Genomic DNA, 57,671 nt, shown 5'->3' with positions numbered 1-57,671 from the left:
AAAAATTGAATTTATCGGGATTATTGGAAACCGCTAAACCAGTTGAAGGCAAACCTGTTTATTGTATAGAAGATAATAAACCATTTGATAAAGGCGTTCTTAACAAAGAAATCATGACCCAAACCCAAGAATGTGTCGACAATCGTCAAGGTAAAAGTTTCTATTTTGACATTCAAAATACTGATCGTTCCGTAGGTACCACTTTGTCAGGTTATATTGCTAAAAAATATGGCGATCAAGGTTTAGCAACAGATCCTATCTCATTGAACTTTAATGGTACCGCTGGTCAAAGTTTTGGTGTATGGAATGCCAGTGGTGTTGATTTGATGCTCACAGGAGATGCCAATGACTATGTAGGAAAAGGCATGGCTGGGGGCCGCATTGTGATTCGTCCACCACTTGGTTCTGCATTTAAAAGCCATGATGCCACTATTGCCGGTAATACTTGTTTATATGGTGCCACAGGAGGCAAACTTTTTGCTGCCGGGCGTGCCGGAGAGCGTTTTGCGGTACGTAATTCTGGCGCAATTAGCGTTGTTGAGGGTATTGGTGATAACGGCTGTGAATACATGACTGGAGGTATCGTTTGTGTATTAGGTAAAACTGGTGTTAATTTTGGTGCTGGCATGACTGGTGGATTTGCCTATATTCTTGATGAAGATAGTGATTTCCATAAACGTATTAATAAAGAACTTGTGGAAATTTTAAATGTCGCCGATCACTCAATTCATGAAGAACATTTACGTGGTTTAATCATGGAACATGCTCAACTTACTCATTCATCACGTGCCGAAGATATTTTGGCGAACTGGGAGATATTTGCTAAAAAGTTTGTGTTGGTCAAACCAAAATCAAGTGATGTAAAAGCATTGTTAGGTCACCGTAGTCGCTCATCAGCAGAACTACGCGTTCAAGCACAGTAAGGAGAACACGAAAATGAGTCAAAATGTGTATCAGTTTATCGATTTACAACGTGTTGATCCGCCTAAGAAATCATTAGGCATCCGCAAAATAGAGTTTGTCGAAATTTATGAAGGATTTTCTGCTTCACAATCACAAGCACAAGCAGATCGCTGCCTTGCCTGCGGTAATCCATATTGTGAATGGCGTTGTCCGGTGCATAACTATATTCCCAATTGGTTAAAATTAGTCAATGAAGGTAAAATCTTAGAAGCCGTTGAATTATCTCATCAAACCAATAGTTTGCCCGAAGTGTGTGGCCGTGTTTGTCCTCAAGATCGGCTTTGTGAAGGGTCTTGTACTCTCAGTGCTGAATTTGGTGCCGTTACTATCGGTAATATTGAACGCTATATTACTGATGAAGCCTTTAAATTGGGTTGGAAACCGAATCTATCTAACGTTGAAAATACTGGTTTAAAAGTAGCAATTATTGGTGCTGGTCCGGCCGGACTTGCTTGTGCCGATGTATTAGTGCGAAATGGTGTTAATCCAGTGGTTTTTGATCGCCATCCTGAAATTGGTGGTCTTTTAACTTTTGGTATTCCAGCGTTTAAATTAGATAAAGAAGTCTTAATTAACCGTCGTCATATTTTTACTGAAATGGGGGTTGAATTCCGGCTTAATACTGAAGTGGGTAAAGAAGTACAATTAGCTGATTTAATTAACGAGTTTGATGCTGTTTTTGTTGGTACTGGTACATACCAATCGATGCGAGCCGGTTTGGAAAATGAAAATGCTAACGGTGTTTATGATGCTTTACCATTTTTAATCGCTAATACCAAACACATTATGCAACATAAGCAAACCAAAGATACTCCGTATATCGACATGAAACACAAACGCGTTGTGGTACTTGGTGGTGGTGATACCGCCATGGACTGTGTACGTACATCAATTCGTCAAGGTGCTATTGAAGTTACCTGCGCTTATCGTCGTGATGAAGCCAACATGCCTGGTTCCAAACGAGAAGTCAAAAATGCCAAAGAAGAAGGGGTTCAATTCCAGTTTAATGTACAACCACTTAGTATCGAAACTAACAATGATGGACAAGTAACCGGAATAAAGATGGTTAGAACTGAGCTTGGTGAACCCGATGCAAAAGGTCGTCGTTCCCCTGTGGTTATTGAAGGTTCTGAATTTGTATTACCGGCAGATGCAGTAGTAATGGCATTTGGTTTTAAACCACATTCAATGCCATGGTTAGCAGAGCATGGTGTTGATTTTGATCAACGGGGTCGAATCATTGCTCCAGCAATTAAAGGCTATCAAACATCTAATCCGAAAATCTTTGCTGGCGGTGATGCCGTACGAGGTTCAGATTTAGTGGTAACCGCCATTAGCGAAGGACGTAAAGCAGCTGAAGGAATTTTAGATTATTTAGAAGTATAATTATCAAGGTAAGTTATATTGGAACACTAGCCCCAATCAATCTTAATTGGGCTAGTGTTTTATATTAAAATTTATCTGTGTAAACGATAAGGTTCATCTATAACCACAAAACACTGTTCTTTTAATGCGTTATTTATCCAATCTTTAATCCCTTTTGTATGGCAAATTGTATCAATATAATCAGCTAAAATTGGGCTGGTTTTTATATGATAATTTTTCAATCTTAGACATATAGGAGCATAAAATCCATCAGCTATACTAAAGTCACCAAACAAATAACTTTGATTTGATGTGTTCGACATCAATAACGATGATAGCAAGTCATCTAATAATGTGATTTCATTTTTTACTTCTGAATGATCGCGTAATATTATTTGCCCTACTTCTGGTAATTCTGCTTCAATATTCATTGGCAAATAATTTCGGATAGCGGGAAAACCTGAATGCATTTTAGCAACTAAACTTCGTGCCATTGCTCTATGTTTAATATCAGTAGGCCATAAAGCTAAATCAGGATGTTTTTCAGCTAAGTATTCACAAATAGCTAAAGAATCAGTGATCACAAAATCCTCATCCATTAAAATCGGTACAGTTCCATACTTTGAAATTGAGGATATTGTTTTCTTGAACAAAGAATCTGCACCAAAATCGTCAAATTTAACTAATTTTTCGTTAAAAGGAATACCGAAATACTTCATCACAACCCACGGTCGCATCGACCATGTGGAGTAATTTTTGTTACCAATATAAAGTGTATAACTCATGTTTATTTACCTAAAACCAACATTTATGGCACTTATCACCTTATCATAAATAAACCACATGTATCCCTTTTTCTGGTTGAAAAGTTGCTTTGCCAAATTCATCTAAGAAATAAGCAATATGATCTGCTTTATCTCCTAGTAAACGCCCTTTCACTTTATTCCAAGTCATCAACACAATCATCGCATCAGGCTCACAACAAATCAGCATAGGTTGTTGAAATTCTTCATTCCAATAAAACTCACCGCCATATATTTTATGGGCGGTAAGTAATAGATAACAACCATACTCTTGGGCGATCATATTCAGCTGTTCTTCGGCAATACTAAAGTTTTTTTCAGCTAATTCGCCAATAATCATTTCAACAACAGTAATACTTTTTTCAGAATAATCTAGTTGATTAATACTCCATTTGGGACTGTGTAAAATCGCATTTTGAGCCCAAGCTTCAATTTCTTGATATAGTTCATTTTTCGGTTCAGTCATTTTTATTCACTTCGCTATTAGATTTAATCAGTTCTGCTTGTTTAACACTTTGCCACGCATCTTCCATTTCTTCAAGTGTTGCATCCCTTAAAGAATAGCCTTTTTGTTTTAATATAAATTCAACTTGTTTAAATCGACGGACAAATTTATGATTAGCTTGTTGCAAACACAGTTCAGACTTAACTTTTAGGTGCCTTGCTAAATTAACCGTAGCAAAAAATAAATCACCGAGTTCTTCTTCAATTTTATGTTGCTTTTGCTCTGGTTGACTAATTTCTTGTTCCACTTCGTTAAGTTCTTCTTTTACTTTATCGAAAACGGGTTTTAATTCCAACCAATCAAAGCCAATAGCAGCACAACGTTTCTGTATCTTTTCGGCTTTCATCAAAGCCGGAATAGCATTAGGTATATCATCGAGCATAGAGTATTGCGCACGCTGATCTCTTTCTTTTTGTTTGAGCTGTTCCCAATTAGGTTTATTTGTTGTTTTATCTGCAAAAACATGGGGATGGCGACTAACTAACTTATCCGCAACCGCTTGACATATATCGTCAAAGTTAAATTGTCCTTGCTCATTGGCTAAATCAGCATAAAAAATAATTTGAAACAACAAATCCCCGAGTTCTTTTTTTAGTTCAGGCATATCCTGTTTATCTATCGCATCTAAAACTTCGTATGTCTCTTCCAAAGTATAAGATTTTAGGGATGCCATGGTTTGTACACGATCCCATTCACAGCCATTAATCGGATCACGAAGTTGTTTAACAATAGCTTGTAGACGTTGTAATTGATTCAAGAGATTTCTCTAAAATTTATTGATTAATAAATCTATTTTAAGGGTTTTACTATTGAACTGTTATTGTTTTTACATTTTAATTTAAAGCAATATAAAATTATTTTGAATAATGCTAATTAAAATTAGAATATAAAAAAATTAGTAATTCCTTTTAAGTTAGGCTTCAACAAGATAATTTGTAGCTTGATAAGATCAAATATGTATATAATAGTAGATTATCGCACTTACTTTAGTTAATTACATGAGCAATTTACGTGAACTGACATTAAGAGGTACTATTCTTGGTGCCTTTATTACTATTATATTTACTGCATCAAATGTGTATTTAGGTTTAAAAGTTGGATTAACTTTTTCATCCGCTATTCCTGCTGCTGTTATTTCAATGGCTATATTAAGATTATTTTCTGGAGCAACAATTTTAGAAAATAATATGGTACAGACCCAAGCTTCAGCTGCGGGGACCTTATCTTCAATAATTTTTGTTCTTCCCGGGTTATTGATGATTGGTTATTGGCAAAGCTTTCCTTTCTGGCTAACATTAAGTGTATGTGTTGCCGGTGGAATGCTTGGGGTTTTATTTTCAATTCCTCTACGCCATGTAATGGTAGTAAAAAGTAATTTACCTTATCCCGAAGGTGTTGCTGCGGCTGAAATTTTAAAAGCCGGTTCAAAAACTAATAATAACGACTCAAATGAAGGATTAAAAGACATTTTATTTGGTGGTGTTATTGCATCTCTAGTCAGCCTTTTTACTAATGGATTCCGAGTCTTATCTGATAGTACTGCCTATTGGTTTACTGGAGGAAAATCTATATTTCAACTACCTATGGGATTCTCGTTAGCACTACTTAGTGCCGGTTATTTAATTGGTATTATCTCGGGTATAGCTGTATTAATTGGTACTATTATTGCTTGGGGATTCGGCATTCCGATTTTAAGTACACTAAGTGATTATGATACTAGCTTACCATTATCCAAAATTGCAATGAGCTTTTGGGCTAAAGATATCCGTTTTATCGGTGCAGGTACTATAGCTATTGCCGCCATCTGGACACTACTTACTTTAATCAAACCTATGATTGAAGGATTAAAAATTTCTTTTAAAACTTTACGTTCTGATGTATCGGCTTCTGATATTGAACGAACAGAGCAAGATTTATCACCGAAATCTATTTTCTTGATTATGGCAGGTATGCTAATTATTTTGTTAGCAACTTTTTATACCTTTATCTCTGATAGTGGTTTATCTGCTGGTATTGCTTGGACGTTAGTTTTTTGTGCCGTGTTATTTGCTTTCATTATGGGCTTTTTAGTTGCTGCAGCTTGCGGTTACATGGCAGGATTAGTTGGCTCCTCTGCTAGTCCTATATCCGGTATTGCTATTGTTGCGGTTATTGTAATTTCATTGATTTTACTCGGATTGGGTGAAACAAACGGTATGTTATCTTCTATTGAAGGTTCCAACTTTGCCACGGCTCTAGCATTATTTACTACCAGCGCTGTATTAGCAATTGCTTGTATATCGAATGATAATTTGCAAGACCTGAAAACAGGTTACTTAGTACAAGCAACTCCTTGGAAACAACAGGTAGCATTATTAATTGGTTGTGTGGTCGGAGCAATTGTTATTGCTCCAATTTTAGAAATTCTATATAACGCATATGGTTTTACTGGTGCCTTACCTCGTCCTGATATGGATCAATCACAAGTATTAGCTGCGCCACAAGCAACATTAATGACGACTATAGCCAAAGGTATTTTTTCACATCAACTAGATTGGACTATGATTTTGATAGGGCTAGCTTTAGGTGCAGTGATTATTATTATTGATTTATTACTAGCCCGTAATCATTCAAAATTCCGTTTACCTGCCTTAGCTGTTGGTTTAGGCATATATTTGCCTCCAAGCATTACTATGCCGATTTTTATAGGTTCTTTATTATCATGGATAATTAAACATTATGCATATGCAAAAGCTAAAAAACAAAATCTAAATCCTGAGGTCGAATATAGAAAAGTTGATCGTAAAGCAGCTCTAATTGCATCAGGTCTGATTGTAGGTGAAAGTTTAGTTGGCGTTATTTTAGCTGTTGTCATTGTTATAAGTATTACCAGTGGCGGTGGCGATGCACCATTAGCAATATCGGCTGATTTAGGTATGTTACCGCAATATCTAGGTCTTGTTGTTTTTGTTACAATTTGCTTGCTATTTATTCGCAAAGCTTTAACCGCAATCAAAAACGAACTTTAATTAATGATTGAACAAAGCCCTTTACTATTTAAAGGGCTTATTACTGAATTACTTTTTATAAATTTTAACTAAATCTAACCGCTAATATAATCACTTACTTTTAATATAATATCAGTTCTATCTTAATTTATTTATATAATTAAGATAATTTAAACACCCTTTTGGGTTTTGCATTGATACAATTTTTTGTTAGCATAACAGACTTTATTTCATTTTGAATAATAGATATCAATATCATGATAGTTTTTGACTCCATCCAAGTGCGTCGCGGTACTAATTTACTGTTAGATAATGCATCTGCAACCATAAATCCCAAACAAAAAGTTGGTCTGGTCGGTAAAAATGGTTGTGGCAAATCAACATTATTTTCACTTATTAAAGGAGAAATTCAAGCAGACGCAGGAACTTTAACGTTTCCTTCTCAATGGCAACTTGCTTGGGTAAATCAAGAAACTCCTGCATTAGATACGCCAGCAATCGAATATGCTATTGACGGCGACCGAGAATATCGACAATTAGAACAACAATTAGACATAGCCAATCAACAAAATAATGGGCAACAAATCGCTCTGGTACATGAAAAACTTGATAACATTGATGCTTGGACTATTCGTTCACGAGCAGCCACACTTTTGCATGGGCTGGGATTTTCGAATGAACAATTACAATTACCAGTAAAATCCTATTCCGGCGGTTGGCGCATGCGCTTAAATCTAGCACAAGCATTGATGTGTCGTTCTGATTTATTGCTCCTTGATGAACCAACCAACCACCTTGATTTAGATGCAGTAATTTGGCTTGAAAAGTGGTTGACTAATTATCAAGGAACATTAATTTTAATTTCACACGATAGAGATTTTTTAGATCCGCTAGTGAATAAAATTATTCATATTGAACAAAAAAGCTTGTTTGAATATACCGGTAACTATTCTTCATTTGAAATTCAGCGCTCAACAAAATTAGCACAACAACAATCACTTTATGAAAGTCAACAACTAAAAGTAGCTCATCTACAAAGTTATATAAATCGTTTTAGAGCAAAAGCCACTAAAGCTAAACAGGCACAAAGTAGAATTAAAATGCTTGAAAAAATGGAACTCATCGCTCCAGCTCATGTTGATAATCCATTTCATTTTAGTTTTCGACCATCTGAATTCCTGCCAAGCCCGTTATTAATGATGGAAAAAGTGGTTGCTGGTTATGATGATAAAATTGTGTTAGAAAAAATTAAACTTAATCTAGTCCCTGGCTCCCGCATAGGCTTGTTAGGGCGTAATGGTGCAGGTAAATCAACACTGATTAAGTTCTTAGCTGGTGAGCTCTTACCTAAAGAGGGGCATATTAATTTAGCTAAAGGCGTGCAATTAGGTTACTTTGCCCAACATCAATTAGAATACCTACGTGCTGATGAATCACCACTTTGGCACTTGACACAACTAGCCGATCCTAATATTACCGAACAAGAGTTGCGTAATTATTTAGGTGGGTTTGATTTTCATGGAGATAAAGTCAATGAGCCTGTAAACACTTTTTCTGGTGGAGAAAAAGCGCGTTTAGTGTTAGCACTTATTGTGTGGCAAAGGCCTAATCTACTTTTATTAGATGAACCAACCAACCATTTGGATTTAGATATGCGACAAGCATTGACCGAAGCGTTAATCGATTTTGAAGGTGCACTAGTTGTAGTCTCACATGATCGCCATTTATTACGTTCCACCACTGATGAATTTTATCTGGTACATGATCAAAAAGTAGAGCCATTTGAAGGAGATCTTGATGATTACCAGAAATGGCTAGCCGAAGAGCAGAAAATTGAGAACCAATCTATTGAGAATAATAACACTAGCAAAAATGAAACGGCCCAAAATATTTCAGCTCAAGATCGCAAAGAACAAAAACGTAAAGACGCCGAATTACGTGCACAAATGCAACCCATTAAAAAGCAATTACAACAACAAGAACGTGCTCTGGAACACCTAACTAAACAATTACAAGATATTGAGCAGCAATTAGCTGATCCTGCTATGTATGAACTCGACAAAAAAACTGAATTAACCACGATATTGCTTAATCAAAGTCGACTTAAAAATGAGCTAGAAGAAACCGAATTTAAATGGCTAGAGCTACAACAACAATTAGAAGATCTTAATGCTATTTAAAAAAACACTTTACAGAATTAAAAAATTAATACGATTTCACTAAATATAATTTAGCCAACTAATCTTACTTTAACTAAATGGTACATTTATTTCTTAGATAAAAAAAATCACAGAATAATTTCTGTGATTTTTCTAAAACTCTTATGAATTTGATTCAATTAACTTTTTTCAACTTGGCTAAAGTCAAGTTCTACAGGAGTTGAACGACCAAAAATAGAAACGGACACTTTTAAGCGGCTCTTTTCATAATCGACTTCTTCAACAACACCGTTGAAATCAGCAAATGGACCTTCATTTACTCGTACCAACTCACCTGGTTCAAATAAGGTCTTCGGACGAGGCTTATCTCCAACTTGTTGTAAACGATTCATGATTGCATCAACTTCACGTTGACTAATTGGTGCCGGTCTATCAGAAGTTCCACCAATAAATCCTAGTGTTCTTGGTACACTCTTAACTAAATGCCAAGTTGCATCATTCATTATCATTTCGACTAAAACATAACCAGGAAAGAATTTACGTTCACTCTTACGACGTTGACCACTTTTCATTTCGACAACTTCTTCAGTTGGTACTAGGACTTCACCAAAGAAATCTTCCATGTTATGTAATTTAATATATTCACGTAAAGATTGTGCAACACGCGCTTCATAACCTGAGTAAGCTTGAATAACATACCATCGTTTTTGTTGTGTTTCACTCATATTAACGTCCTATTGATGTTAAATAAAAGACTATTGAACGGAACAAAGAATCCATTCCCCAAAGGGCTAAGCCAACAATAACAGTAATAGCAGCAATGAGTAGAGTTGTTTGTACTGTTTCTTTACGAGTAGGCCATACTACTTTTCTTAACTCTTTTCTTGATTCTTGTAAAAAGGCAAAAAATACTTTACCTTTATTTGTTGTAAATGCAATCAATAAAGTTAGAAGTGAAATTACAACCACTGCAATAATTCTAACGATCGTGTTTGGTTGATATATATCATTAGGTCCAGCAAAATAAAAATTTCCCCAGACAATAAATGCAATCAATATAAGAACCAAACCCCACTTGAATTTGTCTAGAATCGTGCTTGTATCTTGACTCTCGTTATTTACTAGCATATAAAACCTACAACTATGTTATTTATAATAATATCCATTTCCCAAAATGCTCTTTTTTGATAAAAGCATTTTGCTAAATAGACTAGATAAGAAAGGGCATCTAACGATACCCTTTCTATGAGTAACAAGTAGCTAAATTATTTAATAACCTTAGCAACAACACCAGCACCAACAGTACGACCACCTTCACGGATAGCGAAACGTAAACCGTCTGCCATTGCGATTGGGTGAATTAATGATACTGTCATTTTGATGTTATCTCCAGGCATTACCATTTCTACGCCTTCTGGTAATTCGATAGTACCAGTTACGTCAGTTGTACGGAAGTAGAACTGTGGACGGTATCCTTTGAAGAATGGAGTATGACGACCACCTTCTTCTTTGCTTAAGATATATACTTCTGATTCAAAATCTGTATGTGGTGTGATTGAACCTGGTTTTGCTAATACTTGACCACGTTCGATTTCTTCACGTTTAGTACCACGTAGTAATACACCAACGTTTTCACCTGCTCGGCCTTCGTCTAGTAATTTACGGAACATTTCAACACCAGTACAAGTTGTTTTTGCTGTCGGTTTGATACCAACAATTTCAACTTCTTCACCGACTTTGATTACACCACGTTCTACACGACCGGTTACCACTGTACCACGTCCTGAAATTGAAAATACGTCTTCAATTGGTAGTAAGAATGGTTTATCGATATCACGTTGTGGTTCCGGAATATAGCTGTCTAATGCTTCTGCTAATTCTACAATTTTGTCTTCCCATGCTGCATCGCCTTCTAACGCTTTTAGCGCAGAACCGCGAATTACTGGTGTATCGTCACCAGGGAAATCATATTGAGTTAGAAGTTCACGCACTTCCATTTCAACTAATTCTAATAATTCTTCATCATCAACCATATCACATTTGTTTAAGAATACGATGATGTATGGAACACCTACTTGACGACCTAATAGAATGTGTTCACGAGTTTGTGGCATAGGACCATCAGTTGCTGCTACTACTAAAATAGCACCGTCCATTTGCGCTGCACCAGTGATCATGTTTTTAACATAGTCAGCATGGCCCGGGCAGTCTACGTGGGCGTAGTGACGAGTTGGTGTATCGTATTCAACGTGTGAAGTATTGATGGTAATACCACGTGCTTTTTCTTCAGGTGCATTATCGATTTGATCGAATGCACGAGCTTGACCGCCGTATTTTTTAGCAAGTACAGCTGTGATTGCAGCAGTTAAAGTTGTTTTACCATGGTCAACGTGGCCGATTGTACCAACGTTAACGTGGGGTTTTGTACGTTCAAATTTTTCTTTAGACATTTATTGTCCCTCAAATGTAATACAAATCGGTGGCGAATCACCACATTAACCAAGTATTATATTCACATAATACTAATTTAAAATCAGCTTTGAATGATAACAGATAAAGCCATCCAGTGACAAGCTATAAAGCTGTTAAATTCGATATTTTTAGAAGTTTAGGAAAGGGACAAGAATGGTGCTGATAGGCAGATTTGAACTGCCGACCTCACCCTTACCAAGGGTGCGCTCTACCAACTGAGCTATATCAGCAATTGGAGCGGGCAGCGGGAATCGAACCCGCATCATCAGCTTGGAAGGCTGAGGTAATAGCCATTATACGATGCCCGCATGTTCAAACTCGGCTACCTAAATGCTTCAATTAGCTATTGCTAATATTAGATACATGGTGGTGGGGGAAGGATTCGAACCTTCGAAGTGTGACACGGCAGATTTACAGTCTGCTCCCTTTGGCCGCTCGGGAACCCCACCCCGAATCTTTATTACTCTGTTTACTTAGGAAAATGGTGCCGGCTGCCGGAATCGAACTGGCGACCTACTGATTACAAGTCAGTTGCTCTACCTACTGAGCTAAGCCGGCCTAAGTGCTGCGCATTATGGACTAGAACACTTAACCTTGCAAGTAAAAAAAACAATTTTTATTTTATTTGCTTAAAAAAAAATCAAAACCATAAAAAATCCTGAAATATATGACTATTTCAGGATTTTATTTAATAGAAAAAATATTTTATATTATTTCTTTTTAGTTGCTTTTTTCTTAGTTGTAGTAGCGCCTTTTGCCGCAGTATGCACAGCAACGTCTTCACTAATATCACCTGTATCTTCATAAACTCGTCCATAATAAGAGTCTAAGTAGATTTGTTTTAATTCAGCAATAAGTGGATAACGTGGGTTTGCACCAGTACATTGGTCATCAAAGGCATCAACAGATAATTGATCGACTGCTGCTAAGAAATCTTTCTCAGCTATACCATATTCTTTAATTGAAGAAGGAATATTGAGATCTTTCTTAAGTTCTTCTAACCAGCCGATAAGTTTTTCAACTTTCTTCTCATCTTTATCTGCAGCCGCAGTTAATCCTAAATGATCAGCAACTTCTGCATAACGTTGAATTGCTTTAGGGTAACCATATTGGCTAAAAGTACCTTGCTTAGTTGGTTTATTAGTTGCATTAAAACGAACCACATTACACATTAACATAGCATTAGCTAGACCATGAGGAACATGGAAAGCTGCACCTAATTTATGTGCTAATGAGTGACAAATACCTAAGAACGCTTGCGCAAATGCTACACCAGCAAGAGTTGCAGCACTATGCACTTTTTCGCGCGCTATAGGATTTTGAGCGCCTTCTTTATAACTTGCAGGTAAATAAGCTTTCAACATGCTTAATGCTTGTAGAGCTTGACCATCAGAAAATTCGTTGGCCATAATTGAAACATAAGCTTCTAAAGAGTGCACTACCGCATCATAACCACCAAATGCACAAAGTGATTTCGGCATATTCATAACTAAATTAGCATCAACAATTGCCATATTCGGAGTAATAGCATAATCAGCTAACGGATATTTTTGACCGGTTGCATCATCAGTAACCACCGCAAATGGAGTCACTTCGGAACCAGTACCTGATGTTGTTGCCACACAAATAAGTTTAGCTTTTTCACCCATATGAGGGAAATGACATGTACGTTTACGAATATCCATAAAACGCAATGCTAATTCATCGAATTTAGTTTCTGGATGTTCATATAAAACCCACATGATTTTTGCAGCATCCATTGGTGAACCACCACCAACCGCAATAATAGTATCCGGCTTGAATGCGGTCATTGCTTCGGTACCTTTACGAACAATGCTTAATGTTGGATCTGCGGCAACATTAAAGAAGGTTTCACAAATGGCGCCTTTTGATTCGAGTTGATCAGTGATTTGTTTAGTATAACCATTATCAAATAAGAATTTATCAGTAACTACGAATACACGTTTTGCTCCTTGCTCAACAACTTCGTTAAGGGCAACTGGTAATGATCCACGACGGAAATAGATAGAACTTGGTAATTTATGCCATAACATATTTTCTGCTCTCTTAGCGATTGTTTTCTTGTTAATTAAGTGTTTCGGACCAACATTTTCAGATACCGAGTTACCACCCCAAGAACCACATCCTAGAGTTAAAGATGGTGCCAAATCAAAGTTATACAAATCACCAATACCACCATGAGCTGCAGGTTGATTAATTAAGATACGACAAGTTTTCATTTTACTGCCGAAGAAATCAATACGGTCACGGTTGCTATCTTGATCAGTATAAAGTACAGATGTATGCCCCAAACCACCCATTTCCACTAATTTTTCAGCTTTCTCAACAGCTTCAGTAAAATCTTTTGCTTTGAACATTGCCAAAGTAGGTGAAAGTTTTTCATGTGCAAATGGTTCAGATAAATCAACTTTAGTTACCTCACCCACAAGTACTTTTGCTGATGATGGTACTTTAAAACCAGCCAGTTGGGCGATTTTAGCCGCTGGTTGCCCTACGATGTTGGCATTTAACGCACCTTTATCATTTAAAATAATGCCTTGTACCGCTTTGGTTTCTTTAGCATCTAAAACATACGCCCCATACTCATTTAATAAACGACGCACTTCATTATAAACTGAATCAACCACAACAATCGCTTGTTCTGAAGCACAAATCATACCGTTATCAAAGGTTTTAGACATAAGTACTGAGGCAACAGCTCGTTTTAAATCAGCGGTTTCATCAATAATAACTGGCGTATTCCCTGCTCCAACACCTAGAGCTGGTTTACCTGAACTGTAGGCAGCTTTTACCATTCCTGGTCCACCAGTAGCTAAAATAGCTGCAACATCATCATGATGCATTAGTGCATTAGATAATTCGATTGTTGGTTCATCAACCCAACCTATAATATCTTTAGGTGCCCCAGCTTTTACTGCTGCATCAAGAACGATACGAGCGGCTTCAATAGTAGATTTCTTAGCACGCGGATGAGGTGAGAAAACAATCGCATTACGGGTTTTCAAACTAATTAATGACTTAAAGATAGCTGTTGATGTTGGATTGGTTGTTGGAACAATACCACAAATGACACCTAAAGGTTCAGCGATAGTGATGGTGCCATATTGTTCATTCTCTGCAATAACACCACAGGTTTTATCGTGACGGAATTTATTAAGAATATATTCTGCCGCAAATAGATTTTTAATTACCTTATCTTCTACAACTCCCATGCCTGACTCAGCAACAGCTTGTTGAGCTAGAGGTATTCGAGCTGCGGCTGCGGCTGTTGCTGCGGCCACGAAGATTTTATCTACTTGTTCTTGAGTATAAGTTGAATAGATCTCTTGTGCTTTTTTCACACGGACCATTAACTCATTTAACTCATTCATATTAGTTACTGCCATAGATTTCTCCTTGAAATTAAAAAATAAATCCTGGTTCGTTTAGTGTCTTCCTTGAAACTTTTAATGCTTATGCATAATTACAAAACGAAATTGGTGTTATCCTAAATCAGTTTTTTACTTTATACAATAATATATTGAACAAAAAATAATGTTATTTTAAAAAGTTGAAAATTTGGCTGTTTTGTATGAATAAAAAAATTCATCTGTTCTTTTTAAGAACAAGGACATACTATTTTTAATAGATAATAGTTATTATTTTATACTTATGCTAATGAGATTATTAACAGCACCTAGCCAATAAAAATTGGTTAACTGTTGCTCAATTTATCCAATACATAACTAACTGCAACAAAACCAAATGTTGCCGTAACTGTTGTAATTGCTCCAAAACCTGACTCACAATCCATTTTTTTAGCACCTTCAGCTAAACTTTTTGAATAACAAATTTGTCCATTTTGAGCAGGATAAGTTAATTGCTCAGTCGAAAATACACATGGTATTGCGAACTTTCCTTTACTGTCTTTATTAAGCTTATAGTCATTTTTTAGCCTTTCGCGTAGTTTTGCTGCTAATGGATCTTGAATGGTTTTAGCTAAATCAGCAATTTTTATTTTAGTTGGATCTTTTTGCCCACCAGCACCACCGATGGTAATCACTTTCAATTTTTGTCGTTTACAATAAGCTAATACCGCGGCTTTATCACGTACACTATCAATGGCATCAATAATATAATCATAATAAGGTTGTTGTTTAGTCCCTAAATAATTACTCATATTGTCAGCATTAATAAAATCATCTATTTCATTAACAACACATTCTGGATTGATTTGTAAAATTCTTTCAGCCATAACCACTGTTTTCGCTTTACCAATATTGGCTTTTAAAGCATGGATCTGTCGATTAGTATTAGTAACACATACATCATCCATATCAATTAATGTAATTTTCCCAATACCACTACGAGCAAGGGATTCGGCTACCCAAGAACCTACACCTCCAATACCAATTACACAAATATGAGCTTGTGAAAAGCGTTGTAATGCTGGTTCGCCATAAAGTCTAGCTATACCACTGAAACGTTGAAAATAAGATTCTGAATTCATAACTAATTATTGCTAGTGTTTATACTTAAACACCTTGCACTCCTGAAACATTTTTACAAAATAAAATAAAGGTAATTATGTCTAATTTTATTTTAATTGGCTAGAATACAATTTAATATATAGGCACTAATTTGGTTTTAAATAAGAATAGAGTTTATAAAGATGCTACTCATTTTAGTAGCACCATTTAAATTAATTTTTGAATGAATGGATTGGTGCTGGGATACGCCCACCACGATTAACAAAATCACTTGAACTAAATTTATTAACTGGCATTACTGGAGCATGTCCTAATAAGCCACCAAATTCAATATTATCGCCGACTTTAAGACCAACTGCTGGAATAATTCGGACTGCCGTAGTTTTATGATTAATAACACCGATGGCCGCCTCATCAGCAATTATGGCAGAAATGGTTGCCGCAGGGGTATCGCCAGGAATAGCGATCATATCAAGTCCTACAGAACAAACACAGGTCATAGCTTCTAGTTTTTCCAGATTTAAGGCTCCATTATTTACTGCATCAATCATGCCCGCATCTTCTGAAACAGGGATAAATGCACCACTTAAACCACCAACATGACCACATGCCATCACACCACCTTTTTTTACAGCATCATTAAGCATAGCCAATGCTGCAGTTGTGCCATGTGTACCAACAGCTTCGAGTCCCATTTCTTCTAAAATATGGGCAACCGAATCGCCAATTGCTGGCGTAGGAGCTAAAGATAAATCAACAATACCAAATTTAACACCCAAACGTTCCGATGCTTCCTTACCTACAAGTTGCCCCATCCGAGTTATTTTAAAAGCAGTTTTCTTAATAGTTTCTGCGACAACGTCAAAGGACTCACCTTTAACTTTTTCTAGTGCTCGCTTAACCACTCCCGGGCCACTTACGCCAACATTAATGACACAATCCGCTTCACCGACACCATGGAATGCACCTGCCATAAATGGATTATCTTCAACCGCATTAGCAAATACCACTAATTTTGCACATGCCATACTACTATTATCAGCAGTCAACTCTGCGGCTTCTTTAATAATTTGCCCCATCTGTTTTACGGCATCCATGTTGATACCTGTTTGGGTAGATCCCACATTAACTGATGCACATACTCGTTCTGTTTTTGCTAACGCTGCAGGAATGGATTTGATTAATATTTCATCTCCTTTGTGGTAACCTTTTTGCACTAATGCCGAGAATCCACCAATAAAGTTAACCCCAACAGCTTTCGCTGCCGCATCAAGAGTTTTAGCAAATTCAACATAATCTTTATCATTACTCGCCCCGGCAATTAATGAAATAGGCGTTACAGAAATACGTTTATTGATGATTGGAATACCAAATTCAGAAGAGATATCCTCCCCAACTTTGACAAGATTTTTTGCCAGCCGTGTAATTTTTTCATAGATTTTTTGACGCGCCTTTTCACCATCACTATCAATACAATCAAGGAGTGAAATACCCATAGTTATTGTGCGAATATCGAGTTTTTCTTCCTCAATCATTTTAATTGTTTCGAGGATCTGTTTAGTTTCCATCAATATTTTCCTTTCTAAAAGTATAAAATAGTAAATTACAATCGATGCATAGCATCAAAGATTTCTTCGCGTTGAATATTTACTTTCACCTTTAATTTATCGCCTGTTTGCGTTAATGAGGTTTTAACTTCATCAAAGGATACTTTAATTTTAGAAAAATCAAGCAACATAATCATGGTAAAATACTCATCCATGATGGTTTGAGTCACATCCAAAATATTAATATCTAATTCATATAATTTTTGGCTAATACCAGCAATAATGCCGGTTTGATCTTTACCGATTACGGTTAAAATAGTTTTCATAACACTCTCCGCACAATTTTCATACAATATAAAAATATTTATTGGGTTAGCTATAATAACATCTTCAAAAATTATCTAAATAGGAGTACATTATTTTTTTTGAAAAAGACAAATACTATTAAAATAATCAAAGCAAGGCGGTAATACGATGAATTTCCCAAAATCTAATAAATTGGATCATGTTTGTTATGACATTCGTGGACCAATTCTCGATCATGCCAAAAAGTTAGAAGAAGAAGGTCAAACTATTCTTAAACTCAATATTGGGAACCCCGCCCCGTTTGGTTTTACTGCCCCCGATGAGTTACTTGCTGATATCATTCGCAATTTGCCGTTTTCACAAGGATATTCAGATTCCAAAGGAATTTATTCTGCACGTAAAGCTATTATGCAACATTATCAAGCTAGGGGCATTACTAGTTTAGATGTTGAGGATATTTATATTGGTAATGGCGTATCTGAGCTTATCGTGCAATCTATGCAGGCTTTACTAAATAGTGGTGATGAAGTACTGGTACCGATGCCGGATTATCCTTTATGGACAGCTGCTGTAAGTTTATCTGGTGGCAATGCTATTCATTATCTTTGTGACGAAGAAGCTAATTGGTCACCAGATATAGACGATATAAAAAGTAAAATCACCCCAAAAACTAAAGGATTAGTAATTATTAACCCAAATAACCCAACAGGGGCAGTTTATAGTAAAGAAATATTACTAGAAATAGCTGAAATTGCGCGCCAAAATAACCTACTCATTTTTGCTGACGAAGTTTATGATAAAATTTTATATGATGACGCAGTACATCATTCAATTGCAGCATTAGCTCCTGATTTGTTTGTTGTCACTATGAGTGGATTATCCAAAACCTACCGAGCTGCGGGTTTCAGGCAAGGTTGGATGGCACTTTGTGGACCAAAGCTCCATGTGAAAGGCTATATTGAAGGCTTGAATATGTTAGCTTCAATGCGTCTATGTGCTAATGTTCCAATGCAGCATGCTATCCAAGGCGCACTCGGTGGTTACCAAAGTATTAATGAATTTATAGTTCCTGGTGGGCGACTTTACGATCAATGTATGTTGGCGTGGCGTTTACTTAATGACATTCCTGGGGTTTCATGTACCAAACCGCAAGGTGCTTTGTACTTATTCCCTAAAATTGACCAACAAAAATTTAACATTCATAATGATCAACAACTCGTTTTAGACTTTTTATTACAAGAGAAGGTACTACTGGTTCAAGGTACAGGTTTTAACTGGCACAAACCAGATCATGTCAGAATTGTTGCTCTACCGCACACTGGAGAACTGCAGGATGCGATTCAACGATTTGGCAATTTTTTATCTAACTATAAGCAATAACAAAACTAACCTGTTAACAAGAATGCCTAAAATTAAAAAAACCGATCAATTCGGTTTTTTTAATTAAGCTCCTTTATTCATTTTATAAAACCACATCAGTGCCTTCTAAGATTTTCTCGATTTTTTTAGTACTAGAATCTAAAGCAGGTAAAAGTTCTTTTTCAATATGATTTATCTGCTCTTGTAACTTCGATACACCAACGGTTACACCTATATTGCCCTTAGCTATTTCATTATGAATACGATCTACTTCGCGATAAAACCGCTGAGCATCGCGTAATAATTCTGGCGGAGTACCTAATGTAGTTGATGAAAATTTCATATTGTCCCAAACTAGTGTATAAAAATTTAAAGGTTCAGTACGTGCACCCAAATAGCTACTATCTTGACATTTAACTAAATAATTCTTCAAGATATTAATATTATCAATTAACTCATATTGCAACGATTTTTGCAGATAATAATTATCTTTATAGCTTTTCATATTTTCAAATTGAACCGCTTGTTTATAACCTTGATTAGCAGCTAAATAAACGCCAATTACGGTTGCCAGTAAAATAAAGATATGGTTTACCCAAAAACTAGCTTTTTTAATTTCCTCGTTCTTTTCTGAATTAACTTTAGATGTTAAATTATCAGATGTCATTATTCCCCCCTAATTTGTTAACTATTTATATTTTTTATGTTATCTACTGATACAAAAAAAGCGCCACTAAATAGTGTCGCTTTTTGTCGTTCGTATTTTTAGGCTTATTTTTTCAAATCAGCAAGTTTAGTACGAATATTTTTTGCTCGGTCCGCAGAAGATGGATGACTACTTAATAATGAAGCATTACCACCACCTAATTTATCAAATGCAGTTGCAAGTCCTGCTGGATTGATATTTTTTTGGACTAAGAAATCAAATGAGTAGTTATCTGCATCTTTCTCTTGGCTTTGTGAGAATTGAGAATTTACTACAGCTGCTGCTAAAGCACCTAGTTGTGATTTAGAAACTGAAGCTACTGCAGCATTTCCTGATGCAGCTGCTGCATCACGAGCAATTTCGGTAGCGTATGCAACTTGCATAGCTTTTTTACTATGACCTAAAGCCACATGACCGATTTCATGACCAACTACGCCTTGAATTTCATTATCAGTCATCATATCCATTAAGCCGCTGTATACACGTACACAACCATTTGCCATTGCCCAAGCATTAACATCTTTAGTTAAATATACTTTATATGAAATTGGTGTACCATTTATATTATTACCAAGAGTTTTAGCAATTTTATTTAACCGTTTAGTGTAAGCACTATTTGCTGGTGCAACTTTTGATTGAGCATCCATTTGAGCACATGATTGCGCACTTAATGATTTCACATCATTATCACTGAGTGTTGCTGCTTTTAAAGATTTCATACCAAGACTTGTTAAATCATCGGCATTCATACTTTTACAACCGACAAGTGACATTGTAGCCACTAAAGGTAATGCAACCAACAATGTTTTTTGATGTTTTTTCATACTATTTTCCTTATATCAATAATAATTCATTTTATGCTAACTTCCGTTAAGCAAAGGAAATTTTAACTCAACTTAAATAATAATCAACAAATAATTACTTGCGTAGCGATAGCGTGGGATTTAGACTATTGCCTCTTTTTTGAAGGTACACAAATATGCAGCTATCCGATTTTAATTTTACTTTACCTAAGGAACTCATTGCCAAACACCCATCAACAACCAGAAGTGCATGTCGACTTTTATCACTTGATGGCAGTAACGGTAACATTGAACATGGAATTTTTACCGATATTATTAATAAAATAAATCCTGGTGATTTACTGGTTTTTAATAATACTAAAGTTATTCCTGCACGCATTTATGGCAAAAAGGTATCTGGTGGCAAAATTGAAATTTTGATTGAACGATTATTAGACAATAATCGTGTGCTCGCCCACATCAAAGCCTCAAAATCACCTAAAGTTGGTACTGAGTTACTATTAGGCGAAGACGAATCCATTTCTGCTATTATGTTAACTCGGCATGATGCTTTATTTGAGTTACAATTTCCAGATGATGTACTGAATATATTAGATAAAATTGGTCATATTCCTTTACCACCTTATATAGATCGTCCTGACGAAGCTGCTGATAAGGAACTTTACCAAACTGTTTATAGTGAAAAACCTGGAGCCGTCGCTGCCCCAACTGCTGGATTGCATTTTGACGAACCATTATTAGCGAAACTAAAACAAAAAGGGGTTGAAATGGCATTTGTTACTTTACATGTCGGTGCGGGGACCTTTCAACCAGTGAGAGTCGAAAATATTGAAACACATATCATGCACGCCGAATATGCGGAAGTTCCAGCTTCAGTGGTTGATGCCGTATTAACTTGTAAAGCTCGGGGCAATAAAGTAATAGCTGTTGGTACTACATCAGTCAGAGCGCTGGAAAGTGCGGCTCAAAAAACTGGAACAATTGCTCCATTTTTCGCCGACACTCAAATTTTTATCTACCCTGGTTATCACTTCAAGGTGATCGATTCACTGATCACTAATTTTCATCTGCCTGAATCTACCCTAATCATGTTAGTTTCGGCCTTTGCTGGCTATCAAAATACCATGAATGCCTATCAACAAGCTGTTGAAGAACAATACCGCTTCTTTAGTTATGGCGATGCTATGTTTATTACAGGCAAAGATAACCAATAATATAACAATATAATTTATCTAAAAATTGATTAAATTTTCAAGAAGCAATCAAGTTTACCCAAAGCTTGGTTGCTATTAGCTCGACAAACCGCTTTGCACAATTATAGATAATTATTCTTGATTTAATTTTCTTAAAATATTATTAATTCGCGCCAATGTTGATGGATGTGAGGTTGACTGCGCTACTGAATGAATCGGCATTTTTACTAACATACTAATTAATCCCATTGGATTTATTTTCTCACTAACTAATAAATTAAAGGCATAATAATCAGCATTCATTTCATATTGCTGGGAAATTTGTTCTTTCATTATGATCACCGTTTCATCAGCTTTATCGGTGATTACAATATAAGGAGCTTGTTGGAATGAATTTATGGTATGTTTAAGTGCTATATGGGCTTGTTCATGTGCTAATACTGCTTGTAACTCATTATCTGTTAATTGTTTAATTAACCCACTATTTACACGGATACAACCATTAGCTGTTGACCATGCATTTGGTTCAGCATCTAAATAAACCTTATAATTTACCTCAATATTATTAATTGTTGTGGGTAAAGTTTGCGCTACTGCATAAAGCCGTTGGTTAAGAGCATGAGAATCACTGACGATAATAGCGTGCTTATCAACCTCACTACAAGCTTGCTCACTAATTGCCAAAATATCTTGTTCAGATAATGTCTGAATTTGTTCAGATGAAAGGAGCAACGGCAGATTGGTATTTTGATTTTGGCAACCAGTTGATAAAAATATTAGCCCACATAATAATGGCAAAAAAACATATTTCAAAAGAATCCAACCCTCATCCGATATTGTTTATTCAAATGATGCACGATAAACTAGGCCCCGCAAATTAATAATACAATAGCGTATTATAACAAAAATTGGCGCCAAACTGTTTATTTGGTCGCAAGAGGTTAACATAAAAATGAAATTTGAACTAATTAATACTGATGGTTTAGCCCGTCGGGGAAGAATGCAATTTGATCGCCGAGGAGTCGAATATACAGTTGAAACACCAACTTTTATGCCGGTTGGTACCTATGGTACTGTTAAAGGTATGACGCCTGAAGAAGTTGCTGCAACTGGCGCACAAATATTATTAGGTAATACTTTCCATCTATGGTTACGTCCCGGTCAAGACATCATGCGTAAACACGGTGACTTGCATGACTTTATGCAATGGTCTGGCCCAATTTTAACTGATTCCGGTGGTTTTCAAGTTTTCAGTTTAGGTGATATTCGCAAAATTAAAGAAGAAGGCGTTTATTTCCGTAATCCTATTAATGGTGATGCGATCTTCTTATCTCCAGAGATATCAATGGAAATTCAGTACGACCTTGGTTCCGATATTGTAATGATTTTTGATGAATGTGCACCCTTCCCTGCTGAATGGGACTATGTTAAAAAATCGATGGAAATGTCGTTACGTTGGGCCAAACGTAGCCGTAAACGTTTTGATGAATTGGGTAACAAAAATGCTCTATTTGGTATTGTACAAGGTGGCATCCATCAAGAATTACGTGACATTTCAATTAAAGGATTAACCGAAATAGGTTTTGATGGTTATGCCGTAGGCGGACTAGCGGTTGGTGAACCTAAAGCGGACATGCATCGCATTTTAGAAGGAACATGCCCACAATTACCGGCAGATAAACCTCGTTACTTAATGGGTGTGGGTAAACCAGAAGACCTAGTCGAAGGTGTGCGCCGTGGTATTGATATGTTTGATTGTGTGATGCCGACTCGCAATGCCCGTAATGGTCACCTATTTGTTACTGATGGGGTAATCAAAATTCGTAATGCTAAATACAAAGATGATACTACACCACTTGATCCACATTGCGATTGCTATACTTGTAAAAATTACACTAAGGCTTACCTACATCATTTAGATAAATGTGGCGAGATATTAGGCGCACGCCTCAATACAATTCATAACTTACGCTATTATCAACGTCTAATGGCTGAAATTCGCGAAGCCGTCGCCAATCAACGTTATGAAGCATTTGTTGTCGAGTTTTATCAACGAATTGGTAAGTCTCCAGCGCATATATCTAAATAAGGAGTTACTAACATAATTTTTATTAGTAACTATTGACACATAAGTATTAGCGCAGTATTATGCGCATCCTAACGGCGAGTAGCGCAGCTTGGTAGCGCAACTGGTTTGGGACCAGTGGGTCGGAGGTTCGAATCCTCTCTCGCCGACCAATTTTAAATAAAAAAGCCTGCTCTGTGAGTGGGCTTTTTTATTTAATCAGTTGCAACTAGATTCAAGCCAAGCAGGTAAATACGAGTCATCCGCTCTTTACTTTAATTAAGTATCAAACATTACTCACGGTTCCATCGATTTCAAATCAATTAAATCCATTAAAGAATTTATGCTTTTAAGCCGCTTTTCAATTTTTGCTGCGGCACCATCAAGAGAATAGCCATCGTCGATAAGTTCTTTAATTAATAACGCCTTCTTTATATCTGCCAAAGTGAATTGGCGTGTACTTGAATTCGGATTAACAGATGTAATTATTTTCTTTTCTTCCCAATATCTAAGTTGTCTAACTGTAATCCCTGTCATCTCAGAAACTTCCCTAATACCCACTTTTACTTGAGAAAGAAATTCATTATAAGAATTCGATAATGTTGTTTTTTTCAAAGTTAATGGTCCTCTTGTTTAAAACAATTTATAGTTTAGCATAGCTGCTGATTTTTTGAAGATAATCATCATTAATTGACATTAAGCTACATTAATTATAGTATCGCTACAATTATAGTTTTTATACACCAATAAATGTATTTTTGGGTAGTTGCATGAGTAATAAAAAAATAATAAAAAATACTAGTTTTATTAGCTTAAGTCTAATTCCTTTTACTGCGCTGTGTGTGGTTACACTTTTATACATATTTCTCCCTGTCGCAGTTAATTTAACTAGTTTTTTATTAGTATCACAAGAGAGTGTCACTCAATTAACAACTTGTTTTGGTATTTTCTATGCTTTGGGTTTTCTCCTTTGGGGGGCTTTATCTGATAAATACGGCAGAGAAAATATTATTCAAGGTGGACTTTTATCACTTGCTATAATTACTTTTATACTGCCTTTATACCCAAACTATAGCTATTTACTTTTAATGCGCTGTTTACAAGGTTTTTTTGCGTCATCTTTTCCACCGGTAATTTTGGCGTGGTTAGCTGAGAATTTGGAAGAAAAATATCGTAAACGTGCAGTATCATTAATTAGTTGTGCTTTTCTTTTAGCTGGAACACTTGGACAGTGGTTTGGATCAGTCATGATACAAACTTCTATTAATTTATCTATGTTTACTTTAGCTATTGTCTATTTATTCAGTGGAATAATATTCTCCTTTTTGACAAAGAAAATAATAAAAAATAGAGTTAATCAATCATCCCAAAATGCCTCTTTGATTAAAATACTATGCCAAATTCCTGATGTGTTGTTTGATAAAAAATTAATAAGAATTTATGGTAGTGCTTTATTGGTACTAATGAGTTTTGTTTCTTTATATGTTTGTTTAAATTCATTTAACGAGGATAAATTAATCAAAATTGCTCAATTAAGACTAATTGCTGCTGTAGGAATGCTTACCTCATTATTATCATCATGGCTATTTTCAAAAATGGCTGTCACTAAAGTGCTGTCTATGTCTCTATTATTAATGTCTATTACATTTGCTATGCACTTTTTAATTATCTATAGATACATGTTTATAACTTCCGTATTGCCTTTCATTCATTTAATTTATGTTTCATCTATAGCACTGGCAATTCCATCAATGATTACTTGTTCTTCCTTATTTTCAGCACAGAAAAATAGAGGTATCGCTGTTTCGCTTTATACATGCATCTTATTTATTGGTGCCAGTTTAGGTTCGCTTTTTCCAAACTACATCAATATAAATGTTTTATCTTTATCAATTACCACTATGTTATTCATTGTCGGAATTAGCGTATTAAAACTAAAATAAAGCCTTACAATTTAATTCCGGATTGTTTCTCAACAACCTTTTTTCTATACTAAAATTTAATAACATATAATATCAAAAAGATTTGTGATAAAGATGAGTCAAATTAATCCTGAAAGCATTTTGGTAAATGAATATATTTGGCTAAAACCGCCAGCTAAAGAATATAGCCAAGCTTTATATAATGTCATAAGCTTTAATCGGATTGATAGTGCTAATAAAACAGCTTATATCGGTTATTGGTTAGATAGCCGAATACAAGGCCATGGTATAATGACTCAAGCACTTCATGCCCTAACTAAATATTATGCTGAAGGCCGAATCATTAAACGTTTTGTTATTAAATGTTCAACAGACAATAGCAAAAGTAATCAAGTGGCCAAAAGATGTGGATTTAGTTATGAAGGAACTCTTAAGCAAGCGGAATATTTAAACGGAATTTATCATGATCAGAATATTTACGCTTTGATATCTTCTTATCTCTAAATTTATCGGCAACTACTTACCAAAATTTTAATAACATATTATGACTAAAAGTTTTTTACAATTAGAAAACCAATGATAGTTGATTTTCTAATTGCTTTAATAATATAAATTTTTAGTTTAAATGGTAACTTATTGAACATTAAACCTAATTAATATCCAGCTTATCCTAAACAAAATACCAAACTAACCATGTAAGCAAGAAACCAGTTAAACCTAATACTGTGGTCAACACAGTCCAAGTCTTTAGTCCATCTGATACTGATAATCCAAGATATTTAGTCACAACCCAGAAACCAGCATCATTAACATGGGATAATCCTAATCCACCAAAACAAGTTGAGATAGTTATAAGTGCTATTTTTACTTGGCTCAATTCTGCTGTCGATTCTGCAAGTAAACTACTTGTAGTGATAATCGCAACAGTTGCAGATCCTTGAGACGCGCGTAATGCCAATGACATAAGAAACGCAGCAGGAATAAGAGGTAAATTAATTATATAAAGCGCATCCGCTAATGACTTACCGATCCCTGATTCAATCAATACTTTCCCAAAAATACCACCACCACCAATAACAAATATGATAGTTGCAATACCTGGTAAAGAATGATCCATAATTTCACTACATTTTTTAATCGACCATTTTTGTTGACGCCCAATAAAATAACAGGCCAAGAAAATTGCAATCAATAAAGCAATCCCTGGTGCACCAATTAAACCTAAATAGCGACTAAGCTCTGTATCTCCCATTAAGTAATTACTTACAGTTCCCATCATAATTAATAAAATAGGGGCGACAATTAAAGCAACAATAGTATAAGCATGCGGAGCCGATTTTAGATTATCTGCATGTTTAGTGTTACTCATTTCATTAAGAATTTCTTCGTCAATTTTATAGTCTTTTCTATTTAGAAATTTTGCATAGTAAACTCCAACAACAGCAACAGTAATAGCAATTGTTAATGCAATCATTGTTTGCAATCCCATATCGGCTTTAAGATTACTAATTGCTGCAACAGGTCCTGGGTGTGGTGAAAGTACGACATGTACAGTTAACATTGCTCCGGAGACGGGTAAACCAAATTTAACAGGAGACAAATTATTGATTTTCGCAAATCCATAAATTATAGGAATAACAACAATGAATCCTACTTCAAAAAATACAGGAATTCCTAGAATAAACGCCGCAATAGTAAGAGCAGCTATAGTTCTTTTTTTCCCTAATTTATTTGTAAAATATTGTGCCAGTGAATAAGTTCCCCCTGAATGTTCAATTAGTTTTCCTAACATAGCACCTAGACCAATAATTAGTGCTACATGTCCAAGTAAGCCCCCCATACCTGAAGTTATTATAGACCAAATTTTATTTGCAGGAATACCGGTTGCAAGAGCAACAAACAGACTAACTAACAATAATGCAATAAAAGGTTGTACTTTAAATTTAATAATCAAAACTAACAGCAATAGAATACCGATCACCGCTATGGTGAGTAATATCGAGATGGACATTTTTTACTCCTATATGTATTGATTTGGCAAGAGAATACCTTTTCTCTTTGAACGAGTATGTTAAGTTCTAGGCACTATGTTCTTTAACCACAGAAGCCCATCTTGAGTATTAGCTCGTGGGTTATATTCACAGCCAATCCAATCAGAATAATTATTTTGTTCAAATAGATTAAATATATAAGCGTAATCAATTTCACCTTCATCAGGTTCATGTCTATCAGGAACTGAAGCAATTTGAATGTGTTTGATTTTATCTTTCATTTGTTCAAACAACCGTGTGATATTTCCATCGACATTTTGAGCATGAAATACATCAAATTGAATGAAAACATTTGGCCGATTAATAAGTTTTACTAGCTCAGCACTTTGGAATTGACTAGAAAATAAGTAATTAGGTTTTACAATTGGACTTAGTGCCTCTAATACAATAGAAATATTATGTTTTTGGTAAAGTTCAGCTGCATAACGAACATTATCAATAAAAGTTTGTTGGTATAAAGCATAATCAGCATCAGGAGGCACTACAGCGGCCATTAAATGAATGGTCGGGCATTTTAGTGCTATTGCATAATCTAAAGCTGTGTGGATATTTTCTCTTGCGTCCTTTTCCCGTCCTGGAATAGCATTTAATCCCCATTCACCTTTTGATATATCACCCATAGCACTATTAAATAGAACTAATTGTAAATTATTTTGTTGTAGTTGTTTTAACAACTCTTCTTTGGAATATTCATATGGTGATAAAAATTCAACTGCTTTAAAACCTGCTTTAGCTGCAGCACTAAAACGTTCTAAAAACGGTAACTCTTTAAACATCATAGTTAGATTTGCTGCAAATTTACATTGAGTTCTAGACATAATTATTTCCTTAGTTCGTTAATCTCATCTTCTGTCAGATAGTTAATTTTTTGATCTTTTAAGATAAAAATTAGTTTTGCTGTTTCTTCTAATTCTTCATAATTATTAGTGGCTTCTTCTAAGTTCTCTCCAATGGTTACTGCTCCGTGATTTGCTAATAAAAAAGCTTGATGATTCAATGCTAGTGACGCTAAATCAGTTGCAATGCGGATATCACCTGGTTTGTAATAAGGGATTACTGGAACATTGCCCATTCTCATTACGACATAGGGAGTAAATGGCTTAATAGCATTTTGGTGATTAAGATCTTGCAGACATGAAAGCGCTGTTAAATAAAGGCTATGTAAATGAACTACAGCTTTACATTTAGGATTATTGTTATAAAGTCCGAGGTGAAATTTAACTTCTTTTGAAGGTTTCTTACCACTAATAAATTCACCTGAAAGTGTCAGCTTAGACAAGTCATTTGGTTGTAATCTACCCAAACAAGATCCCGTTGGTGTCGCCAAAATTGTGTTATCATCAAGAAGTAAGGACATATTACCTGCCGAGCCGGTAGCATAACCTCTTTGGAAAAGAGATGAAGCAATATCAATCAATTGTTGTCTAGCTTGTTGTTCAGTCATTTAAAACTCCCCTTGTGCTTTTACAAAAAAAGTTTCATCACCAAAATTACCTGATTTTAATGCTAAAGATATTGGTTTATTAATTGCTCGAACCCAAGGAACACCGGGAGCAATTGTCGGACCGATATAAAAACCATTAACATTTAATGCTTGAGCAACAACGCCTGACGTTTCTCCTCCTGCAACTATATATTTATCGTAAGATTTTTTTTCTAGAGCAATAACTAGTTTTTCAAAAAAAGCTTCAATTGCTTTACTAGACTTTTCAATTCCCCATTTTTGTTGAATCGCTTTCAATTCTGTAGTATCAGTTGTAGCATAAATTAGTGGAGCATTTTTTTGTTTATTATTTTTATCTATCCAATCAATAACGACCTGACAATAGTCTGATAATTGATTAACACATTTTTCAACATCTAATGCATATGTGGGCGCTATTTTTTTATAGAACATAACTTGTTTATTAGTCATTAATGAACAAGAACCTGATAATAAAATTGTTTTACTTCCTTGTGGCCTACCTAGTGCTTGTGTTTGCTTGAGATCAACTTCTTTTTTAACAAAGTTTTTGGCAATACCAATTGCTAAACCTGAACCACCTGTGACAAGTTTTAGATCACTAACAGCTCTTCCTTGAGATATTAGATGATCTTCATTTAGTGTATCTAAAACAGCGTAGCGATAATTTTGTTGTTTTAATGCTGTTAATTGTTGTTTAATAGCGTCATCACCTTTTTCCATTATAGAATAAGGAACTAAACCACATTTCCCTGATGATTGCTGCTCCATCAAACGAATCAAACTACTTTGCGTCATAGGATTAATTGGATGATTTCTCATACCTGAATCTGATAACAATTGATCCATGACAAAAAGATAACCTTGGTAGACTGTTCGTCCATTAACAGGCAATGATGGCGATATAATCGTAAAAGATTCACCTAATTCATTTAATAGAGCATCTGTTACAGGACCAATATTACCGGTGGGTGTACTATCAAAAGTAGAACAATATTTAAAATAAAATTGAGAACATCCTTGTTTTTTTAACCATCTTATAGCTTCGATTGATTGTTTGACGGCAATATCAACTGGGCAAGAACGTGATTTTAAACTTATTACAATTGCCTCAGTACTATCATCAATAATAATAGGTTGTTTAGGGATGCTATTTAATTGAATAGTGGGCATACCATTATTGACTAAAAAACTAGCAATATCAGTTGCTCCTGTAAAATCGTCTGCTATGACACCTAAATGCATATTATTCTCCTTTTTTAGCTGGTAAGTTAATCCCAGAAAAAACTTTAATTACTGCACTATCATCTTCCTTACCATGTCCGGCATTACTGGCTTCAGTAAACATATTTAATGCTGTACTTGCTAATGGTAATGGGAATTTGAGAGACTTAGCTGTGTCATTAACAAGTCCAAGATCTTTAACAAAAATATCTACAGCTGATTTAGGCGTATAATCGCCATCAACTACATGTTTCATGCGGTTTTCAAACATCCATGAGTTCCCTGCGGCGTTGGTAACAACTTCATACATAATTGAAAGAGGGATATTGGCTCTAGCTGCTAATGCCATAGCTTCCGCTCCAGCGGCAATATGTACTCCGGCTAAAAGCTGATGAATGATTTTTACTGTTGAGCCTAACCCTATTTCAGTACCTATGTTATAAACATGTGAAGCAATAGCATCATGTACAGGTTTAATTTTTTCAAATGTACTTTTTGCCCCTGATGCCATAATGGTCATTTCACCATTAGCCGCTTTAATTGCCCCGCCAGATACTGGTGCATCTAACATAATCAACTGGTATTTTTGTAGATTTAAATCAATTTCTTTTGCGTCTCTTGCTGAAATTGTAGAAGAAACCATAACGATGGTATTTGGTTTTAAATGTTGAGCTAGTCCGTTATCACCAAATAAAACCTGTTTTACTTGCATAGCATTTACTACTAATAAAATAACCACATCAAGTTCTTTAGAAAAACTTATTGCTGTTTCTTCGGATTTTACTGCACCTGCCTCAATAAGTTTTTTACGGGCATTTGGATTTAAATCTACCCCATATGTTTTAAAACCAGCTTTTATACAGGAAAGAGCAACCCCCATTCCCATTGAACCAAGACCAACTACACAAACAGACATAGAGTTATTCATAATGTATTCCTTTTATTATTAATCATTGTTAATTAAAGTTATATTATGTTATTTTTTGTTAAATTGAATGTGATTATTTTCATTTATGTGATCTATTTCACATAAATTAACATAATATAACTAATTGATTAAAAATAATGATTATTTAGGTTTAGAAATGTAAAATAATGTATATATACCATTATGCTTTAAATTTAATTACAAACCAGTTGCTGTTATAGTGAAAAAATTTGATCTGCTTTAGGTTTAAGCAAACTCAACCTGTAACTGAATTACAATGATTTTTTATATAAAAAGGTAAAGTGATTATGATTCCTTCAGAAAGACAACAAAGAATTATTGATCTTGTTGCTAAAAAAGGAGTGATTAGTATAAATTTTTTAGTCGAAACGTTAAATGTATCGCATATGACGATTCGCCGTGATATACAAAAACTTGAAGAAAAAGGAATAATTATGCCTGTTTCTGGTGGTATTCAGTCATTGGAGAAACTTCCTTTTGAACCATCTCATATAAAAAAATCACAAATGTTCGAAGAACAGAAGGATAAAATAAGTCAATGTGCTGTTCAATATATCCCTTTAAATGCTTCTATTTATCTAGATGCAGGGACGACTACATTAGCAATTGCGAAACAAATAACACATAGGGCCGATTTAATTGTTTTTACCAATGATTTTGTTATTGCAAATTATTTAATCGAATATGGTTGTTGTAAAATTATTCATACTGGAGGAACAATTTGCCGAGAAAATTACTCTAGTGTTGGTGAGTTTGCCGCACGAATGTTATCCGAAATTTATGTTGATATTGCATTTATTTCCACGTCATCATGGAGTTTACAAGGTCTTAGTACCCCTGATGAAAATAAAATTGCCGTTAAAAAAGTGATTGCTAATTCTAGTGGTACTCGAATTTTAGTTACTGACTCATCAAAATATGGCAAAGTTGCCACTTTTTCAGTTTTACCACTAAAAATATTTGATGTTATCATCACTGATTCAAATTTATCTGAAAATACTATTAAAGCAATGAAAGAACAAAATTTGGTTATTAAATTAGTTTAACAGTTGCTCATAAATATATTGCTCAAGTTAGTTTGTTAAACAACAAATACAATTATTACGTCAATAGAAAGATTAACAATAAATGATTTTATATCAAAATAAAGCTTAAATTTTATTTTTCAAAATTATTACTTATCTATTTAAACAAGTCTTTTTAAAAACCTTATATAAAGCTATTAGAGAGAAATATTTACTCCTCATAGCATAACTCAACTATGGTAAAGACGAAGGGAAACAACCATATTTAATACTAATGCAATAATTTATACCAAAACGCATAGCACTCCTGAAACATTTTTACAACAATACATCGTTTTATTTAAATATTTCCTAAAAATGCTTAAATAACAATTGCATCCTTATAAAAGTAATAACTTAAAAAGCTGATCTAAAATTCAACTCTAATCTAGTGCCGTTTTGCCAACTTATGTTGGCAATAACTATTAAAATATAATTCATTTACTTATCAAGTTGCCATAGAGTATTAATAATGCAATAGCGATTACTACACCAATAGCAATTGAATATCTAGTTTTAATTTTATACTTTTTAATTTCCCCTAGAGCTATCTCAACACCTTTGTTTTTATTATCATAGTAATAATAAACGGGTAAGCCAATTAAAGTTAGAATTATTGAGGCAATACCATTTATGGTTTGATACACTAGCATGCCATAAATAACATAAGCTGCACCTAAAATGGCAATAATGGGAATAATTGGATAACCAATAACTTTATAAGATCTTGGGACGTCAGGATATTTTTTTCGTGCAATGATTACGCCAACAAAAGTTAGCAAATAAAATACCCAAATAGAAAACATTGATATTTCTGATAACCGATCAGCATCGAGCAAGGCTGAATATAAAAAAGCAAAAATAACTAAAATAACAATGGCATTAACTGGAGAACGGCTATCATCATCAAGCGTGCTTAAATAGCGAGCTCCAATAATGGTTCCTCGTTCCCCCATACTAAAAATAGTTCGTGATAAAGTCATAATATAACCATTAATACCACCTAAAATAGATACCATAATCCCAACTGCGACTAAATTGCCACCTAGATGCCCAAACATACGTTGTGACGCAACCGCTGACGCATCATGCCCAAGAGAAACCATTTCTTGGACAGGAAAAATTTTAAATAATGCGATATTAATACAGGCATACACAATGACTAAAAAGATAATGCCAAAAATAATCGCTTTGGGTAATACTTTGGCAGGATTATTTATTTCACCAGCGACCGACGCAACCTGCGCCCAACCATCATAAGCGAATAATGTAGCTAAAATGGCCACGGCAAAAGGTGCATAAGTTTCAATACCCTGTCCACTGGCACTAAATAATGCCACTTCTCCATTACCTTTCCATAATCCAAAGATTGCCAATAATAGAATTGGGATCAGTTTACACACAGTAGCAATAGTTTGCAGGTAACCGGCTTGTTTAACACCAATAGCATTAATACAAGCAATAAAACCTAATACGCCGGCGCTAACAGCCATTCTATAAGCATCATCAATATTGAATAATAAACAAAATACCGAACTAAAATAGCCAACTAATGCACCAACCAAAGAAGGTGCGAACAACACTGTAATCATCCATCCATAAAGATGAGAAACTTTGGGACCATAAATTTTTTCAAGATAAACCAGCAAACCACCTGTTTTAGGGAACATTACGCCTAACTCACAAAGTGTTAATCCACCACAAATTGAAAAAATCCCACCGATTATCCAAGCTAACAATGCGTAATTATAATCACCGGCAACTTCTAGTACCGCCGGGGGTTTCATAAATGCTCCTGCACCTAAAACCATACCAACAACCAGTGACAATGCCGAAACAATACCTAGATCTTTCCGCAATTTATTTTCTAAATTGTGATCTGACATTAAAAAAGCCCCTTTGATATATATAAATTTATTTATGAAAATTCTGCTTATGATAGGGTTTTATTTATAAAATACAAGCAACATTGATATTAATTAGAAAAAAGCTTCATAAACGATATAGATAAAGATATTTTATAAAAATTTCTTACAAAAAAACCAGCTCAAGGCTGGTTTTATAATAAAGAATATTGATTAAATATAGCTATTTATTTTTCTTCATTTTCATATCAACAACCATACGACCGCGAATTTTACCCGCTTTCATTTCTTCAATCATATCGTTAATATCTTCAAGTGGACGTTTTTCAACGATTGGCACAACTTTACCTTCAGCACTAAATTGGAATGCTTCAGCTAAATCTTCACGAGTACCAACTAATGAACCTAACACTTGAATACCATCTAATACTGTTCTTGGAATACTAAGATCCATAGTTTCAGATGGTAAACCTAGCGCAACTACTCGACCTAATGGGCGCACGGAATCAATTGCTTGATTGAATCCTGTTTTAGTCACAGAAGTTACTACTGCTCCATGGACGCCTCCACCCGTATGTTCTTTAATGTAGGCACCAACATCAGCAACTTTTTTAGGATTTACTACTAAATCAGCGCCAAGGTTTTTACATAATTGTAATTGACTGTCACTATTACTGATAGCAACAACTTTGTTGTTAAATACTTTTTTACCGTATTCAACAGCAAGGGTTCCTAGTCCACCAATACCAAATACCGCAAGCCATTGCCCTGGTTTAGTATCGGCAACTTTGATACCTTTATAAGTAGTTACACCTGCACAGGTCACACTAGTTGCTTGTGCTGGATCTAACCCATCAGGTACTTTAACCGCATAATCAGCTTTGACAATACATTGTTCTGCCATACCACCATCAACGCTATAGCCAGAATTTAATACATTACGGCAAAAGGTTTCATTACCTGAAATACAAAACTCACAAGTTCCGCAACCAGCATGGAACCACGCAATACTAACGCGGTCACCAACTTTAAGACTTTTTACGTCAGGGGCAATTTTAGTTACAATACCTACCCCTTCATGACCAATAACTCGTCCTGGTTTTTTGCCAAAATCACCCGCCGCGACATGGAGATCTGTATGACAAAGACCACAATACTCAACATCAACTAAAGCTTCCCCAGCTTCTAGTGGACGTAATTTAATGTCTTTGATTTCAACTTGTCCATCGCATTCTTGTTTAATAACGGCTGCTTTCATTTTTTTCTCCTAAATAATTACAAAAATAAAATATATCTATCTCTATTTTAAACCAATTTTTTTAAAAAAATATGAGTAATTTCACACTTTTAGGAAATTTAATGACTATCTAATAATCTATTATTAAAACATATGCTTTACCTGAAACTTCTTAACAAAATAAGATCATATTAAATTGTTAGATAAGCTTATCGTTATAATGACTAAAATGATGAATCGATAGTAACTAGTTATATTAGTTATGCTTTTCAGGACAAGGAAATACACAGTAAATAGTATCAATTATCTATATAACTAAAAGTAATATAAATATTAATAATAGGTATTTCTCATTTCAATTCAAAATTCTTATAGTGAAATTGAAGAAAATTTATTCTCTATATAAATTTTTTGTATATGGCAGCATTTATTATGAGGATGACACATGAAAATATCTAATTTTAAACAAGCATTAATTTCTGTCTTTTTTACCATTTTGTTGCCATTTTATGTTATGGCGAATAATAATCCACAATATGGTGGTACTTTAGTTGTTCACTATTCTGGCGAACAACGTGTACTTAATCCCGCATTACGAGCTTCAACCGGAGTTTATGAAGTATCAGGGAAAATAGTCGAATCACTCGTTGATCTTGATGCTGATGGAAATGTTGTTCCTGTTCTTGCTACATCTTGGACATCATCTCCCGATGGCAAAACTATCACCTTTAAATTACGTGAAGGAGTAAGATGGCACGATGGCAAACCCTTTACCTCGAAAGATGTACAATATAATGCAATGGAATTTTGGAAAACAAGGTTAAATTTTTCAACAGCATTACAACTCAATTTAACTTCAGTAGATACACCCGACGATTATACCGCGATATTTAACTATTCTCGCCCGATGCCATTAGATCTATTGTTACGTGCATTAGTTGATCTTGGTTATGTAGTACCTCGTCATTTATACCAAGGAACCGATATTTTAAATAATCCATATAATACCGCTCCTGTCGGTACTGGACCATTTAAATTTGTTGAATATCAACGTGGACAACACATTATTGTTGAGCGTAATCAGGATTATTGGCGAAAAGGCTTTCCTTATTTAGACAAAATCGTCTGGCGCATTATTGATGATAAATCTTCGGCTTCAGCCGCGCTTGAAAGTGGACAAATTGACTTAAGCGCCTATTCAAAACTTAGCCTTGCGGATATTGATCGCTTTAAACAAAATCCTAAATTTGAAGTGCTAACAAAAGGCTCTCAAGCTAATATTTTTAATAATACACTTGAATTTAATTTTAGAAATCCAATTATTGCCGACTTAAATGTCCGTAAAGCTATTGTGCAATCACTTAATATTCCGTTTTTTGTAGACGATTTTTTATATGGGTTAGGTAAACCCGCTACCGGAATTATTCCTTCATCCTCAAAAAACTTTTACCCAAAAGATAGCAAGATTGTTTATCCTTTTGATAAAAAGAAAGCTGAAGCATTATTAGATCAAGCTGGTTATAAACGAAAAGCCGATGGTAACCGTTTTAATCTAAAATTAGTTCATATCAATAATGGCGAAGATGTACCACTATTTGCTACGTTTATTCAGCAATCTCTTGCTGAAATTGGCATAAATGTCACCATCGTTAATCATGATACCGCTGGTGCTTTAAATGCTGTTTATAAACAACATGATTTTGATTTGGCTACAGGTTGGCATCAATACCGAGGTGATCCTGCAGTGTCCACAACAGTTTGGTTACGTTCAGGTAGCCCAGATGGTGCGCCATGGACCAATCAATACGGATGGCAATCGGATAAAGTCGATCAATTAATCGATAATGCCGCGACCGAAATCGATCCAATAAAACGTAAAGCGCTATATAGCCAATTAGTTGATATTGTCAATGAAGAACTACCATTATGGTTTGCAACTGAACGTGATTTTATTTCAGTTGTGAGCACCAAAGTACATAATCATCATAATACAGCACGCTGGCCTTCTAGTAGCTGGTTTGATGTTTGGATCGAAAAATAGTGTAAGGAAATGATAATGACGCATTTACTCACTTTAGCAATTAGACGATTAATCACGACTATTCCAGCTCTGCTTATTATTTTAATTGGGCTATTTTTACTATTACAATTAGCACCAGGTGATACAGTAGATGCGTTACTCGCTCAAATTGGTGGCGCTGAATCTAGTGTGATTGATGAAATGCGTCATCACTATGAGCTTGATCAATCCGTAAGTTCACGTCTTTTAAATTATCTATGGCGACTAATTCATTTAGATTTGGGACAGTCAGCAATCTATAATAAACAAGTCAGTCATATGATTTTAGAGCGATTACCAGCTACCCTATTATTAATGAGTTGCGCTATGTTGTTAGCTTTTTCATTTGGCACAATACTTGGCATCTTATCGGCTCAAAAAGTTAATCATTGGCAAGATTCTGTCATTTCAGTATTAGGGCTAATATTTTACTCTACCCCATCATTTTGGCTCGCATTAATGGGGATTGTCTTTTTTTCCATCTATTTAAAGTGGCTGCCACCTAGCGGCTTTGGTAGTGTTGGTGAATCATTAACCGGTATTAATGCCATACTTGATATTGCATGGTATTTAATCCTACCAACAATAACACTAGCGCTTGTTTATTTAGCCATCTATTTGCGTATCATGCGTGCCTCATTACTGGAAGTATCTACACTAGATTTTGTTAAAACGGCAAAAGCTAAAGGTTTAACCACTCGCAAGGTATTAGTTAATCATATTTTACGAAATGCTATGCTACCCATGGTTACACTAATCGGTTTACAAGCAGGCACCATGCTAGGTGGTTCTGTTGTGATTGAGACAATTTTTGCTATCCCGGGACTAGGACGTTTAGCTTATGATTCAGTAGTACAACGAGACTTAAATACTTTGTTAGGTGTAGTCTTTGTGTCGGCAATATTAGTCATCGTCATTAATTTTATCGTCGATATCCTTTATGCAAAACTCGACCCTCGTATTATAGGACAATAAATATGGCGTTATTTAAAAATTATTTTCGTAGTCCTACCGCCATTTTTGGCCTAATTTTACTGACATTCATTATATTAGTAGCACTAACAGCCGATTGGATTTTTCCAGGAAATCCTCTGGCGTTAGCTGGTCGCCCCTTACAATGGCCATTAACAAATTCTAAATTTTATCTAGGTACGGACCAAGCCGGTCGAAATATTGCTGCTTTATTATTTCACGGCGCTAGAGTTTCATTAATTATAGGAATAATTGCCACTTTAATCGCAATCCTCATAGGTATAGTAATTGGAGCTATCTCTGGGTTTTATGGCGGATGGGCAGATGATATCTTAATGCGCTTTACTGAAGGATTTCAGATTTTACCTAATTTTTTACTATTATTAGTAGCTGTAGCTATATTTGGATCAACTATAAATATTGTTGTCATTGCCATTGGTGTTGTTTCATGGCCGCCTGTCGCCAGATTAACAAGAGCTGAATTTTTATCATTACGCAACCGCGAATTTGTACAGGCAGGGAAAACACTAGGAATGAGCTCGTTTCGGTTAATGTTTAAGGAAATTTTACCTAATGCTTTACCACCAGTGATTATGTATGCCAGTGTTATTTTATCTACAGCTATCTTGATGGAAAGTGCACTAGCTTTTTTAAATCTCTCTGATCCTAACATTTCATCTTGGGGCAATTCAGTAGGCGCTGGTCGAGCAGTTTTACGACAACAATGGTATGTCTCAGCCATTCCTGGAATTGCAATTTTGTTAACCGTATTGTCAGCATCATTAGTTGGACAAGGTTTAAATGATACCCTTAATCCGAGGTTAAAAAAATGGTAAACCAGAAAAAATTATCTATCAAAAATTTGACCATTACCTTGCCTAATGGTGCTGATCGCACTAATGCAGTCAGTGATATATCGATTGATCTTTATGCTAACGAAATACTTTGTATTGTAGGTGAAAGTGGTTCTGGTAAAACGTTACTATCTAATGCCATTATGGGATTATTACCGGATGGTATTAATGCCTCACAAGGTGAAATTGATTTTAATGGAGATAATTTACTTTCTTACAACGATGCCCAAATGTGTAAAATTCGTGGGTCACGTATTAGTATGGTGTTTCAAGATCCCATGACAGCATTAAACCCGCTTAAAACCATTGCACAACAAATTAGTGAAATATTTATTGTTCATACAAAACTAAATAAGGACGAAATCAATCAGAAAGTAATAACATTATTAAAAGATGTACAAATTCCAAATCCTCAAATAGCTGCCAAAGCTTATCCTCATCAACTTTCCGGAGGGCAAAGGCAACGAGCGATGATCGCCATGGCGTTAGCACTTGAACCCGACATTTTGATAGCCGATGAACCGACCACTGCGTTAGATGTTACCACTCAAGCATGCATATTAACGTTAATTCGTCAGTTACAATCACGTAAAAAAACTGCTGTTTTATTTATTACTCATGATTTTGGTGTCGTAGCTGACATAGCTACTCGCGTTGTGGTTATGCAACAAGGAAAATTAGTCGAACAAGGTACAGCTAATGAGGTATTAAATAGTCCAAGCCATCCTTACACTCAAGCATTAATAGCTTCAGTTCCAGCATTAACACCTGGTGATGTTCGCCGTATTAATAAAGAAATAATTTTAGAAGTAAATAATGTTTCAAAGTCTTACCATGACCATCGTTTTTTTAAACATAACCGCCGTACAACTTATGCAGTTAATAATGTTAGCTTCAAGTTACATAAAGGTAGTACATTAGGCATCGTTGGAGAAAGTGGATCAGGTAAATCAACTCTGGCAAGATGTATTATTAAATTATTAGATATAGATAATGGTCAAATTGATTTCGAGCAAGTCAATATTGCTAATCTAAAAGGCAAAAAACTTAAACAGCATGCACGCCACATTCAAATGGTATTTCAAGATCCTTACGCTTCACTTAATCCTCGACGAAAAGTTGGTGATCAAGTAACAATGGGACCGCAACTTTACGGTGCAACAAAACATGAGGCCATAACTAAAGCAAAAGAATTATTCAAATTAGTTGGATTAGATAGTGAAGCTTTAAATCGTTATCCTCATGAATTTTCAGGAGGACAAAGACAACGTATTGGTCTTGCTCGTGCATTGGCTTTAGAACCGAAAATTCTAATTGCAGATGAACCTGTGTCTGCACTTGATGTTTCTGTACAGGCTCAAGTACTTGAATTATTGACAACACTACGTGAAAAACTTGGACTGACAGTGCTGTTTATTACTCATGATTTACGTGTTGCAGCACAAATCTGTGACCATATTGTGGTAATGAAATCAGGACAGATTGTCGAACAAGGTATAGCATCACAAGTTTTTTTACACCCAACGGATATATATACCCAAAGCTTGCTAGATGCAGTACCAGGGCAAGGTTGGAATCCACCTCGATTAATTGATATGTCTCCAGCCATTCATATTTAAGGAGTTAACCTAATGACAAATATTATCCCACAAATTGACCATGTTGTAATAACCGTATCAGATCAGCTTGATCAAGCGAATTTGAAATATCAAAAATTGGGGTTCTCCATGACAACACGAGGACATCACTCAATTGGTACCAGCAATAATCTGGCTATTTTTAATACTACCTATCTTGAGCTTTTAGGTTATGAATCTCAAAAAGCTGATAAAGTTGATACCAGTTGGCGTTTTGATAATGGATTAACAGGACTTGTATTCAAGACGAAACATGCTGATAGACTTTATCAATCATTACAAACAAATGGTGTGAAAGTTGAAGGTGATGGCCCCAAATCATTTTTCAGACCTGTTGAGCTAAATGATGGAAGTTTGCATGAAGCACGTTTTAAAACCGTTCGTCTAGATCCCTCTTATACACCTAATGGGCAAATCTTTTTTTGTGATCAATTAACACCGGAGTTAGTTTGGCGAAAAGAATGGCAAAAACACCCTAATGGTGTCATCAATATTAACCAAGTTATAATTGAGGCCGAAGATCCAGTTGCATCAATAAATTTATTACAGCGTACCTTTCCAACAGCAGATATTATAGAAGTTGAAGGTGGATTACGCTTAAAGGCTGATGATAAACAAATTGATTATTTAACACCTTCAACCACGCAAAACTTTTTTGGCTCAATGTTAGCAAAATCCAAAAATACACAAGATCGCAAAATTGCTTTAGGGTTTATTACCCAATCATTATCACAAACGCAAAAGGCATTAGAGGCAGGGGGAATATACTTTGTGTTAAAAAATAATTCTATTATTGTACCCGCTAGTGAAACTTACGGTGTAGTGATGATTTTTAAAGAAGCATAATTAAAGGAAATGATTATGAGTAAAATTTTATTTATTGGCAGTGGACATATGTCTGAAGCAATTATTCGAGCGTTAATTAACAATAACACTTATTTACCAAATGATATCTTTGTTAATGATATTATCGAAGAACGTTTAGATTATTTAAAAACTACCTACAATGTCATTCCAACTAAACAAATTATTGATGCTGATATTATTGTTCTTGGGGTTCGCCCTCAAGATGCATGGGCAGAAATTGTTCAACAATTAAATCCTAAAAATGAAAAAACCATTCTTATTTCTATTATTGCTGGCATAACGATTGCTAAAATCAAGCAAGCACTAACTATCAATTTACCGGTTATTAGAACAATCCCTAATACCTTAACCGATACCGGCTATGGTTATTCCGGCGTAGCAACCGATAAATCTGATCAACTATTTGTTAAGCAGGATTTAGTAGTCAAGTTTTTTAACTCTTTTGGTAAATTAGAACATATTGATGAATCTCTGCTTGATATTTTTACAGGTTATGCCGTTGCTGGACCTAATTATATTTATTATTTTTACGAATCTTTAGTTGATGCTGGTGTATTAGTTGGATTATCTCGTGATGTAGCAAAACGTATCGCTCTTGAAAATTTACATGGAGCAGCATCTATGCTTCAATTAAGTAATAAGCACCCACGAGAATTGCTGGATATTAATAATTCTCCTGCGGGTGTAGGTATAAATGGTTTATATGAGCTAAATAATAGTGATTTTACTGCTGGTTTACAACGTAGTGTAAAAGCCTCAGTAAAACGAACAGTGAAGCTTGGCAAAAAATAAATTAGATGTTATTTAGTCCTACCTATTAAAAGAGGAACCAATAGTTATTCTTGTTCCTCTTTTTCAAATAACTAAACTAAATAACCTTGTGATTTATGCAATATCTTTTGCAATATAGCGTTCACTATTATTATGGATTAACAAAAATAATCCAATTAATGCACCTAAAACAAATAATGCTACAACATAAAACGCTGGCGCCATTTTGCTTAAAAAATCACTAAAAAAAGAAATCATTAATGGCGTTAAGCCTCCTGCAATTGCATAAGCCATATTGAATGAAAATGAAACCCCACTATAACGAATCTCAGTTGGAAACACTTTAACCATAAAGTAAGCAAACGAACCAACAATACCAATACCAAAACCAGCTAATGGATAAGTAATAAATAAAAGATGCGGGTTATCCAAAGATAAATAAAAGGAAGCAACGGCAATAGCGGCAATAATGCAACCAATAAATAGCACCTTACCCATAGTGAATTTATCCATCATTAAGCCATAAAAAGTACAACTAATAATTAGTCCGACAATGGCTAGAATATTTCCTTGCAGTGCATCAATAGCGGAAAAACCAAATTGCTTTTGTAATAAAATTGGTGTCATTAACATGATGACCATAATTCCAGCTGATAAAACCCAAGTTAGTAACATTGACAAAATAGTTTGAGGCAAATATTGTGTTAAAACTGTAACTACTGGAAGTTTTTTAGACAATTCCAGTTGTTTACGTTTTTGGATTGCCAAAAAAATAGGCGTTTCTTTTAACCATCGCCGTAAATACATAGCAATTAAACCAAAAATACCACCAATAATAAATGGTACTCGCCATCCCCAATCAATCATCTGCTGAGGTGATGCACTTTTATTCATTATTGTTGATACCAGAGAGCCAAGTAAAATTCCTAGACTTAACCCACTAGTCAAAATTCCACAAGCTAAACCGATTTTGTTCTTTGGCACGTGTTCGGCAACAAACGTCCAAGCTCCTGGCACCTCACCACCGACGGCCAAACCTTGGCATAATCGCATAATTAACAACAATAATGGAGCAAAAATACCAATAGAGGAATATGTTGGTAAACAACCGATAAACAGTGTCGGTAACGCCATAAGTAATATACTTAACGTAAACATACGTTTGCGGCCGAATAGATCGCCAAAATGGGCCATAACAATACCGCCAAATGGACGAATTAAATAACCAGCAGCAAAAATGCCAAAGGTTTGTACTTGGCTTAACCAAGCTGGCATATCGTTAGGAAAAAATAAATGACTGATGGTAATTGAAAAAAAGACAAAAATAATAAAATCATAAAACTCTAATGCACCACCTAGTGCAGAAAGTGCCAAAGTTTTATAGTCTTGATTATTTAAACTTCGCATTGGTGTAATGGTTACTGAACCTAACATAATTATCCTTGTAAATCATTTTATACACATAGTATATTATTTTGTACTAATATACCTAAACTATCTCTTTTTTAAAAGAAAATTACTTTTTTAATGGCAAATTATTCATTAAATAAAATGATATATACAACTAACTTATTTAAATACAATGAGCGAAATTGCTATGGCAGTATTGAGTTATTAAAAAGTTATTTAAAATTAAAACTAGCACAAATGAATAATAAACATCTGCACAAAAAAAATACAATAGATAAACTGTATATTAAATTGGAGATCTATAAATGGCTATAAAACGTATTTCTCGTGGCAAATTTACTCGTTTACAACAATTGTCAAACCAAGATGGTGTGATTGCAGCTTTAGCAATTGACCAACGTGGTTCTATGGTTAAGATGATGGAATCTGCTGTTGGTAAAGATCGTTATAATGTAGAGATGGTCTATGAATTTAAAGAGTTAGTATCACAAGAATTGACTAAATATGTTAGTGCAATTTTGTTAGATGAACAGTATGGTTTTAAAGGTATGGCTAAAAAGAATAGCAATGCTGGCTTAATAATGTCATATGAAAAAACAGGATACGATGCCAATACTCCTGGTAGATTACCAGATATATTACCTGAAGATTCTTTAAAACGGTTATTGAAAAAAGGAGCTGATGCCGCAAAAGTTCTTGTTTATTATAATCCAGATGATCCCCAAGATATTTTAGATAAAAAACATGCCTTTCTAGAACGCCTAGGTAATGAAGCCAGAGCGGCTGATATTCCTGTTTTTGTTGAGCCAATTGTATATGATAATGAAATTACGGATGATAAAAGTCCGGAATTTGCCAAAATCAAACCACAAAAAGTTATAAATACCATTAAAGAGTTTACAAAAGATCAATATTACATCGATATTTTAAAAGTTGAAGTTCCGGTACTATTTAAAAATGTGGAAGGATTTAATGACACTAATGCTGTGGTTTATTCACAAAAACAAGCTGCTGATTACTTCAAACAAGCCAGTGATATTGCTACAAGGCCTTTTATTTATTTAAGTGCGGGCGTACCAACCAAAACTTTCCATGAAGAATTGATTTTTGCTGGTGACAATGGTGCTAAATTTAGTGGTATTTTAGGTGGTAGAGCCACTTGGTTTGAAGGTGTAGCTGCTTATGCTAAAGGTGGTAAAGATGGATTATTACATTGGTTAGATACTATTGGCCGTGAAAATGTTGAACATCTAAATAAAATCTTAAAACAATACGCCACTCCATGGTATGATATTTACGGTGGGCTAGATAAAATTGAAGTGATTGACCCAATTCTTGGAAACTAACTAAACTTTTTTACGTCTGAGTAACTATCACTTATTACTAATTACGACAAGTACTAATATGACGAGAGTATAGGGTTTTCCTATTTCCCCTTCTCTCTACCAATGTTCCGTCGATATTTGTCGGCGGAACTTTATACTTACTCATTAATTAATATCTAATTTCCACACTATATCGCCCTATCAAAAAACAAATCAACCTTACTTTGCTTAGCTACTGTTTGAAGATATGCTTTAATTTTAGTTGGAAAAATTAAATCTTTAACACAAGTCAAATTGCGTAATATCGGGAATAATAAAATATCATCTAAAGACAAGCGCCCATTGCAAGCATTTGGGCAAATAATAAGTGATTCTAGTTTATTAAAAATATTATTTATTTCTGAAATTAATATGTCAGATTGTGCTAAACAATCATCAAATGATGGCATTTTATTTGCTTTACTTGCTACAAAATCATTAATAGCACTTTGAGTGGTAAATTCTAGTAAATTCATTTTTACATAACGAGGGCATTCCAGGCGATAATCATACTGTTGAAGCTGTTTAATTAATTCTGCAATTTCAGATGAACTAACATCAGTTAAGATAGGTTTGCCACCATAATTCTGATCAACATAATCAACAATATCAAGACTTTCTGGCATAAAACTACCATCATCTTTTTGTAAAATTGGTACCATTTTTTCACCGATCATACTAATTGGTGATTTACTGTCATCACTTAACAATACCTGTTGTTCTACAGGAATATTTTTAAGGCCAAATATCATTCTAGCTCTTACACAAAAAGGACAGTGTTCATAAATATATAGTTTCATTTGCGTTTCCTTAAATGATCAATACACCATAAAATAAAAGTTAAACCAAGAAATAGAAAAACAACCATACATACAGCGAATAAAGCTTTGGGATAACCAACCCGTATCACATTTATAAAAGGATATGGATATAGGTTAGTATAATAACCTCGAACAAAAATATAAACACCATAAGCAAGCATTGACAATAGCGAACCAATTATTACACGAAAATGGATTCGTCGAAACGGTCCCCAAATTAACCAGCTCAGAAGTCCTAAAACAGGAAGCACTACATGTAAACTCTCATTAGTAAAAGTTAACATTAAATTAGGGGGAGTATGAATCGGCCGTAATATCAAATTATAAACTAATGTCGTAATGATAACGCCAACTAAACCATTTAAACGAATAACTTTAAAACTAAACCGATTACAAGTAGGATTAAAAGCTAACCAAAAACAACTTATTGCTAACATAAAATTTGATAACACGGTAAAAAAGCTATAGTAAAAAATTAATCGACCAATTGATGTGGAAGGTTGCCAAGGGCGCAGTTGAACATGCCAATAAATATAACTTTCAACGCCTATAACAGTAATTGCAAACAGAGCAATAAATAAATTAATACTTCGTTTAAACATAACAAATATTTTAAAAATAAACTAATACTATAGTATATAGTGAATAAAAAAAAACACATATTATATTAATAAGTTATTATGTCATTCTTTAATAATGCTTATGTAAAGAAGTTTCAGGAGTGCTATACGTTTTAGTGTTAATTATATTTACTTGTAATAGGTATTAATCTTAGTAACACAAAAATTACTATACATTAGTTACACCTTATTAACATCTCAGGAAACTGCAACTTATTACTATTACATAGTATATAATATAAATAATTGTTTAAAGGTTGAGATAATTTTTAATGTCAGGAAATAATATATTACCAGCGGATAAAATGCTGATTGAACAGTTTCTTGATTCATTATGGTTAGAACGTAATCTTGCGGAAAATACCATTGAATCATATAAACTAGATCTATTTGCGTTATGTTTATTCTTACTACACCAAAAAGTTACTTGTCTCAACTGTCAAACATTGCATTTACAAGATTTTTTAATGCAAAGAGTAAAAAATGGCTATAAAGCCAGTAGTTCTGCCCGTTTACTGAGTGCAACTAAACGTTTTTTTCAATATTTATACCAAGAAAATTATCGCACCGATGATCCATCTGCAGCGTTATCATCACCTAAGTTACCTAAAAAACTACCCAAAGATTTGACGGAATCCCAAGTAGGAGCATTGCTGGAATCACCTAATATTGAAGATCCCATTGAAACTCGAGATAAAGCAATGTTAGAAGTACTATATGCAACTGGATTACGCGTTTCTGAATTGGTCAATTTGGAAATTAGTGATATCAGTTTACGCCAAGGTGTAGTGAGAGTAATCGGTAAAGGTAATAAAGAACGTTTGGTGCCCTTAGGTGAAGAAGCAGTTTATTGGCTTGAGTATTTTTTTAAATATGCTCGAAATGATCTACTTAAAAATGGTCCAATTGACGCTCTTTTCCCTAGTAGATTAGGTAAAAAAATGACAAGACAGACGTTCTGGCATCGAATAAAATATTATGCCATACTAACGGGCATTAATATTGAAGCACTTTCACCTCATGTTTTACGCCATGCTTTTGCAACTCATCTGCTTAATCATGGGGCAGATTTACGTGTGGTACAAATGTTATTAGGTCATAGTAGTTTATCTACTACACAAATCTATACACATGTAGCTACTGAAAGGTTAAAACAGTTACATCGTAAACATCATCCTCGAGCATAACGCTCATATTATTAAGGATTATTGAATGAAGAAATTAGTTTTAGGTTTAGCATTAATCTCAACATCTGTATTGGCAAGCAATGCAGATATTACCAAAACTTTAGGCAAATTAGGCTATGGTACTAAAGATTTAAAAATCTCTAATAGTCCAGTACAAGGATTAAAAAAAGTACTGACACCCGATGGTCTTTTTTACGTTACTGATGATGGCAAATACTTAACTCAAGGGCCTATTTATAATTTAGAGGGAAATGAACCTGAAAATATTGCCAATAGTGATAATGCGAAATTAATCAAATCAATAGATAAAGATGCTATTGTTTATCAAGCTAAAAATGAAAAATATGTAATATCTGTCTTTACTGACTATACCTGCCATTATTGTAAATTACTGCATGAAAATATTAACCAATATTTAGACGCTGGCATCTCGATACACTATTTTGCATTCCCTCGTGCAGGAGCTGATAGTGAGGTAGGTAAAAATATGCAATCAATATGGAGTACGGTTAATCGCAAAGCTGCTTTTGAAAATGCCTATAAAGGAAATACTATTTCACCAGCAAATAGTATGGTTCCTTACGTAAAACAACAATTTAATGTTGGTAAACAACTCGGTATTAGTGGTACCCCGGCAATTATTTTACCAAATGGTCAACTGATTTCAGGATATGTACCCGCCGACAAATTACTTGATGCTTTAAATAAAAATCCATCTAAATAGTATTTAACTAATACATTTAAATTGAAATTTAAACTTAATATTAAAATTTATGTTAGCGCAAATGCGCTAGCATTTAAAATATGAATAAGAATAAATTATTACGGCGAAAATTACCCGAATCTTTTCCCGAGTTATCAAAAGATATTCCGTTATTATTGCAACGAATTTATGCTTTACGTGGGATTAAATCCATGCAAGAGCTTGATTATAGTACGCGTAATTTATGCAATTATGATACATTACATGGCACAGAGGATGCGGTCGAAATTCTTTATTTAGCCATGAAAAATAAACAACGGATTATGATCGTTGGCGATTTCGATACTGATGGTGCAACCAGTACAGCTCTAACAGTCAAAGCATTGCGAACAATGGGATGTCATTGGGTCGATTATATCATTCCGGATAGATTTGAAGATGGTTATGGATTAAGTATTGCTGTAGTAAAGAAAGCACTCCTGCAAAAAACTGATCTTATTATTACCGTCGATAATGGTATTTCAGCTATTGAAGCAGTAGAGTTTGCTAAACAAGCTAATTTAACAGTCATTATTACTGATCATCATTTGTGCCCAGAAAAATTACCTGTAGCAGATGCCATAATAAATCCTAATTTACCCAATTGCACTTTTCCGTCTAAACACTTAGCCGGTGTAGGTGTAGCCTTTTATTTTATGTCTGCATTACGGGCAAAATTACGACAAGAGAATTGGTTTGTTGATAATAATTTACCTGAATATAATATCGCTAATTTATTAGATCTGGTTGCTTTAGGCACTATTGCTGATGTAGTCAAACTTGATCATAATAATCGAATATTAGTTCATCAAGGGGTAAATAGAATCCGCAGCGGTTACTGTTGTGATGGTATAAGAGCCTTATTACAATTAGCAAAAAGAGATGCATTATCATTTACCGCAACTGATTTGGCATTTTATATTGCGCCAAGATTAAATGCAGCCGGACGTATGGATAACATGTCACTTGGAGTTGAATTACTACTCTGCGAAAATTATCAATTAGCAATCAAAATGGCGACCGATCTTGATATTCTTAATAATGATCGTAAATTGATTGAACAAACCATGCATAAAGAAGCATTATCTTTTATCCAAAAAGTCGAAAAAGAACAAACAACTATCCCAAATTTATTAGTAGTTTATCACCCAGAATGGCATCAAGGTATCATCGGTATTTTATCCGCCCGCTTAAAAGACAAATACTATCGTCCGGTGATTTCGTTTGCCTCAACACAAGATGGTTTTTTAAAAGGATCTGGTCGCTCAATTCCAGGCGTTCATTTACGTGATTTATTAGAAGAACTTAATCAACAATATCCCGATTTAATAGTAAGCTTTGGTGGGCATGCAATGGCTGCGGGACTTACTATTCTTGAAGAAAAATTGGAATCTTTTAAAACCTGTATTGAAACATTGGTAAACAATCGTATAAACCCTGATTTACTTCAGCAGGTTATTGAAACAGATGGAGAAGTCGATAGCCACGATTTAAATTATATAATAGCTAAGCAGTTAAAAGAATTTGGACCTTGGGGAGAAGGGTTTTCTGAACCTATTTTCGATGGAGAATTTATTATTCATCAACAAAGAATATTTGCAGAAAAGCATCTTAGTTTGATTTTAGAACCTAAAAACGGTGGACCGCTAATTGAAGGTGTATATTTCAATGTTAATCATTCGGAATGGCCGGATCAATCAATAAAAAATATAAAAATTGTATATCATTTAGATGTAAACGAATTTCGAGGTAACCAATCTGCTAAACTGCTGATTAAGCATGTATGGCCTATCGCTTAAGCAATAAAAATCGATTATAATTTCTTAACATCCTCAAATTACATCAAATTGCGGATTAACAACTAACGCATTAACAAGATATAATTAATAATTAATAATTAATAATAAATATTTATACAAAACTAAGGACTAAAAATGCATATTCATATTCTAGGGATTTGTGGCACGTTTATGGCAGGAATCGCATTAATAGCCCGCTCGCTAGGTTACAAGGTAACGGGTTCAGATAAAAATGTTTATCCGCCAATGAGTACTTTATTACAACAAGAAAAAGTGGATATCATCGAAGGTTATGATCCTTCTCAACTTAACCCTAGCCCTGATTTAGTGATTATTGGTAATGCTTTATCAAGAGGCAACCCTTGCATTGAATATATTCTTGATAAGAATATTCCTTATATCTCTGCCCCTCAATGGTTACATGATAATGTATTACGTGAACGTTGGGTTATCGCAGTTGCTGGTACCCATGGTAAAACAACCACTGCAGGAATGATCAACTGGATTTTAGAGCAACAAGGATATAAACAAGGCTTTGTTATTGGTGGTGTACCTGGTAATTTTAAGGTTTCTGCTCGATTAGGTGAAGGTAATTTTTTTGTTATTGAAGCTGATGAATACGACTGTTCATTCTTTGATAAGCGCTCAAAATTTATGCACTACTGCCCCAAAACCTTAGTAATGAATAATCTAGAATTTGATCATGCTGACATTTTTGATGATCTTAGTTCAATTCAAAAACAATTTCATCACCTAGTTCGCTTAGTACCAAGTAAAGGCTTAATTATTTCGCCACAAGAAGATGTCAATTTAAAACAAGTATTGGCTAAAGGTTGTTGGAGCGAACAAGCATTTACCGAATCTGAAATTGGTTGGCAAGCTCAACGAATCAATAATGATGCTAGCCACTTTGCAGTCTATCTCAATAGTAAAAAAGTTGGTGAAGTCCAATATTCATTAGTTGGTGAACATAATATGCATAATGCCTTAATGGCAATTGCAGCAGCACATAATGTTGGTATTCAACCTGCTGATGCCTGCCTAGCACTTGGTTCATTTGTTAATGCTAAACGACGCTTAGAACTTTATGGTGAAGTAAATAATATTGAAATTTATGATGACTTTGCACATCATCCAACTGCAATTTTAGCCACTTTAGAAGCTCTTCGTAGCAAAATTGGTGCTAATCGCCGCATTTTAGCTGTACTTGAACCACGTTCAAATACTATGAAGTTAGGTATTTCAAAAGGCGAGCTGGCACCATCACTTGGGCGTGCTGATGAGATTTTTATTTTCCAACCTGAACAATTACCTTGGTTAGTTGCTGATGTAGTTGATGCTTGTATTCAACCAGCTTATTGGTCTGGTGATATTGATTTGTTAGTGGAAATGATTACTAAAGCAACTCGGCCTACCGATGCGATTTTAATTATGAGTAATGGTGGTTTTGGTGGTATTCATAAGAAAATTTTAGAAAGTCTGAAAAAACAGCAAACTAAATCCCGAGATAAAGATCAGATTATTTGATGCCGCTGCCCAAATGACAAGTCGATAAGTGTGTGCTTGTCATATTAAATATATACCTTTTAAGGAAGGAGGTTGTAATGCAATACTTAGTTACCTCGTCAGAAATGAAGCATTACGATACTTATACATCTCAAAAGGTGGGTATACCTTCCATGGTTTTAATGGAAAGAGCAGCTTTAGCTGTGATTGAACAACTTAACACAGGTCAATTTGATTTGCATAAAGTTGCTGTAGTTTGCGGTTATGGTAATAATGGCGGCGATGGTGTAGCTGTTGCTCGTTTACTTAAATTAAAACAAATTAGTGTAGTAATTTATTTTGTTGGTAATCCCAATCATTGTTCTCCAGAAACATTACAACAAATAAAAATTGCTCAACATTATGAGATACCAATAACTACTTCATTATCTGACTCTTTTACTGGCTATACCACCATAGTCGATGCTATCTTTGGTATTGGCTTAGATCGTACCATTAGTGGTGATTTTTATCATATTATTCAATTAATCAATCAAAGCCGAGCAGATGTATTGTCAATTGATATTCCTTCGGGTATTTCGGCGGATACTGGAAAAATACTAGGTATAGCAGTTAAAGCTAAGCAGACGGTAACTTTTGCTTATAAAAAAATAGGATTAGTACTTTATCCTGGTACTGAATTTGCTGGTGATATACATATTGCTGACATAGGTATATATGCTGACGAACTTCCTGACTATTATACGTATACAGCTGATACATTAATTAATTTGTTACCTAACAGAAGTAACTATTCTAATAAAGGTAGTTTTGGAAAAGTGTTGGTTATTGCGGGATCGGAAAATATAAGTGGTGCTGCTTTTCTTGCCGCTAAAGCCGCTTACCGAACTGGGGCTGGGTTAGTGCGCATTTACACACCAGAATGTAATCGTAATATTTTACTTAATCAATTACCAGAAGCTTTACTAACCACTTATATCTCTAATCAAATTGATAAAGCTCAACTTGACGAAGTCATTAACTGGGCATCCGTTATTGTGATTGGTCCAGGTATCGGAGTATCTGATAATACTCATAAGATTCTATCAACCGTTCTCAAACAGGCTAAGATCCCAGTTATTATCGATGCTGATGGGCTTAATATTTTAGCACAAGATTTAAAATTACTAACTCAAACCGAATCTACAGTGATTGTGACACCACATTTAGGTGAAATGGCTAGACTAACCAATAAAACCATAGCAGATATCGCTGACAATTTAATCGCAAGTGCGCAAGCATTTGCGGAACAATTCCAAGTGATTTGTGTAATGAAAGATGCTAGAACTATTGTAGCTACACCTTACAAAAAGACATACATTAATCAATCAGGAAATAATGGTATGGCTACAGGTGGAACCGGTGATGTACTAACTGGTATTATGGCTGGACTTATTGCACAACATCTACCTCCGAGACAATCTGCCCCAGTAAGTGTTTACTTGCATGGTTTAGCAGGTGATGCTGCGGTCAAAAAACTAAATAAATATAGCTTATTAGCTAGTGATATAATTGCGAGTTTAACTAATATATTATCTGTTTAGAATAGAAATAAATACAGGAATCCCAGAGTTTATAAAATGAGGATATTTAATGAATGAAACTAATGACATAGTTACTATGCTATGCCGTAGAATAAAAATGGCAAGAATTGAGAAAAATTTATCCCAAGTAGAACTCGCAAAAAAATCAGAAATAGGCATAGCCACCATAAAACGTATTGAATTAGGTGAATCGATTACCTTGCAAACATTGATTTCCGTTCTCCGCGGATTAGGTGAACTTGATCAACTTAATAATTTACTTGCTTATAATGAAGTCATTCATAAAACATCAGCTGAATTGCCAAAACGTAAAAGAAGACAACGACAAGTAAAAACAGAAAAAGTAGATGTAATAGCAGAGAATGACTTTTTGCGTTCTAATGTTAATACTATGCGTTGGAAATATTAAATCTAATTTAAGCTTTCGCCGATAAGACAATCGGCGAATTTGAAATATATTAATAAATCTTAACTACAGTGAACAGTAATTGCCAACCCACCCCTCGATGTTTCCCGGTATTTTGCATTCATATCCTTACCGGTTTCATACATGGTTTCAATAACCTTATCTAAAGATACTTTGGCCGCAGTTGTTCGTCTTAAAGCCATTCGTGTCGCGTTAATTGATTTTACTGCTGCTATTGCATTACGCTCAATACATGGCACTTGCACCTGCCCGGCAACTGGATCACAAGTCAAACCTAAATTATGTTCCATAGCTATTTCTGCCGCCATACAAACCTGCTGTGGGTTTCCACCCAAAAGTTCTGCTAGACCTGCTGCTGCCATAGAACACGCAACACCAACCTCACCTTGACACCCAACTTCTGCACCAGAAATAGAAGCATTCATTTGATAAAGTTGCCCAATTGCTCCACATGTTAAAAAGAATCGAATATAAATATCTGGTGTAACCTGATTAATAAACTTATTATAATAGCCAAGAACGGCAGGTATAATGCCACATGCGCCATTAGTTGGAGCAGTAACAACTCGACCACCTGCAGCATTCTCTTCACTAACTGCCAAAGCAAACATATTTACCCAGTCAATAATTATCATGGGATCGCTAATTATTTTATCTTTAGTGGTAGATAATTGTCGGTATAATGAAAATGCACGACGAGGAACTTTAAGAGGACCGGGCAAGGCCCCCTCAGTATTCATACCACGTTTTATACCTTCTAAAATAGTTTTCCCTACGCGAGAAAAATAATCCTCAATCTCTTCATACGTATGCAACTGTAACTCATTTTTCATCATAATACTGGAGATTGATAATGAGTTATCTTCACAATATTGTAATAACTGAGCAGCTGAAGAAAATGGATAAGGAAGTTTTACAGAATCCTGTTCCTGCTGACCAAATTGTTCTTCTTCAACAATTTTACCACCGCCTACAGAGTAATACGTTTTTTGCAATAACAAAGTTTCACCCTCATATGCGCTAAGCGTCATACCGTTTTCATGTAACGGCAAAAATTTCGAGTGAAAAACCATACTCGTTGTAAGAGGAAAGTCGATCTCATAACGGTTATTGTAAATAGGTAAACGATGAGTTTGGCTAATTTTTTCGATAAATGATGGAATATTATCAATATTAACAGTATCAGGTTTTTCTCCAGCTAATCCCATAATTATAGCAATATCTGTTTGATGACCTTTACCAGTTAATGATAGAGAACCATAAACATCTGCAACAATTTTAGTAACCGACGACATTTTATTTTCGCGGATTAGTTGATCTATAAATGCTTTTCCTGCCCTCATTGGTCCAACAGTATGTGAACTTGAAGGCCCAATACCAATTTTAAATATTTCAAATACCGAGCTCATATTTTTTCCCTTTTGCTGCACCAACGTTAATGAATAACAGATGGTTTAAATCTATGTAAATTATGTATCGCTACTAATTAGATGACATACATTAATATTGTTAGATTTTTACTAATCATAAATATACAACTTACTTTGCGTGTTACGAGTAGTTATATTTTTTTAGATAAGTCGCATGCCTGCTAACTTTTTCCGCCGACGAAGAACGGCGGCGTTTTATTTTGAATAATAATGAATATATAGTACTTTTAAATTAAATTATAAATTGCGGCAGATATCGCTATAAGACCCATGATAACAATAAAAACATTAGTTAGTTTTCCGCGATATTTTGCTAATGCTGGTAATTTATGAATTGCATACATTGGCATTAAGAACAATAATATTGCAAGGATTGGACCACCAAGAGACTCTATTAGTCCTAAAATACTCGGATTAAGTGTTGCAATTCCCCACGCAGTGACAAGCATGAATAAGATAGCAATTTTATCAAGCTTCTTTTGCGAAATTGTTTTACCACGACTACGTAAAGCTTTATTAACAATACCATTAAAGCCTTCTTTACCACCCAAATAATGACCTAAAAATGATTTAGCCATAGCAATAAAGGCAATTGGCGGCCCAATATATTCAATTACTGGTGAATTAAATCGATTAGCCAAATACGATAATGTTGAAATATTTTGTGCTTTAGCCTCGAGTAGCTCTGCCGGAGTTAAGCAAAGTGCACAACTGAAAACAAAAAACATTACAGTCATAACCATCATTATATTACTTGCGGCAATAATTTTAGTGCATTTTGGTTCTGCAAAATTTTCACCATATTCTTTACGTTTTGCTACTGCTAAGGATGAGATAATTGGTGAATGATTAAATGCAAATACCATTACAGGTATCACTAGCCATAGTGTCATTAAAATACTTCGACCACCTTCACTACTACTATTGCTCAATGAGAAATTAGTAAAAATTTCACCATTCCATTCAGGAATTAAGAATAATGCTAGAATCATTAAAACAGTTATAAATGGAAACACCAAGATTGACATAACTTTAACAATCAATTCTTCCCCAAAGTGGACAATTAACATTAAAAAAGCAACTAAAATAAATGACAGTAAAGCTCTTGGTGGCGCTACCATTCCTAGCTGATGAGTTATAAAACTATCTACAGTATTAGTTATACCAACACTATAAACTAATAAAATGGGGTAAATTGCAAAAAAATAAAGTACTGTTATCCAATTACCTGCTGTACGGCCAAAAGCCTCTTCAACAACCACCGTAATATCTCCGTCTCGACTTTTGCCAGACAACACAAATCGACATAAAGCTTGATGAGCAAAGAAAGTCATTGGAAAAGCAAGCACTAGCATCACTAATAATGGTATTAATCCACCTACGCCTGCATTAATTGGTAGAAAAAGTACTCCGGCACCGATCGCCGTACCGTAAAGACTAAGCATCCATAAAGTATCACTTTTACGCCATTTTGGTAATTTTGATTCTTTTTGTGTAGTTTTAATATCCTCATTAGATATGACATTGCCCATATTAAATTTCTCCCTTTAAAATAACATGGACATATAATATCAATTTAAAGACCTCTATAGTGTGATCTTCATCACACAAAATTAAAAAAATTAATAATAATCAAATAGATGCATGATATCTGTTTTGATACTTATTAAGCTAATAATTGATAAAGTATCATTTCTGATTCCATTAAAGTGTGCAATATATAGCAATTTAATAATAAATGAAGAATTAAACTAAAATAGTTCTAAATTTGTTAATAGAAAATTGATATTGTAAATATTTTTGATTTGACATCTAAGTTAACAGCTCTTTATTGATAATTACCTATAAATAGAATGTAATAAAATATATTGTAGTAATTATTTATAAATAACTTAAAAAATAAACTTATTGTTGTTGATGATAATTTAATACCTATCGGATTTATTTAAACTTAAAAATTACTTTAGTGTTGTGCTTGGTACTGCTAAACTAATCAACATTTTTATTATATTAATAATTTAATTATTTTTTGGGATAAATTCATGCGAACCAGTAAATATCTTCTTTCTACTTTAAAAGAAACTCCAGCCGATGCTGAAGTAATTAGCCATCAATTAATGTTACG

Annotated in this window: 50 protein-coding genes and 5 tRNA genes (2 of these 55 cut by a window edge); 25 read left to right on the top strand and 30 right to left on the bottom strand. The window is 34.7% G+C overall.

Annotation, left to right across the window (positions count from 1 at the left end; all coding sequences use genetic code 11):
* Window positions 1–923: the final stretch of a glutamate synthase large subunit gene (gene gltB, locus A9G12_RS02245; protein ID WP_065564256.1), read on the top strand. 3,535 nt of this gene lie to the left of the window's left edge; 923 of the gene's 4,458 nt are visible here — the last part of the coding sequence; the start codon falls outside the window, past its left edge; its stop codon occupies window positions 921–923.
* A 13-nt stretch (window positions 924–936) separates the two neighbouring features.
* A complete protein-coding gene (locus A9G12_RS02240; RefSeq protein ID WP_065564255.1) occupies window positions 937–2,349 on the top strand; it encodes an FAD-dependent oxidoreductase in 1,413 nt (470 codons plus the stop codon).
* Window positions 2,350–2,420: 71 nt separating this feature from the next.
* Here the strand turns inward: A9G12_RS02240 and A9G12_RS02235 are convergent, their stop codons facing one another.
* The 3 genes from A9G12_RS02235 to mazG are packed head-to-tail and all read right to left on the bottom strand — an operon-like array spanning window position 2,421 to window position 4,393.
* A complete protein-coding gene (locus tag A9G12_RS02235; RefSeq protein ID WP_065564254.1) occupies window positions 2,421–3,113 on the bottom strand; it encodes a glutathione S-transferase family protein in 693 nt (230 codons plus the stop codon).
* A gap of 43 nt (window positions 3,114–3,156) precedes the next feature.
* On the bottom strand, window positions 3,157–3,597 hold the full coding sequence (locus tag A9G12_RS02230; protein WP_065564253.1) for a hypothetical protein: 441 nt from the start codon (window positions 3,595–3,597) through the stop codon (window positions 3,157–3,159).
* Complete coding sequence (mazG, locus tag A9G12_RS02225) at window positions 3,590–4,393, bottom strand: nucleoside triphosphate pyrophosphohydrolase (protein WP_065564252.1); 804 nt, start codon at window positions 4,391–4,393, stop codon at window positions 3,590–3,592. The genes A9G12_RS02230 and mazG overlap by 8 nt, the downstream gene beginning before the upstream one ends.
* Before the next feature lie 241 nt (window positions 4,394–4,634).
* Here mazG and A9G12_RS02220 point away from each other — a divergent pair, with 241 nt between their 5' ends.
* Window positions 4,635–6,644 carry an OPT family oligopeptide transporter gene (locus A9G12_RS02220; protein WP_065564251.1) on the top strand — a complete coding sequence of 670 codons (2,010 nt, stop codon included), beginning with the start codon at window positions 4,635–4,637 and terminating at the stop codon, window positions 6,642–6,644.
* Window positions 6,645–6,880: 236 nt separating this feature from the next.
* Window positions 6,881–8,803: an ABC transporter ATP-binding protein gene (locus A9G12_RS02215; RefSeq protein ID WP_065564250.1), complete on the top strand. Its 1,923-nt coding sequence runs from the start codon at window positions 6,881–6,883 to the stop codon at window positions 8,801–8,803.
* A gap of 158 nt (window positions 8,804–8,961) precedes the next feature.
* Here A9G12_RS02215 and nusG read toward each other — a convergent pair whose 3' ends face one another.
* The 11 genes from nusG to A9G12_RS02160 all read right to left on the bottom strand — a co-directional run bounded on the left by nusG (window position 8,962) and on the right by A9G12_RS02160 (window position 17,617).
* A complete protein-coding gene (gene nusG, locus A9G12_RS02210; RefSeq protein WP_065564249.1) occupies window positions 8,962–9,507 on the bottom strand; it encodes a transcription termination/antitermination protein NusG in 546 nt (181 codons plus the stop codon).
* A 1-nt stretch (window position 9,508) separates the two neighbouring features.
* Entirely contained in the window at window positions 9,509–9,850 is a 342-nt protein-coding gene (gene secE, locus A9G12_RS02205; protein WP_218056557.1) for a preprotein translocase subunit SecE, read from the bottom strand.
* A gap of 197 nt (window positions 9,851–10,047) precedes the next feature.
* The gene (gene tuf / locus A9G12_RS02200; RefSeq protein WP_065564247.1) at window positions 10,048–11,232 is read right to left on the bottom strand and encodes an elongation factor Tu; all 1,185 of its coding nucleotides are present in this window, start codon (window positions 11,230–11,232) and stop codon (window positions 10,048–10,050) included.
* 176 nt (window positions 11,233–11,408) lie between these two features.
* Window positions 11,409–11,484: transfer RNA gene (locus A9G12_RS02195), tRNA-Thr, on the bottom strand.
* 3 nt (window positions 11,485–11,487) lie between these two features.
* A tRNA-Gly gene (locus A9G12_RS02190) sits at window positions 11,488–11,562 on the bottom strand.
* Between the two features lie 56 nt (window positions 11,563–11,618).
* A tRNA-Tyr gene (locus tag A9G12_RS02185) sits at window positions 11,619–11,703 on the bottom strand.
* A 33-nt stretch (window positions 11,704–11,736) separates the two neighbouring features.
* Window positions 11,737–11,812: transfer RNA gene (locus tag A9G12_RS02180), tRNA-Thr, on the bottom strand.
* A gap of 152 nt (window positions 11,813–11,964) precedes the next feature.
* Complete coding sequence (adhE, locus tag A9G12_RS02175; protein WP_065564246.1) at window positions 11,965–14,661, bottom strand: bifunctional acetaldehyde-CoA/alcohol dehydrogenase; 2,697 nt, start codon at window positions 14,659–14,661, stop codon at window positions 11,965–11,967.
* 308 nt (window positions 14,662–14,969) lie between these two features.
* Window positions 14,970–15,764: a tRNA cyclic N6-threonylcarbamoyladenosine(37) synthase TcdA gene (gene tcdA / locus A9G12_RS02170; protein ID WP_065564245.1), complete on the bottom strand. Its 795-nt coding sequence runs from the start codon at window positions 15,762–15,764 to the stop codon at window positions 14,970–14,972.
* Window positions 15,765–15,956: 192 nt separating this feature from the next.
* A complete protein-coding gene (locus A9G12_RS02165) occupies window positions 15,957–17,312 on the bottom strand; it encodes a PFL family protein (protein ID WP_065564244.1) in 1,356 nt (451 codons plus the stop codon).
* Window positions 17,313–17,347: 35 nt separating this feature from the next.
* Complete coding sequence (locus A9G12_RS02160) at window positions 17,348–17,617, bottom strand: ACT domain-containing protein (protein ID WP_065564243.1); 270 nt, start codon at window positions 17,615–17,617, stop codon at window positions 17,348–17,350.
* 148 nt (window positions 17,618–17,765) lie between these two features.
* Between A9G12_RS02160 and A9G12_RS02155 the strand changes: the two genes are divergently transcribed.
* Window positions 17,766–18,977, top strand: a complete 1,212-nt coding sequence (locus A9G12_RS02155) for a pyridoxal phosphate-dependent aminotransferase (protein ID WP_065564242.1) — start codon at window positions 17,766–17,768, stop codon at window positions 18,975–18,977.
* An 82-nt stretch (window positions 18,978–19,059) separates the two neighbouring features.
* Here the strand turns inward: A9G12_RS02155 and A9G12_RS02150 are convergent, their stop codons facing one another.
* Both A9G12_RS02150 and A9G12_RS02145 read right to left on the bottom strand, forming a co-directional pair.
* Entirely contained in the window at window positions 19,060–19,623 is a 564-nt protein-coding gene (locus tag A9G12_RS02150; protein WP_065564241.1) for a hypothetical protein, read from the bottom strand.
* A gap of 104 nt (window positions 19,624–19,727) precedes the next feature.
* Window positions 19,728–20,486 carry a M48 family metallopeptidase gene (locus A9G12_RS02145; protein WP_065564240.1) on the bottom strand — a complete coding sequence of 253 codons (759 nt, stop codon included), beginning with the start codon at window positions 20,484–20,486 and terminating at the stop codon, window positions 19,728–19,730.
* 155 nt (window positions 20,487–20,641) lie between these two features.
* Here A9G12_RS02145 and queA point away from each other — a divergent pair, with 155 nt between their 5' ends.
* Window positions 20,642–21,679: a tRNA preQ1(34) S-adenosylmethionine ribosyltransferase-isomerase QueA gene (gene queA / locus A9G12_RS02140; protein WP_065564239.1), complete on the top strand. Its 1,038-nt coding sequence runs from the start codon at window positions 20,642–20,644 to the stop codon at window positions 21,677–21,679.
* A 111-nt stretch (window positions 21,680–21,790) separates the two neighbouring features.
* On the opposite strand, the gene A9G12_RS02135 is transcribed toward queA, so the two are convergent.
* Window positions 21,791–22,471 carry a M48 family metalloprotease gene (locus tag A9G12_RS02135; RefSeq protein ID WP_065564238.1) on the bottom strand — a complete coding sequence of 227 codons (681 nt, stop codon included), beginning with the start codon at window positions 22,469–22,471 and terminating at the stop codon, window positions 21,791–21,793.
* Window positions 22,472–22,610: 139 nt separating this feature from the next.
* Here A9G12_RS02135 and tgt point away from each other — a divergent pair, with 139 nt between their 5' ends.
* A complete protein-coding gene (tgt, locus tag A9G12_RS02130; protein ID WP_065564237.1) occupies window positions 22,611–23,747 on the top strand; it encodes a tRNA guanosine(34) transglycosylase Tgt in 1,137 nt (378 codons plus the stop codon).
* 72 nt (window positions 23,748–23,819) lie between these two features.
* Window positions 23,820–23,896: transfer RNA gene (locus A9G12_RS02125), tRNA-Pro, on the top strand.
* Window positions 23,897–24,020: 124 nt separating this feature from the next.
* On the opposite strand, the gene A9G12_RS02120 is transcribed toward A9G12_RS02125, so the two are convergent.
* Window positions 24,021–24,338: a MerR family transcriptional regulator gene (locus A9G12_RS02120; RefSeq protein ID WP_065564236.1), complete on the bottom strand. Its 318-nt coding sequence runs from the start codon at window positions 24,336–24,338 to the stop codon at window positions 24,021–24,023.
* Between the two features lie 155 nt (window positions 24,339–24,493).
* Here A9G12_RS02120 and A9G12_RS02115 point away from each other — a divergent pair, with 155 nt between their 5' ends.
* Together A9G12_RS02115 and A9G12_RS02110 are read left to right on the top strand one after the other, a co-directional pair.
* On the top strand, window positions 24,494–25,666 hold the full coding sequence (locus A9G12_RS02115; RefSeq protein WP_065564235.1) for an MFS transporter: 1,173 nt from the start codon (window positions 24,494–24,496) through the stop codon (window positions 25,664–25,666).
* Between the two features lie 93 nt (window positions 25,667–25,759).
* A complete protein-coding gene (locus A9G12_RS02110) occupies window positions 25,760–26,149 on the top strand; it encodes a GNAT family N-acetyltransferase (protein ID WP_065564234.1) in 390 nt (129 codons plus the stop codon).
* Between the two features lie 166 nt (window positions 26,150–26,315).
* On the opposite strand, the gene A9G12_RS02105 is transcribed toward A9G12_RS02110, so the two are convergent.
* Genes A9G12_RS02105 through ltnD form a run of 5 tightly spaced genes read right to left on the bottom strand, consistent with a single transcriptional unit; the run spans window position 26,316 to window position 31,310 of the window.
* Window positions 26,316–27,656: a GntP family transporter gene (locus A9G12_RS02105; RefSeq protein ID WP_065564233.1), complete on the bottom strand. Its 1,341-nt coding sequence runs from the start codon at window positions 27,654–27,656 to the stop codon at window positions 26,316–26,318.
* A gap of 60 nt (window positions 27,657–27,716) precedes the next feature.
* Window positions 27,717–28,514, bottom strand: coding sequence for a 2-oxo-tetronate isomerase (gene otnI / locus A9G12_RS02100; protein WP_065564232.1), 798 nt, complete (start codon window positions 28,512–28,514; stop codon window positions 27,717–27,719).
* Window positions 28,515–28,516: 2 nt separating this feature from the next.
* Window positions 28,517–29,140 (bottom strand): 3-oxo-tetronate 4-phosphate decarboxylase, encoded by a 624-nt coding sequence (otnC, locus tag A9G12_RS02095; protein WP_065564231.1) that lies wholly within the window; start codon window positions 29,138–29,140, stop codon window positions 28,517–28,519.
* Entirely contained in the window at window positions 29,141–30,403 is a 1,263-nt protein-coding gene (gene otnK / locus A9G12_RS02090; RefSeq protein ID WP_065564230.1) for a 3-oxo-tetronate kinase, read from the bottom strand. It abuts the gene before it with no gap.
* 1 nt (window position 30,404) lies between these two features.
* Window positions 30,405–31,310, bottom strand: coding sequence for an L-threonate dehydrogenase (ltnD, locus tag A9G12_RS02085; RefSeq protein WP_065564229.1), 906 nt, complete (start codon window positions 31,308–31,310; stop codon window positions 30,405–30,407).
* Window positions 31,311–31,618: 308 nt separating this feature from the next.
* Between ltnD and A9G12_RS02080 the strand changes: the two genes are divergently transcribed.
* Window positions 31,619–32,377 carry a DeoR/GlpR family DNA-binding transcription regulator gene (locus A9G12_RS02080; RefSeq protein WP_065564228.1) on the top strand — a complete coding sequence of 253 codons (759 nt, stop codon included), beginning with the start codon at window positions 31,619–31,621 and terminating at the stop codon, window positions 32,375–32,377.
* A 455-nt stretch (window positions 32,378–32,832) separates the two neighbouring features.
* On the opposite strand, the gene A9G12_RS02075 is transcribed toward A9G12_RS02080, so the two are convergent.
* Window positions 32,833–34,281 (bottom strand): APC family permease, encoded by a 1,449-nt coding sequence (locus A9G12_RS02075; protein ID WP_065564227.1) that lies wholly within the window; start codon window positions 34,279–34,281, stop codon window positions 32,833–32,835.
* A gap of 202 nt (window positions 34,282–34,483) precedes the next feature.
* Entirely contained in the window at window positions 34,484–35,518 is a 1,035-nt protein-coding gene (adhP, locus tag A9G12_RS02070) for an alcohol dehydrogenase AdhP (RefSeq protein WP_065564226.1), read from the bottom strand.
* A 424-nt stretch (window positions 35,519–35,942) separates the two neighbouring features.
* On the opposite strand from adhP, the gene A9G12_RS02065 reads away from it, so the two are divergent.
* Genes A9G12_RS02065 through proC form a run of 6 tightly spaced genes read left to right on the top strand, consistent with a single transcriptional unit; the run spans window position 35,943 to window position 42,678 of the window.
* A complete protein-coding gene (locus A9G12_RS02065; protein ID WP_065564225.1) occupies window positions 35,943–37,538 on the top strand; it encodes an ABC transporter substrate-binding protein in 1,596 nt (531 codons plus the stop codon).
* Between the two features lie 15 nt (window positions 37,539–37,553).
* Window positions 37,554–38,531 (top strand): ABC transporter permease, encoded by a 978-nt coding sequence (locus A9G12_RS02060; RefSeq protein ID WP_065564224.1) that lies wholly within the window; start codon window positions 37,554–37,556, stop codon window positions 38,529–38,531.
* A gap of 2 nt (window positions 38,532–38,533) precedes the next feature.
* A complete protein-coding gene (locus A9G12_RS02055) occupies window positions 38,534–39,364 on the top strand; it encodes an ABC transporter permease (protein WP_065564223.1) in 831 nt (276 codons plus the stop codon).
* A complete protein-coding gene (locus tag A9G12_RS02050) occupies window positions 39,358–41,001 on the top strand; it encodes an ABC transporter ATP-binding protein (RefSeq protein WP_065564222.1) in 1,644 nt (547 codons plus the stop codon). Before A9G12_RS02055 ends, A9G12_RS02050 begins: the two co-directional genes overlap by 7 nt.
* A 12-nt stretch (window positions 41,002–41,013) precedes the next feature.
* A complete protein-coding gene (locus tag A9G12_RS02045; RefSeq protein WP_065564221.1) occupies window positions 41,014–41,865 on the top strand; it encodes a VOC family protein in 852 nt (283 codons plus the stop codon).
* A 15-nt stretch (window positions 41,866–41,880) separates the two neighbouring features.
* Window positions 41,881–42,678: a pyrroline-5-carboxylate reductase gene (proC, locus tag A9G12_RS02040; protein ID WP_065564220.1), complete on the top strand. Its 798-nt coding sequence runs from the start codon at window positions 41,881–41,883 to the stop codon at window positions 42,676–42,678.
* A 93-nt stretch (window positions 42,679–42,771) separates the two neighbouring features.
* Here the strand turns inward: proC and A9G12_RS02035 are convergent, their stop codons facing one another.
* Window positions 42,772–44,091: an MFS transporter gene (locus A9G12_RS02035; protein WP_081299621.1), complete on the bottom strand. Its 1,320-nt coding sequence runs from the start codon at window positions 44,089–44,091 to the stop codon at window positions 42,772–42,774.
* A 287-nt stretch (window positions 44,092–44,378) separates the two neighbouring features.
* Between A9G12_RS02035 and A9G12_RS02025 the strand changes: the two genes are divergently transcribed.
* Window positions 44,379–45,413, top strand: a complete 1,035-nt coding sequence (locus A9G12_RS02025) for a tagatose 1,6-diphosphate aldolase (RefSeq protein ID WP_081299623.1) — start codon at window positions 44,379–44,381, stop codon at window positions 45,411–45,413.
* Window positions 45,414–45,580: 167 nt separating this feature from the next.
* Here A9G12_RS02025 and grxB read toward each other — a convergent pair whose 3' ends face one another.
* Together grxB and A9G12_RS02015 are read right to left on the bottom strand one after the other, a co-directional pair.
* On the bottom strand, window positions 45,581–46,231 hold the full coding sequence (grxB, locus tag A9G12_RS02020; protein WP_065564217.1) for a glutaredoxin 2: 651 nt from the start codon (window positions 46,229–46,231) through the stop codon (window positions 45,581–45,583).
* A complete protein-coding gene (locus A9G12_RS02015; protein WP_065564216.1) occupies window positions 46,228–46,854 on the bottom strand; it encodes a Pr6Pr family membrane protein in 627 nt (208 codons plus the stop codon). The genes grxB and A9G12_RS02015 overlap by 4 nt, the downstream gene beginning before the upstream one ends.
* A gap of 290 nt (window positions 46,855–47,144) precedes the next feature.
* Between A9G12_RS02015 and xerD the strand changes: the two genes are divergently transcribed.
* The 6 genes from xerD (at window position 47,145) to A9G12_RS01985 (ending at window position 54,098) form a co-directional block, all read left to right on the top strand.
* The gene (gene xerD, locus A9G12_RS02010) at window positions 47,145–48,059 is read left to right on the top strand and encodes a site-specific tyrosine recombinase XerD (protein WP_065564215.1); all 915 of its coding nucleotides are present in this window, start codon (window positions 47,145–47,147) and stop codon (window positions 48,057–48,059) included.
* A 25-nt stretch (window positions 48,060–48,084) separates the two neighbouring features.
* Window positions 48,085–48,783 carry a bifunctional protein-disulfide isomerase/oxidoreductase DsbC gene (dsbC, locus tag A9G12_RS02005; RefSeq protein WP_065564214.1) on the top strand — a complete coding sequence of 233 codons (699 nt, stop codon included), beginning with the start codon at window positions 48,085–48,087 and terminating at the stop codon, window positions 48,781–48,783.
* Between the two features lie 80 nt (window positions 48,784–48,863).
* A complete protein-coding gene (recJ, locus tag A9G12_RS02000) occupies window positions 48,864–50,600 on the top strand; it encodes a single-stranded-DNA-specific exonuclease RecJ (RefSeq protein WP_065564213.1) in 1,737 nt (578 codons plus the stop codon).
* A gap of 135 nt (window positions 50,601–50,735) precedes the next feature.
* Window positions 50,736–52,127, top strand: coding sequence for a UDP-N-acetylmuramate:L-alanyl-gamma-D-glutamyl-meso-diaminopimelate ligase (mpl, locus tag A9G12_RS01995; protein ID WP_065564212.1), 1,392 nt, complete (start codon window positions 50,736–50,738; stop codon window positions 52,125–52,127).
* 77 nt (window positions 52,128–52,204) lie between these two features.
* Complete coding sequence (locus tag A9G12_RS01990) at window positions 52,205–53,689, top strand: bifunctional ADP-dependent NAD(P)H-hydrate dehydratase/NAD(P)H-hydrate epimerase (protein ID WP_065564211.1); 1,485 nt, start codon at window positions 52,205–52,207, stop codon at window positions 53,687–53,689.
* A 49-nt stretch (window positions 53,690–53,738) separates the two neighbouring features.
* The gene (locus A9G12_RS01985) at window positions 53,739–54,098 is read left to right on the top strand and encodes a helix-turn-helix domain-containing protein (RefSeq protein WP_065564210.1); all 360 of its coding nucleotides are present in this window, start codon (window positions 53,739–53,741) and stop codon (window positions 54,096–54,098) included.
* A gap of 59 nt (window positions 54,099–54,157) precedes the next feature.
* Here the strand turns inward: A9G12_RS01985 and A9G12_RS01980 are convergent, their stop codons facing one another.
* Both A9G12_RS01980 and A9G12_RS01975 read right to left on the bottom strand, forming a co-directional pair.
* The gene (locus tag A9G12_RS01980) at window positions 54,158–55,525 is read right to left on the bottom strand and encodes an L-serine ammonia-lyase (RefSeq protein WP_065564209.1); all 1,368 of its coding nucleotides are present in this window, start codon (window positions 55,523–55,525) and stop codon (window positions 54,158–54,160) included.
* Window positions 55,526–55,773: 248 nt separating this feature from the next.
* The gene (locus A9G12_RS01975) at window positions 55,774–57,078 is read right to left on the bottom strand and encodes a serine/threonine transporter (RefSeq protein ID WP_141674092.1); all 1,305 of its coding nucleotides are present in this window, start codon (window positions 57,076–57,078) and stop codon (window positions 55,774–55,776) included.
* Between the two features lie 510 nt (window positions 57,079–57,588).
* Here A9G12_RS01975 and proS point away from each other — a divergent pair.
* Window positions 57,589–57,671: the start of a proline--tRNA ligase gene (gene proS, locus A9G12_RS01970; RefSeq protein ID WP_065564208.1), read on the top strand. Its footprint extends 1,639 nt past the window's final position; only the first 83 of its 1,722 coding nucleotides appear in the window; the start codon lies at window positions 57,589–57,591; its stop codon lies off the right edge, out of view.

The sequence above is a fragment of the Gilliamella sp. wkB112 genome, from assembly GCF_001690685.1.
Lineage (GTDB): Bacteria > Pseudomonadota > Gammaproteobacteria > Enterobacterales > Orbaceae > Gilliamella > Gilliamella apicola_J.
This window is presented reverse-complemented; position numbering and strand designations above follow the sequence as displayed.

What these genes read in the sequence shown, in the direction of transcription:
- A9G12_RS02240 (WP_065564255.1), top strand. Translation starts at nt 937, where the DNA reads ATGAGTCAAAATGTGTATCAGTTTATCGATTTACAACGTGTTGATCCG.
- A9G12_RS02235 (WP_065564254.1), bottom strand. Translation starts at nt 3,113, where the DNA reads ATGAGTTATACACTTTATATTGGTAACAAAAATTACTCCACATGGTCG.
- A9G12_RS02230 (WP_065564253.1), bottom strand. Translation starts at nt 3,597, where the DNA reads ATGACTGAACCGAAAAATGAACTATATCAAGAAATTGAAGCTTGGGCT.
- A9G12_RS02220 (WP_065564251.1), top strand. Translation starts at nt 4,635, where the DNA reads ATGAGCAATTTACGTGAACTGACATTAAGAGGTACTATTCTTGGTGCC.
- A9G12_RS02215 (WP_065564250.1), top strand. Translation starts at nt 6,881, where the DNA reads ATGATAGTTTTTGACTCCATCCAAGTGCGTCGCGGTACTAATTTACTG.
- nusG (WP_065564249.1), bottom strand. Translation starts at nt 9,507, where the DNA reads ATGAGTGAAACACAACAAAAACGATGGTATGTTATTCAAGCTTACTCA.
- tuf (WP_065564247.1), bottom strand. Translation starts at nt 11,232, where the DNA reads ATGTCTAAAGAAAAATTTGAACGTACAAAACCCCACGTTAACGTTGGT.
- adhE (WP_065564246.1), bottom strand. Translation starts at nt 14,661, where the DNA reads ATGGCAGTAACTAATATGAATGAGTTAAATGAGTTAATGGTCCGTGTG.
- tcdA (WP_065564245.1), bottom strand. Translation starts at nt 15,764, where the DNA reads ATGAATTCAGAATCTTATTTTCAACGTTTCAGTGGTATAGCTAGACTT.
- A9G12_RS02165 (WP_065564244.1), bottom strand. Translation starts at nt 17,312, where the DNA reads ATGGAAACTAAACAGATCCTCGAAACAATTAAAATGATTGAGGAAGAA.
- A9G12_RS02160 (WP_065564243.1), bottom strand. Translation starts at nt 17,617, where the DNA reads ATGAAAACTATTTTAACCGTAATCGGTAAAGATCAAACCGGCATTATT.
- A9G12_RS02155 (WP_065564242.1), top strand. Translation starts at nt 17,766, where the DNA reads ATGAATTTCCCAAAATCTAATAAATTGGATCATGTTTGTTATGACATT.
- A9G12_RS02150 (WP_065564241.1), bottom strand. Translation starts at nt 19,623, where the DNA reads ATGACATCTGATAATTTAACATCTAAAGTTAATTCAGAAAAGAACGAG.
- A9G12_RS02145 (WP_065564240.1), bottom strand. Translation starts at nt 20,486, where the DNA reads ATGAAAAAACATCAAAAAACATTGTTGGTTGCATTACCTTTAGTGGCT.
- queA (WP_065564239.1), top strand. Translation starts at nt 20,642, where the DNA reads ATGCAGCTATCCGATTTTAATTTTACTTTACCTAAGGAACTCATTGCC.
- tgt (WP_065564237.1), top strand. Translation starts at nt 22,611, where the DNA reads ATGAAATTTGAACTAATTAATACTGATGGTTTAGCCCGTCGGGGAAGA.
- A9G12_RS02115 (WP_065564235.1), top strand. Translation starts at nt 24,494, where the DNA reads ATGAGTAATAAAAAAATAATAAAAAATACTAGTTTTATTAGCTTAAGT.
- A9G12_RS02110 (WP_065564234.1), top strand. Translation starts at nt 25,760, where the DNA reads ATGAGTCAAATTAATCCTGAAAGCATTTTGGTAAATGAATATATTTGG.
- A9G12_RS02105 (WP_065564233.1), bottom strand. Translation starts at nt 27,656, where the DNA reads ATGTCCATCTCGATATTACTCACCATAGCGGTGATCGGTATTCTATTG.
- otnI (WP_065564232.1), bottom strand. Translation starts at nt 28,514, where the DNA reads ATGTCTAGAACTCAATGTAAATTTGCAGCAAATCTAACTATGATGTTT.
- otnC (WP_065564231.1), bottom strand. Translation starts at nt 29,140, where the DNA reads ATGACTGAACAACAAGCTAGACAACAATTGATTGATATTGCTTCATCT.
- otnK (WP_065564230.1), bottom strand. Translation starts at nt 30,403, where the DNA reads ATGCATTTAGGTGTCATAGCAGACGATTTTACAGGAGCAACTGATATT.
- ltnD (WP_065564229.1), bottom strand. Translation starts at nt 31,310, where the DNA reads ATGAATAACTCTATGTCTGTTTGTGTAGTTGGTCTTGGTTCAATGGGA.
- A9G12_RS02080 (WP_065564228.1), top strand. Translation starts at nt 31,619, where the DNA reads ATGATTCCTTCAGAAAGACAACAAAGAATTATTGATCTTGTTGCTAAA.
- A9G12_RS02075 (WP_065564227.1), bottom strand. Translation starts at nt 34,281, where the DNA reads ATGTCAGATCACAATTTAGAAAATAAATTGCGGAAAGATCTAGGTATT.
- adhP (WP_065564226.1), bottom strand. Translation starts at nt 35,518, where the DNA reads ATGAAAGCAGCCGTTATTAAACAAGAATGCGATGGACAAGTTGAAATC.
- A9G12_RS02065 (WP_065564225.1), top strand. Translation starts at nt 35,943, where the DNA reads ATGAAAATATCTAATTTTAAACAAGCATTAATTTCTGTCTTTTTTACC.
- A9G12_RS02060 (WP_065564224.1), top strand. Translation starts at nt 37,554, where the DNA reads ATGACGCATTTACTCACTTTAGCAATTAGACGATTAATCACGACTATT.
- A9G12_RS02055 (WP_065564223.1), top strand. Translation starts at nt 38,534, where the DNA reads ATGGCGTTATTTAAAAATTATTTTCGTAGTCCTACCGCCATTTTTGGC.
- A9G12_RS02050 (WP_065564222.1), top strand. Translation starts at nt 39,358, where the DNA reads ATGGTAAACCAGAAAAAATTATCTATCAAAAATTTGACCATTACCTTG.
- A9G12_RS02045 (WP_065564221.1), top strand. Translation starts at nt 41,014, where the DNA reads ATGACAAATATTATCCCACAAATTGACCATGTTGTAATAACCGTATCA.
- proC (WP_065564220.1), top strand. Translation starts at nt 41,881, where the DNA reads ATGAGTAAAATTTTATTTATTGGCAGTGGACATATGTCTGAAGCAATT.
- A9G12_RS02035 (WP_081299621.1), bottom strand. Translation starts at nt 44,091, where the DNA reads ATGTTAGGTTCAGTAACCATTACACCAATGCGAAGTTTAAATAATCAA.
- grxB (WP_065564217.1), bottom strand. Translation starts at nt 46,231, where the DNA reads ATGAAACTATATATTTATGAACACTGTCCTTTTTGTGTAAGAGCTAGA.
- A9G12_RS02015 (WP_065564216.1), bottom strand. Translation starts at nt 46,854, where the DNA reads ATGTTTAAACGAAGTATTAATTTATTTATTGCTCTGTTTGCAATTACT.
- xerD (WP_065564215.1), top strand. Translation starts at nt 47,145, where the DNA reads ATGTCAGGAAATAATATATTACCAGCGGATAAAATGCTGATTGAACAG.
- dsbC (WP_065564214.1), top strand. Translation starts at nt 48,085, where the DNA reads ATGAAGAAATTAGTTTTAGGTTTAGCATTAATCTCAACATCTGTATTG.
- recJ (WP_065564213.1), top strand. Translation starts at nt 48,864, where the DNA reads ATGAATAAGAATAAATTATTACGGCGAAAATTACCCGAATCTTTTCCC.
- mpl (WP_065564212.1), top strand. Translation starts at nt 50,736, where the DNA reads ATGCATATTCATATTCTAGGGATTTGTGGCACGTTTATGGCAGGAATC.
- A9G12_RS01990 (WP_065564211.1), top strand. Translation starts at nt 52,205, where the DNA reads ATGCAATACTTAGTTACCTCGTCAGAAATGAAGCATTACGATACTTAT.
- A9G12_RS01985 (WP_065564210.1), top strand. Translation starts at nt 53,739, where the DNA reads ATGAATGAAACTAATGACATAGTTACTATGCTATGCCGTAGAATAAAA.
- A9G12_RS01980 (WP_065564209.1), bottom strand. Translation starts at nt 55,525, where the DNA reads ATGAGCTCGGTATTTGAAATATTTAAAATTGGTATTGGGCCTTCAAGT.
- A9G12_RS01975 (WP_141674092.1), bottom strand. Translation starts at nt 57,078, where the DNA reads ATGGGCAATGTCATATCTAATGAGGATATTAAAACTACACAAAAAGAA.